At 73.4% G+C, this 56,900-nt stretch carries 55 protein-coding genes and 1 tRNA gene (1 of these 56 only partly in view); 16 read left to right on the top strand and 40 right to left on the bottom strand.

All coding sequences use genetic code 11. The features are described 5' to 3' along the window. On the top strand, positions 1-117 hold the end of the coding sequence (locus tag Q6350_RS12890; protein WP_304603130.1) for an SGNH/GDSL hydrolase family protein. The gene continues 717 nt to the left of window position 1, outside the view; 117 of the gene's 834 nt are visible here — the last part of the coding sequence; the start codon falls outside the window, past its left edge; the stop codon is at positions 115-117. Between the two features lie 140 nt (positions 118-257). Further along, the gene (locus tag Q6350_RS12885; protein ID WP_171247036.1) at positions 258-593 is read left to right on the top strand and encodes a hypothetical protein; all 336 of its coding nucleotides are present in this window, start codon (positions 258-260) and stop codon (positions 591-593) included. 57 nt (positions 594-650) lie between these two features. Here the strand turns inward: Q6350_RS12885 and Q6350_RS12880 are convergent. From Q6350_RS12880 to Q6350_RS12870, 3 genes are all read right to left on the bottom strand, one after another. Beyond that, a tRNA-Thr gene (locus tag Q6350_RS12880) sits at positions 651-726 on the bottom strand. A gap of 104 nt (positions 727-830) precedes the next feature. Then, positions 831-1,697, bottom strand: a complete 867-nt coding sequence (locus Q6350_RS12875) for a thioredoxin domain-containing protein (RefSeq protein ID WP_304603129.1) — start codon at positions 1,695-1,697, stop codon at positions 831-833. 145 nt (positions 1,698-1,842) lie between these two features. Beyond that, positions 1,843-3,726 carry a serine/threonine-protein kinase gene (locus tag Q6350_RS12870; RefSeq protein ID WP_304607526.1) on the bottom strand — a complete coding sequence of 628 codons (1,884 nt, stop codon included), beginning with the start codon at positions 3,724-3,726 and terminating at the stop codon, positions 1,843-1,845. A 154-nt stretch (positions 3,727-3,880) separates the two neighbouring features. Between Q6350_RS12870 and Q6350_RS12865 the strand changes: the two genes are divergently transcribed. From Q6350_RS12865 to Q6350_RS12850, 4 genes are all read left to right on the top strand, one after another. Then, the gene (locus Q6350_RS12865) at positions 3,881-5,353 is read left to right on the top strand and encodes a trehalose-6-phosphate synthase (protein ID WP_305066374.1); all 1,473 of its coding nucleotides are present in this window, start codon (positions 3,881-3,883) and stop codon (positions 5,351-5,353) included. Next, entirely contained in the window at positions 5,346-6,185 is an 840-nt protein-coding gene (gene otsB, locus Q6350_RS12860; RefSeq protein ID WP_305066373.1) for a trehalose-phosphatase, read from the top strand. Before Q6350_RS12865 ends, otsB begins: the two co-directional genes overlap by 8 nt. Before the next feature lie 221 nt (positions 6,186-6,406). After that, on the top strand, positions 6,407-7,528 hold the full coding sequence (locus Q6350_RS12855; protein ID WP_305066372.1) for an ABC transporter ATP-binding protein: 1,122 nt from the start codon (positions 6,407-6,409) through the stop codon (positions 7,526-7,528). Between the two features lie 158 nt (positions 7,529-7,686). Continuing rightward, complete coding sequence (locus Q6350_RS12850) at positions 7,687-8,973, top strand: DUF4032 domain-containing protein (protein WP_304603126.1); 1,287 nt, start codon at positions 7,687-7,689, stop codon at positions 8,971-8,973. A gap of 331 nt (positions 8,974-9,304) precedes the next feature. Here Q6350_RS12850 and rlmB read toward each other — a convergent pair whose 3' ends face one another. From rlmB to Q6350_RS12835, 3 genes are read right to left on the bottom strand one after another with little or no spacing between them, the layout of a single operon-like run. Continuing rightward, the gene (gene rlmB / locus Q6350_RS12845) at positions 9,305-10,291 is read right to left on the bottom strand and encodes a 23S rRNA (guanosine(2251)-2'-O)-methyltransferase RlmB (RefSeq protein WP_171247029.1); all 987 of its coding nucleotides are present in this window, start codon (positions 10,289-10,291) and stop codon (positions 9,305-9,307) included. Next, positions 10,291-11,721: a cysteine--tRNA ligase gene (gene cysS, locus Q6350_RS12840; protein ID WP_304607523.1), complete on the bottom strand. Its 1,431-nt coding sequence runs from the start codon at positions 11,719-11,721 to the stop codon at positions 10,291-10,293. Before cysS ends, rlmB begins: the two co-directional genes overlap by 1 nt. Positions 11,722-11,768: 47 nt before the next feature. Then, positions 11,769-12,953 carry an alanine racemase gene (locus Q6350_RS12835; RefSeq protein WP_305066371.1) on the bottom strand — a complete coding sequence of 395 codons (1,185 nt, stop codon included), beginning with the start codon at positions 12,951-12,953 and terminating at the stop codon, positions 11,769-11,771. A gap of 54 nt (positions 12,954-13,007) precedes the next feature. Here Q6350_RS12835 and Q6350_RS12830 point away from each other — a divergent pair, with 54 nt between their 5' ends. Next, complete coding sequence (locus Q6350_RS12830) at positions 13,008-14,375, top strand: D-arabinono-1,4-lactone oxidase (protein ID WP_305066370.1); 1,368 nt, start codon at positions 13,008-13,010, stop codon at positions 14,373-14,375. A gap of 110 nt (positions 14,376-14,485) precedes the next feature. Here Q6350_RS12830 and ispF read toward each other — a convergent pair whose 3' ends face one another. Genes ispF through Q6350_RS12815 form a run of 3 tightly spaced genes read right to left on the bottom strand, consistent with a single transcriptional unit; the run spans position 14,486 to position 16,181 of the window. Next, on the bottom strand, positions 14,486-14,968 hold the full coding sequence (gene ispF / locus Q6350_RS12825) for a 2-C-methyl-D-erythritol 2,4-cyclodiphosphate synthase (RefSeq protein ID WP_305066369.1): 483 nt from the start codon (positions 14,966-14,968) through the stop codon (positions 14,486-14,488). Further along, positions 14,965-15,702 (bottom strand): 2-C-methyl-D-erythritol 4-phosphate cytidylyltransferase, encoded by a 738-nt coding sequence (ispD, locus tag Q6350_RS12820; RefSeq protein WP_304603773.1) that lies wholly within the window; start codon positions 15,700-15,702, stop codon positions 14,965-14,967. Before ispD ends, ispF begins: the two co-directional genes overlap by 4 nt. Then, positions 15,699-16,181, bottom strand: coding sequence for a CarD family transcriptional regulator (locus Q6350_RS12815; RefSeq protein WP_171247024.1), 483 nt, complete (start codon positions 16,179-16,181; stop codon positions 15,699-15,701). The genes ispD and Q6350_RS12815 overlap by 4 nt, the downstream gene beginning before the upstream one ends. A 245-nt stretch (positions 16,182-16,426) precedes the next feature. Here Q6350_RS12815 and Q6350_RS12810 point away from each other — a divergent pair, with 245 nt between their 5' ends. Continuing rightward, on the top strand, positions 16,427-16,891 hold the full coding sequence (locus Q6350_RS12810) for a hypothetical protein (RefSeq protein ID WP_304603122.1): 465 nt from the start codon (positions 16,427-16,429) through the stop codon (positions 16,889-16,891). Between the two features lie 100 nt (positions 16,892-16,991). On the opposite strand, the gene pstB is transcribed toward Q6350_RS12810, so the two are convergent. The 6 genes from pstB to Q6350_RS12780 all read right to left on the bottom strand — a co-directional run bounded on the left by pstB (position 16,992) and on the right by Q6350_RS12780 (position 23,271). After that, positions 16,992-17,771, bottom strand: coding sequence for a phosphate ABC transporter ATP-binding protein PstB (gene pstB / locus Q6350_RS12805; RefSeq protein ID WP_171247022.1), 780 nt, complete (start codon positions 17,769-17,771; stop codon positions 16,992-16,994). Positions 17,772-17,813: 42 nt separating this feature from the next. Then, entirely contained in the window at positions 17,814-18,770 is a 957-nt protein-coding gene (pstA, locus tag Q6350_RS12800) for a phosphate ABC transporter permease PstA (RefSeq protein ID WP_304603121.1), read from the bottom strand. Continuing rightward, complete coding sequence (gene pstC / locus Q6350_RS12795) at positions 18,770-19,753, bottom strand: phosphate ABC transporter permease subunit PstC (RefSeq protein WP_171247020.1); 984 nt, start codon at positions 19,751-19,753, stop codon at positions 18,770-18,772. Before pstC ends, pstA begins: the two co-directional genes overlap by 1 nt. A 132-nt stretch (positions 19,754-19,885) precedes the next feature. Next, positions 19,886-21,013, bottom strand: a complete 1,128-nt coding sequence (pstS, locus tag Q6350_RS12790) for a phosphate ABC transporter substrate-binding protein PstS (RefSeq protein WP_369810853.1) — start codon at positions 21,011-21,013, stop codon at positions 19,886-19,888. Positions 21,014-21,223: 210 nt separating this feature from the next. Next, a complete protein-coding gene (locus Q6350_RS12785; RefSeq protein ID WP_171247018.1) occupies positions 21,224-21,934 on the bottom strand; it encodes a response regulator transcription factor in 711 nt (236 codons plus the stop codon). Continuing rightward, complete coding sequence (locus tag Q6350_RS12780; protein ID WP_305066366.1) at positions 21,931-23,271, bottom strand: cell wall metabolism sensor histidine kinase WalK; 1,341 nt, start codon at positions 23,269-23,271, stop codon at positions 21,931-21,933. Before Q6350_RS12780 ends, Q6350_RS12785 begins: the two co-directional genes overlap by 4 nt. 158 nt (positions 23,272-23,429) lie before the next feature. Here Q6350_RS12780 and phoU point away from each other — a divergent pair, with 158 nt between their 5' ends. Next, positions 23,430-24,098: a phosphate signaling complex protein PhoU gene (gene phoU, locus Q6350_RS12775; protein WP_304603118.1), complete on the top strand. Its 669-nt coding sequence runs from the start codon at positions 23,430-23,432 to the stop codon at positions 24,096-24,098. A gap of 74 nt (positions 24,099-24,172) precedes the next feature. Here the strand turns inward: phoU and Q6350_RS12770 are convergent, their stop codons facing one another. The 8 genes from Q6350_RS12770 to lysS all read right to left on the bottom strand — a co-directional run bounded on the left by Q6350_RS12770 (position 24,173) and on the right by lysS (position 30,727). Beyond that, complete coding sequence (locus tag Q6350_RS12770; RefSeq protein ID WP_171248419.1) at positions 24,173-24,913, bottom strand: phosphoglyceromutase; 741 nt, start codon at positions 24,911-24,913, stop codon at positions 24,173-24,175. 98 nt (positions 24,914-25,011) lie between these two features. Continuing rightward, positions 25,012-25,446 carry a nitroreductase family deazaflavin-dependent oxidoreductase gene (locus Q6350_RS12765; RefSeq protein ID WP_171248418.1) on the bottom strand — a complete coding sequence of 145 codons (435 nt, stop codon included), beginning with the start codon at positions 25,444-25,446 and terminating at the stop codon, positions 25,012-25,014. A 56-nt stretch (positions 25,447-25,502) separates the two neighbouring features. Then, positions 25,503-25,652, bottom strand: coding sequence for a hypothetical protein (locus Q6350_RS12760; protein WP_304603117.1), 150 nt, complete (start codon positions 25,650-25,652; stop codon positions 25,503-25,505). A 407-nt stretch (positions 25,653-26,059) separates the two neighbouring features. After that, the gene (mshA, locus tag Q6350_RS12755) at positions 26,060-27,349 is read right to left on the bottom strand and encodes a D-inositol-3-phosphate glycosyltransferase (protein WP_304603772.1); all 1,290 of its coding nucleotides are present in this window, start codon (positions 27,347-27,349) and stop codon (positions 26,060-26,062) included. A 29-nt stretch (positions 27,350-27,378) separates the two neighbouring features. Next, positions 27,379-28,467 carry a beta-propeller fold lactonase family protein gene (locus Q6350_RS12750; protein WP_305066363.1) on the bottom strand — a complete coding sequence of 363 codons (1,089 nt, stop codon included), beginning with the start codon at positions 28,465-28,467 and terminating at the stop codon, positions 27,379-27,381. Between the two features lie 126 nt (positions 28,468-28,593). Then, positions 28,594-28,926 carry an Lsr2 family protein gene (locus tag Q6350_RS12745; protein WP_304603115.1) on the bottom strand — a complete coding sequence of 111 codons (333 nt, stop codon included), beginning with the start codon at positions 28,924-28,926 and terminating at the stop codon, positions 28,594-28,596. A 104-nt stretch (positions 28,927-29,030) separates the two neighbouring features. Continuing rightward, positions 29,031-29,201: a hypothetical protein gene (locus Q6350_RS12740; RefSeq protein WP_171248414.1), complete on the bottom strand. Its 171-nt coding sequence runs from the start codon at positions 29,199-29,201 to the stop codon at positions 29,031-29,033. An 11-nt stretch (positions 29,202-29,212) separates the two neighbouring features. Beyond that, positions 29,213-30,727 carry a lysine--tRNA ligase gene (lysS, locus tag Q6350_RS12735; RefSeq protein ID WP_304607516.1) on the bottom strand — a complete coding sequence of 505 codons (1,515 nt, stop codon included), beginning with the start codon at positions 30,725-30,727 and terminating at the stop codon, positions 29,213-29,215. An 80-nt stretch (positions 30,728-30,807) separates the two neighbouring features. Here lysS and nadC point away from each other — a divergent pair, with 80 nt between their 5' ends. Then, on the top strand, positions 30,808-31,743 hold the full coding sequence (gene nadC, locus Q6350_RS12730) for a carboxylating nicotinate-nucleotide diphosphorylase (RefSeq protein WP_304603113.1): 936 nt from the start codon (positions 30,808-30,810) through the stop codon (positions 31,741-31,743). A 69-nt stretch (positions 31,744-31,812) separates the two neighbouring features. On the opposite strand, the gene Q6350_RS12725 is transcribed toward nadC, so the two are convergent. From Q6350_RS12725 to Q6350_RS12655, 15 genes are all read right to left on the bottom strand, one after another. After that, positions 31,813-33,489 carry an L-aspartate oxidase gene (locus Q6350_RS12725; protein ID WP_304603112.1) on the bottom strand — a complete coding sequence of 559 codons (1,677 nt, stop codon included), beginning with the start codon at positions 33,487-33,489 and terminating at the stop codon, positions 31,813-31,815. After that, entirely contained in the window at positions 33,486-33,896 is a 411-nt protein-coding gene (gene panD, locus Q6350_RS12720; protein ID WP_246246266.1) for an aspartate 1-decarboxylase, read from the bottom strand. The genes Q6350_RS12725 and panD overlap by 4 nt, the downstream gene beginning before the upstream one ends. 83 nt (positions 33,897-33,979) lie before the next feature. Then, a complete protein-coding gene (panC, locus tag Q6350_RS12715; RefSeq protein ID WP_305066361.1) occupies positions 33,980-34,945 on the bottom strand; it encodes a pantoate--beta-alanine ligase in 966 nt (321 codons plus the stop codon). Continuing rightward, the gene (locus tag Q6350_RS12710; RefSeq protein ID WP_304603110.1) at positions 34,942-35,892 is read right to left on the bottom strand and encodes a Rossmann-like and DUF2520 domain-containing protein; all 951 of its coding nucleotides are present in this window, start codon (positions 35,890-35,892) and stop codon (positions 34,942-34,944) included. The genes panC and Q6350_RS12710 overlap by 4 nt, the downstream gene beginning before the upstream one ends. After that, positions 35,889-37,457, bottom strand: a complete 1,569-nt coding sequence (locus Q6350_RS12705) for a PH domain-containing protein (RefSeq protein ID WP_304603109.1) — start codon at positions 37,455-37,457, stop codon at positions 35,889-35,891. Before Q6350_RS12705 ends, Q6350_RS12710 begins: the two co-directional genes overlap by 4 nt. Beyond that, positions 37,454-37,957 carry a PH domain-containing protein gene (locus Q6350_RS12700; protein WP_304603108.1) on the bottom strand — a complete coding sequence of 168 codons (504 nt, stop codon included), beginning with the start codon at positions 37,955-37,957 and terminating at the stop codon, positions 37,454-37,456. The genes Q6350_RS12705 and Q6350_RS12700 overlap by 4 nt, the downstream gene beginning before the upstream one ends. Before the next feature lie 45 nt (positions 37,958-38,002). Further along, the gene (locus Q6350_RS12695; RefSeq protein WP_171245580.1) at positions 38,003-38,473 is read right to left on the bottom strand and encodes a DUF3180 domain-containing protein; all 471 of its coding nucleotides are present in this window, start codon (positions 38,471-38,473) and stop codon (positions 38,003-38,005) included. A gap of 1 nt (position 38,474) precedes the next feature. Continuing rightward, positions 38,475-40,178 (bottom strand): 2-amino-4-hydroxy-6-hydroxymethyldihydropteridine diphosphokinase, encoded by a 1,704-nt coding sequence (gene folK / locus Q6350_RS12690; RefSeq protein WP_305066485.1) that lies wholly within the window; start codon positions 40,176-40,178, stop codon positions 38,475-38,477. 14 nt (positions 40,179-40,192) lie between these two features. Further along, positions 40,193-41,086: a dihydropteroate synthase gene (gene folP, locus Q6350_RS12685; RefSeq protein ID WP_171245582.1), complete on the bottom strand. Its 894-nt coding sequence runs from the start codon at positions 41,084-41,086 to the stop codon at positions 40,193-40,195. 3 nt (positions 41,087-41,089) lie between these two features. Further along, a complete protein-coding gene (gene folE / locus Q6350_RS12680; RefSeq protein WP_171245932.1) occupies positions 41,090-41,677 on the bottom strand; it encodes a GTP cyclohydrolase I FolE in 588 nt (195 codons plus the stop codon). 42 nt (positions 41,678-41,719) lie between these two features. After that, a complete protein-coding gene (gene ftsH, locus Q6350_RS12675; RefSeq protein ID WP_304607513.1) occupies positions 41,720-43,825 on the bottom strand; it encodes an ATP-dependent zinc metalloprotease FtsH in 2,106 nt (701 codons plus the stop codon). 109 nt (positions 43,826-43,934) lie between these two features. Continuing rightward, entirely contained in the window at positions 43,935-44,486 is a 552-nt protein-coding gene (gene hpt, locus Q6350_RS12670; RefSeq protein ID WP_304603105.1) for a hypoxanthine phosphoribosyltransferase, read from the bottom strand. Positions 44,487-44,490: 4 nt separating this feature from the next. Beyond that, positions 44,491-45,597, bottom strand: a complete 1,107-nt coding sequence (tilS, locus tag Q6350_RS12665) for a tRNA lysidine(34) synthetase TilS (protein ID WP_305066358.1) — start codon at positions 45,595-45,597, stop codon at positions 44,491-44,493. Between the two features lie 7 nt (positions 45,598-45,604). After that, entirely contained in the window at positions 45,605-46,732 is a 1,128-nt protein-coding gene (locus Q6350_RS12660) for a zinc-dependent metalloprotease (RefSeq protein ID WP_304603103.1), read from the bottom strand. 49 nt (positions 46,733-46,781) lie between these two features. After that, on the bottom strand, positions 46,782-48,197 hold the full coding sequence (locus Q6350_RS12655) for a D-alanyl-D-alanine carboxypeptidase/D-alanyl-D-alanine-endopeptidase (protein ID WP_304603102.1): 1,416 nt from the start codon (positions 48,195-48,197) through the stop codon (positions 46,782-46,784). Positions 48,198-48,367: 170 nt separating this feature from the next. On the opposite strand from Q6350_RS12655, the gene Q6350_RS12650 reads away from it, so the two are divergent. Continuing rightward, a complete protein-coding gene (locus Q6350_RS12650; protein WP_171245588.1) occupies positions 48,368-48,862 on the top strand; it encodes an inorganic diphosphatase in 495 nt (164 codons plus the stop codon). Positions 48,863-48,957: 95 nt separating this feature from the next. Here Q6350_RS12650 and Q6350_RS12645 read toward each other — a convergent pair whose 3' ends face one another. Continuing rightward, complete coding sequence (locus Q6350_RS12645) at positions 48,958-50,529, bottom strand: hypothetical protein (RefSeq protein WP_305066357.1); 1,572 nt, start codon at positions 50,527-50,529, stop codon at positions 48,958-48,960. A 330-nt stretch (positions 50,530-50,859) separates the two neighbouring features. On the opposite strand from Q6350_RS12645, the gene Q6350_RS12640 reads away from it, so the two are divergent. Beyond that, a complete protein-coding gene (locus tag Q6350_RS12640; RefSeq protein ID WP_305066356.1) occupies positions 50,860-52,191 on the top strand; it encodes a bifunctional o-acetylhomoserine/o-acetylserine sulfhydrylase in 1,332 nt (443 codons plus the stop codon). A gap of 40 nt (positions 52,192-52,231) precedes the next feature. After that, positions 52,232-53,293, top strand: coding sequence for a zinc-dependent alcohol dehydrogenase family protein (locus Q6350_RS12635; protein WP_305066355.1), 1,062 nt, complete (start codon positions 52,232-52,234; stop codon positions 53,291-53,293). A gap of 6 nt (positions 53,294-53,299) precedes the next feature. Here the strand turns inward: Q6350_RS12635 and Q6350_RS12630 are convergent, their stop codons facing one another. Continuing rightward, complete coding sequence (locus Q6350_RS12630) at positions 53,300-53,692, bottom strand: hypothetical protein (protein ID WP_304603099.1); 393 nt, start codon at positions 53,690-53,692, stop codon at positions 53,300-53,302. Between the two features lie 264 nt (positions 53,693-53,956). Here Q6350_RS12630 and Q6350_RS12625 point away from each other — a divergent pair, with 264 nt between their 5' ends. The 3 genes from Q6350_RS12625 (at position 53,957) to Q6350_RS12615 (ending at position 56,822) form a co-directional block, all read left to right on the top strand. Beyond that, positions 53,957-55,186 carry a homoserine O-acetyltransferase gene (locus tag Q6350_RS12625; RefSeq protein ID WP_305066354.1) on the top strand — a complete coding sequence of 410 codons (1,230 nt, stop codon included), beginning with the start codon at positions 53,957-53,959 and terminating at the stop codon, positions 55,184-55,186. Positions 55,187-55,283: 97 nt separating this feature from the next. After that, on the top strand, positions 55,284-55,766 hold the full coding sequence (locus tag Q6350_RS12620) for a VOC family protein (protein WP_370375396.1): 483 nt from the start codon (positions 55,284-55,286) through the stop codon (positions 55,764-55,766). A 96-nt stretch (positions 55,767-55,862) separates the two neighbouring features. Next, positions 55,863-56,822, top strand: coding sequence for a zinc-binding dehydrogenase (locus tag Q6350_RS12615; RefSeq protein ID WP_305066353.1), 960 nt, complete (start codon positions 55,863-55,865; stop codon positions 56,820-56,822). Positions 56,823-56,900 lie beyond the last annotated feature (78 nt).

The following is a 56,900-nucleotide window of genomic DNA, read 5'->3' as shown; positions in this document are numbered from 1 at the left end:
TGGGCGCGGGCGCACGTCGTGCCGTGGGTGCAGCGGCGGATCCGGGGCACGTCGAGCGGTGACGGCCGCACGCCGAAGTGGGCCTCGCCGAAGCCGTGGCCTCCGTCGGAGCGCTGACCGCGCCGGAGGGTCGGGTGCTCACCGCACGGAGGCAGCTCCCGGCGCGCGAGTATCGGTGGCGGGGTCCACGGTGAAGAGACGGCCACGACCGTCGACAGGGCGCTGCAGACGGCCGCAGCGCCCGGATTGGACCGACCATGAAGTTGCCCGAGGCCACCGAGGAAGACGTCCGGGTGCAGATGGACGACCTGTGCCGAGCCGGCGCCGTCATCATCGGGACCATCGGCGGATGGGACCCGCCCCCTCCGGGTGCCGTCGCCAAGCTGTCCCGCAGGGATGGGTCGGACGAACTGGTGATCTTCTACGACGAGCGGGGAACCACGCTCGACGAGCAGCGCGAGATCTTCACGGCGGCGTGGGAGGCCATCCGCACGGGGCTCGGCTATCCCGAGAAGTGGGACGTCGTCGAGGGCACCGACCCCGACACGGGCGAACCGGTGCGCTGGCGGGTGCTCTGGCTCTACTGGGAATGAGCTCGCCGGGACGACGGCCCGTCGGTCCGCGTCGTCGCAGACCGACGGGCCGTCGGGTGGAGCCGCCTGTCGGGTTCGAACCGACGACCTTCCGTTTACAAGACGGGAGCTCTACCAGCTGAGCTAAGGCGGCGGGCGGGGACCATCGTACCGATGACGACGACCCGGCCGGGACGTCGAAGGCGTGAGGCCCGCCGCGCCGGTGCCGGTGCGACGGGCCTCACGCCCACGGCGAGGTCACTCGTCGGCGGACTCGCCCTCGGCGTCGGCGCCGGCGGCACCGTCGCCCTGGACGGCGCTCAGCAGGGCGCCCGGCTGGTTCCAGGTCTCGAAGCGCTCGCCGTCGACCAGGATGGTCGGCGTGCCGAAGCCGCCGTTGGCGTTCGCCAGGTCCGGGTTCGCGGACGCCTCGCTGGTCAGCGAGTACACGTACTGGCCGAACGTGCCGCGGGCGGTCCCGTCGGCGATGCCGGCAGCGACGTCGGCCGGGACGCCGGCCTCCTCGGCGATCGACGCCATCTCCTCGTCGCTCAGGCCCTCCGTGTTCTCGGCGGGCTGGTTGACGAACAGGGCCTCGTTGAAGGCGAAGAAGGACTCCGGCGCGCGGTCGGCCACCCAGTAGGCGGCCGAGGCCGAGCGCGTCGAGAAGTCGGTGCCCTGGGACATGCGGTCCAGGATCGAGACGGGGTGGAAGACGACGGTCGCGTCGCCCTCGGTCAGCATCGTCTCGACGTCGGCGGCGTTGATCTCCTCGAACTGGCCGCAGACGGGGCACATGTAGTCGAGGTACTCGTCGACGACGGGCGCTCCCTCGTTCTCACCGCCGGCCACGAGGTCGGACCCGACCGGGATGCCGCCACCCTCCAGCGCCGTCGACGGGACGTCCGCCACCTCGGCCAGCGGGATGTCCTCGACGCTCTTCTTGTCCGCCTCGCCCATGAGGATGAAGACCGCGACGGCGACGAGTGCCGCGATCGCCACGCCGAGTGCCGCGAAGACGATCATCCGGTTGCGGCGGTCGCGCTGGGCCTGCTGCTGCTGGACGGCGAGCGCCTCGGCACGGGCTTCGTCCCGGCGCTGCGACTTGTTCTGCTTGTTGGACATCTCGGTGCGGATCCTTCGGGTCGAGTCGGGCGGGGCGATCCGGCGGCCAGCCTACCCGTGGGCCGGTCCACCCGGAGCGGAGGGCGGGGCGTCCCCGCGCCCCGACGCTAGGGAGCGAACCTGGGGAGATCCTGGGAATCCGGTCTCAGAACAATGACGGCGCGCTGTTCATGGGCCACCACACGATCTCGACGGGGTCGGTGACGAGCTGGGAGTACAGCACCCAGGACCCCACCAGGCAGATCGCCACGACGATCGCCGCCCCCGTCAGCCCGGGGGCGAGGTTGTTGAGGATCCGCCGGGCCCCGTCACGTGCGGTGCGACCGGCCGGGCCGAACCAGGTGGCCAGCAGCGCGACGAGCATCGCTCCGGCCAGCACCACCGAGAACACGAAGGGCGCGTTCCGACCGCCCACCGACCGGGACTCGACGTCCCCCAACGGCGCGACGATCAGGTTGCCGTCGCCGAACAACCAGTACCCGCCCATCGTCGCCAGGAGTCCGACGCAGCCGCCGACCACGGCCGCCGGGATGACACCGAGCGCGCCGAGCACCGCGTGATAGGGCAGCAGCAGACCGGCGACCCAGCCGTCCGAGGACCGCACCCCCTTGCGCTGGCGGCGTTCGTGGAACCGCTGGCCGGAAGTCCCGACGATCCGGCACAGCACCGTCAGGCCGACGAAGGCCCCGAACGCCACGAGCGGGTAGAAGGCCGCGAGCACCACGAACGGCAGCCCGACCGCGAGCGCCGTGCCCCAGCGCCGCGGGTGGACCGGCGGCACGTAGGGTCCGGCCGCCTCCTCCTCCACGTCGTCCGCGCCGTCGGCGAGCTCGTCGTACGTCCGGTACCGCACGTCCCCGAGGGGGATGGCCCGCGTCGCGCCGTCCTGCGCACCGGCCCGCGCCCGCTCCTCGGAGGTCATCGTGCTCGCCGTCCCGCCGGGCGGCTCGGGCGACACCGCGGGCGGACCGACGACGGCGGTGTCGGCGAGCGCGGGCGTGGCGCTCCCCGCCGGCGAGTCCGGCGACCCGGCGTCGGGCGAGCCGTCCGGCGACGTCCCGGCGCTCCCCGCCAGACCCGCCGCCGTGGCCGCGGTGGCGGCACCGGCCGCCACGACGATGCGCTGCGTGGCCTGCGGGTCCTCGGACTGCTCCGCGGCCGTGCTCTCGCCGTCGGCCAGGTCGCGGCGGATCGCGCGGACCACGTCCGTGGGCCCCCAGCGCCGGGTCGGGTCGGGCTGCAGGGCCCCGGCGAGCGCCCGTGCCGTGCGGGCGGGGACGCCGTAGAGGTCGGCCCGGCCCTGGCGCGAGCGCCGCAGCACGACGTCGGTGGGCCGCACGCCGAAGGGCGACCGGCCCGTGGCGGCGAAGGCGAGCAGGGCCGCCCAGCTCCACCAGTCCGTCTCCGGGACCGGGTCCCCGCCGTCGAGCAGCTCGGGGGCGATGTACCCCGGCGTCCCCATGACGAACCCGGTCATCGTGGTCCGCGTGTCCCCGGTGCTCTGGGAGATCCCGAAGTCGATGAGGCTGGGCCCGTCGGCGGTGACCATCACGTTCGAGGGCTTGAGGTCCCGGTGCACGACGCCGGCCGCGTGGACGGACTCCAGGGCGTCGGCGAGCTGGTCGGCCAGCGAGAACAGGTCGGCCACGTCCAGGGCGCCGCGGGCGTCGATCTCCTCCTCGAGGGTGAGCCCCTCGACGAGCTCGGTGACGACGAAGGCGTACGGACCCTCGAACTCCGCGTCGAGCACCTGCGCGACGGCCGGGTGCCGCAGCCGCTGCAGGGCCGCGACCTCACGGCGCAACCGCTGGCGACCCGCGGGGTCGGCGTCCAGGTGGGCGTGCAGCACCTTGAGCGCGACCCGTTCGCCCGCACCGTCACGTGCCTCGTAGACCGCCCCCATGGCACCACGCCCGAGGGTGGAGACCACGGTGTAGCCCCCGACGTCGGTCCCCGGCTCGAGCCCGCCCTCGGGCCCCGAGGCCGACGTCTCGTGCGTCAGCACCTCCGCGTCGTCACCCACACCCATGGGGCACACCGTAGCGTCGCGCCCTCCACGGCGCGCCCCGGCTCGCCAGGGTTCACCCCGCGCGGGGGAAGGGCTGCGCCGATATGGTGCGCGCAGGACTCCGCACTACCCAGTGCATCGGGTCGGCGTCCACCAACCTTGGGAGAGAACAGCGTTGACAGGTCAGGGATCGTCCAGCACCACGACCGGCGGCGACGGGTCGACCGGTTACGACCTCGTCGTCGTCGCCAACCGGCTTCCCGTCGACTTCGCGGTGGACGACGAGGGCAACCTCGACTGGAAGCGGTCGCCGGGCGGGCTGGTCACCGCCCTCGAGCCGGTGATGCGCGAGAACGACGGCGCCTGGGTCGGTTGGTCCGGCGCGCCCGACCTCGCGCACGAGCCGTTCGAGGCCGCCGGCATGCTGCTGGTCCCCGTGACGCTGTCCGCCAGCGAGATCAGCAAGTACTACGAGGGCTTCTCCAACGACACGCTCTGGCCGCTGTACCACGACGTGATCGCCCCGCCGACGTACCACCGGCAGTGGTGGGACGCCTACCGCAAGGTCAACCAGCGGTTCGCCGAGGCGGCGGCCGCCCAGGCGGCCCACGGCGGCGTGGTCTGGGTGCACGACTACCAGCTCCAGCTCGTGCCGAAGATGCTGCGCGAGCTGCGTCCCGACCTGCGCATCGGCTTCTTCGACCACATCCCCTTCCCCGCCGTCGAGCTGTTCCAGCAGCTGCCCTGGCGCAAGGCCATCGTCGAGGGGCTCCTGGGCGCCGACCTCATCGGGTTCCAGCGCGGCGGCGACGCCTCGAACTTCGTGCGCGCGGTGCGCCGGCTCACGGACCACCCCACGCGCGGCTCGATCATCTCCATGGGGTCCGACGACGCGACGCCGGGCCGACGCGTCCGTGCGGCCTCGTTCCCCATCTCGATCGACACCCAGTACTTCGACGAGCTCGCCCGCCGTCCCGAGGTCCAGGCCCGCGCCAAGGAGATCCGCACGGACCTGGGCGACCCCGAGGTCGTGATGCTCGGCGTCGACCGCCTCGACTACACCAAGGGCATCCGGCACCGGATCAAGGCCTACGGCGAGATCCTGCAGGACGGCCGGATCGACGCCGCGAACACCACGCTCGTGCAGGTCGCCAGCCCGTCCCGGGAGAACGTCGGCGCCTACCAGGAGCTGCGCCAGCACGTGGAGATCCTCGTCGGCCGGGTCAACGGCGAGTTCGGCGAGCTCGGCCACTCGGCGATCCACTACCTGCACCACTCCTACCCGCCCGAGGAGATGGCGGCCCTGTACCTGGCGGCGGACGTCATGCTCGTCACGTCGCTGCGGGACGGGATGAACCTGGTGGCCAAGGAGTACATCGCGGCCCGCTCGGACCTCGGCGGCGTGCTGGTGCTCAGCGAGTTCACCGGCGCCGCCGACCAGCTGGCCCCGGGACCGCTGCTGTGCAACCCGCACGACATCGACGGCATGAAGGACATCATCGTCGCCGCGGCGGAGATGTCCCCCAAGGAGAAGCGTCGTCGCATGCGCAACCTGCGGCGCAAGGTCATGGGCGACGACGTCGCCAAGTGGTCGAAGTCGTTCCTCGGGGTGCTCACCGCCGTGCCCGGCCGCGACACCTATGTCTGAGCAGCTCGACCCCGCGCTGGACGGTGCACTGCACGAGTTCACCGCCGACGACGGCGCCGCGCTCCTGGTGGCCCTGGACTTCGACGGCACGCTCGCCCCGCTGGTGGACGACCCGACGGCGTCGCGCATGACCCCGGCGGCCCGCACGGCCGTGGACGAGCTGGGGGCCCTGACGGTGCCCGGTGACGGCGACGCGCCGGCGTCGCGGGTGCGGCTGGCGCTCGTCTCGGGGCGCGACCTCGACGACCTCGCGACGCGGGCCGCGCCCCCGGTCGGGTCGTACCTGGTCGGCAGCCACGGCGCCGAGACGGGGCACGTCACGGCGGACGGGGTCGAGACGGTCCCGCTCGAGCTCAGCGACTCCCAGCGTGAGGACCTGGAAGCGCTGCGCTCCGCCCTCGAGGCGGCGGTGGCCGGCCGCGAGGGCGCCTGGGTGCAGCACAAGCCGAGCGCCGCCGTCCTGCACACCCGGCTCGCCGGTCCCGAGGACTCCGCCGCGGCCGTCGAGGCGGCCGACGCCGCCGCCGACCGGCTCGGGCTCGAGCCGATGCACGGCAAGGACGTCGTCGAGATCGCGGTGCTGCCCACGTCCAAGGGCGAGGCGCTGCGGCGCCTGCGCACCGTCGTCGGACGCGACGTCGGCACCGAGCGCGTGCGGGTGCTGTACGCCGGGGACGACACGACCGACGAGAAGGCCTTCGCCGTGCTGACCAGCGGCGACCTGGCACTGAAGGTCGGCCACGGCGAGACCCTCGCGGCGCACCGGGTCGCCGGTGCGGACGACGTCGCCGCGGTGCTGGACCGGCTGCGCGCCGCGTTGCGGCCCTCCTGACCCGTCCCGACCTGCCCCGTGCGGCGTGCCGGGACGGCTGCGCCCGAGGGGGTGATCGGAGTCACGGCCGTGTAGGATCGATCCGCGCGACGCCGCCGGAACGGTCCGGTGAAGCCGCGCGGACAACAGAATGTGTCGCCGCCGACACGCCAGTCGTGAACGCAGCACACCCGACCACAACGGATCGTCCGGCACGTACCTGCCGGTGGAGGGACACCATCATGGCTTCGGTCACCTACGACCACGCGACGCGTATCTACCCGGGCACCGAGCGCCCGGCCGTGGACCAGCTCAACCTGCAGGTGGAGGACGGCGAGTTCCTCGTCCTCGTCGGCCCCTCGGGCTGCGGCAAGTCCACCTCGCTGCGCATGCTGGCAGGCCTCGAGGACGTCAACGGCGGGCACATCTACATCGGGGACCGCGACGTCACCGACGTGCAGCCCAAGGACCGCGACATCGCGATGGTCTTCCAGAACTACGCGCTGTACCCGCACATGTCCGTGGCCGACAACATGGGCTTCGCGCTGAAGATCGCCGGCACCCCGAAGGCGGAGATCCGCCAGCGGGTCGAGGAGGCCGCCAAGATCCTCGACCTCACCGAGTACCTGGACCGCAAGCCGAAGGCGCTCTCCGGCGGTCAGCGCCAGCGTGTCGCCATGGGCCGCGCCATCGTGCGTCAGCCCCGGGTGTTCCTCATGGACGAGCCGCTGTCGAACCTCGACGCCAAGCTGCGTGTCCAGACCCGTACGCAGATCGCCTCCCTGCAGCGCCGCCTCGGCGTCACGACCGTCTACGTGACGCACGACCAGACCGAGGCCCTCACCATGGGTGACCGCATCGCCGTGCTCAAGGACGGCCTGCTCCAGCAGGTCGGCACGCCGCGCGAGATGTACGACACCCCGGCGAACACCTTCGTGGCCGGCTTCATCGGCTCGCCCGCGATGAACATCGGCACGTTCGAGGTCCGCGACGGCAAGGCCATCGTCGGCCACGCCGCGGTGCCGCTGGAGCGCCACGTGCTCGACCAGCTCACCGACGCCGACAACGGCCAGGTCGTCGTGGGCTTCCGTCCGGAGTCCCTCGACATCGCGCACGACGACTCGCAGGACGCCTTCCAGGTGAAGGTCAACCTCGTCGAGGAGCTCGGCTCCGACGCCTTCGTCTACGGCGAGCTGCAGGCGGACGGCTCGGCCGGCGACCTGCACTCCGGTTCCTCGGACCAGGTCATCGTCCGCATCGACCCGCGTGAGGTCCCGATGAAGGGTGACACCATCCACGTCACCATCAAGCAGGGCCAGGAGCACGTCTTCTCCCCGTCCACGGGTGCTCGTCTGAGCCACTGAGCATCCCCGACGACGACGGGGCGGATCCGGCCGGGCGCCGGGTCCGCCCCGTCGTCGTCTACGCTGAACCTGCCCCCCATCGCTGTGGGCAGGAAATCTGCAGGTCCGCCGCAGGGTGCCCCTGCAGATCTCATGCCCACAACAGACCTGGAGATGCCGTGGAGCAGCTGAAGATCACCTCGGCGACCCCGAACTCGGCCCTGCTGGACCTGCCCTGGCGCCGCCCCCTCATCGAGTGGCCCGCCGAGGTCCTCGCGGCACTCCCCCGCGGCATCTCGCGGCACGTCGTGCGCTTCGTCCGCCTGGACGGCCGGGTCCTGGCCGTCAAGGAGATCAGCGAGGACGTCGCCTTCCGCGAGTACGGCATGCTGCGCCAGCTGCGCAAGCTCGAGATCCCCGCGGTCCGGCCGATCGGCGTCGTCACCGGACGCACGGCCGAGGACGGGACGCCCCTCGAGGCGGCGCTCGTCACCGAGCACCTGGCGTTCTCCCTGCCCTACCGGTCCGTGTTCAGCCAGTGGCTGCGCGACGAGACGGCGAACCGGCTCATCGACGCGCTCGTCGTCCTCATCGTCCGGCTGCACCTCGCCGGGTTCTTCTGGGGCGACGTCTCGCTGTCCAACACGTTGTTCCGGCGTGACGCCGAGCTCTTCGCCGCCTACCTGGTCGACGCCGAGACCGGTGCCCTGCACCGCGAGCTGACCCGTGGCCAGCGGGAGCACGACCTGGAGATCGCCCGCGTCAACATCATCGGCGAGCTCATGGACCTCGCCGCCGGCGAGCTGCTGGACAGCGAGATCGACGAGGTCGCGTTCGGCAACTCGCTCGTGGACCGCTACCACGAGCTGTGGGAGGCGCTGACCGGTGTGGAGGCGTTCGCCTCCGACGAGCGCTGGCGCGTGGCCGCCCGCATCGAACGGCTCAACGCCCTCGGGTTCGACGTCGGCGAGCTCGACATCACCACCGACATCGACGGCACGACGGTCCGGATCCAGCCCCAGGTGGTCGACGCCGGGCACCACTCGCGCCGTCTGGCCAAGCTCACCGGCCTGGACGTGCAGGACAACCAGGCCCGGCGACTGCTCAACGACCTGGACTCGTACCAGGCCGCGACGGACCGCCAGGAGGACGACTCCCAGCTCGTCGCCCACGACTGGCTGCAGAACGTCTTCCAGCCGACCGTCCGGGCCGTCCCGCGCGAGCTGCGCCGCAAGCTCGAGCCCGCGCAGCTGTACCACGAGGTCCTCGAGCACCGGTGGTACATCTCCGAGCAGGCCGGGCACGACGTGCCGATGCCGGAGGCCGTGCAGTCCTACGTGACGAACGTGCTGCGGTACCGGCCGGACGAGAAGGCGATCCTCGGCATGGCTCCCGAGGAGGAGCCCCAGGGGCCCGAGGCGGACTACTTCCACTACGCCGCGTCCGAGCCGGGCGACGTCGACTGACGCTGCCCGACGATCCGCGCGGCCCGCGAGTCAGAACGCTCCCGCTCGAGTCAGGGTCCCTCTTACGCGAGTCAGGACTCTCGTGCGCGAGTCAGGACTCTCGTGCGCGAGTCAGGACTCTCGTGCGCGAGTCAGGACTCTCGTGCGCGAGTCAGGATCGCTCGACCGGCACGACCTCACCCTGGGTCGCCGGGCGCGCCCTGACCCGCGGGACCTCGTCCTGACCCGTCGCCTTCCGCCCTGACCCGCGAAACCTCGTCCTGACCCGCGGGACCTTGCCCTGACCCGCGGGATCTCGTCCTGACCCGCGGGTCGGGCGTGAGCGGTCGGCTCAGGAGGCCGAGCGGGCCTGCGCGACCTCGTAGAGCGTGATGCCGGCGGCCACACCCGCGTTCAGCGACTCGACGTCCGAGGAGATCGGGATCGAGGCCACGGCGTCGCAGGTCTCCCGCACGAGTCGCGAGAGGCCCTTGCCCTCGGAGCCGACGACGATCACCAGCGGGTCCGTGGCGAACGCCAGGTCGCGCACCGAGACGTCCCCGCCGGCGTCGAGCCCGACGACGAACAGCCCCGACTTCTTCAGGTCGGTCAGCGTCCGCGACAGGTTGGTCTCCTTGGCGACCGGCACCCGCGCGGCCGCCCCGGCGGAGACCTTCCACGCAGAAGCGGTGACCGACGCCGTGCGCCGCGACGGCACCAGCACGCCGTGGGCGCCGAACGCGCCCGCGGACCGCAGCACCGCCCCGAGGTTGCGCGGGTCGGTGACCGAGTCGAGCGCGACGATGAGCGGCGGCTCCCCCGCCTCGGCGGCCGCGTCCAACAGGTCGTCCACCGACGCGTACTCGTACGGCGGCACCTCCAGGGCGACCCCCTGGTGCACGGACCCCTCGGTGAGCTGGTCCAGCGCCCCGCGCGAGCTCTCCAGCACGCGGGCGCCGTGCATCGAGGCGAGCTCGAGGATCTCCCGGGTGCGGTCGTCGTGGTCGATGCGCTCGGCCAGGTGCACGGCGGTGACCGGCACGTCCGTGCGCAGCGCCTCCAGGACGGCGTTGCGGCCGGCCACGACCTCGGCACCGCCGGTCGCCTTGCGAGTGCCCCGGGCCACGCCCTTGCGTGCCCCGGTGGGCGCCTGCGCGGCCGCCCGCTTCTCGGCGGCGACCTTCTTCTTGTAGGCCGGGTGGTAGGTGCGCTCCTCGGCCTTCGGCGTCGGACCCTTCCCCTGGAGGCCCTTGCGGCGCTGACCGCCGCTGCCGACCTGCGCGCCCTTCTTGGTGCCCGCCTTGCGCTTGGCACCGGGTCGCTGCGAGTTTCCCGCCATCATTCCCCCTTCGCGTCGGACAGCGTCCAGCGGGCGCCGTCCGGAGAGTCCTGCACGACGACGCCGGCCGCGGCCAGGCGGTCCCGGATCGCGTCGCTCGTGGCATAGTCCTTCGCGGCTCGCGCCGCGGCCCGTGCGTCCAGCTCGGCCTGCACGACGGAGTCCAGCGCGTCGGCCACGCGCGTGTCCGCGGCGCTGGCCCACTGCGGGTCGGCCGGGTCGAGCCCCAGCACGTCGAGCATCCCCCGCAGCGCCACGAGCGCCGCCCGCGCACCGTCGTCGTCGGACGACGCGAGCGCGGTGTTCCCGGCCCGGAGCGTCTCGTGCACGACGGCGAGCGCCGCGGGCACGTTGAGGTCGTCGTCCATCGCGGCGACGAACCCGGCGGGCAGCCCGGCCGTGCGGACCTCGTCGCGCGGGACCTCGCCGACACGTTCGGTCGCCCGGTCGACGAACCCGGTGAGCCGGTCCCAGGTGGTCCGGGCCTCGTCGAGGGTGTCCGGGCCCCACTCGAGCATGGACCGGTACTGGACGGAGGCCAGGGCGTAGCGCACGACAGGGGCCGGCACCTGGGCGAGCAGCTCGCTCATGAGCAGCCCGTTCCCGAGCGACTTGCTCATCTTGACGCCCTGCTGGGTGACCCAGGCCGAGTGCATCCAGCGGTCCGCGAACGGGTACCCGGCGGCGCGCGACTGCGCCTGCTCGTTCTCGTGGTGCGGGAACCGCAGGTCGAGGCCACCGCCGTGGATGTCGAACGCGTCGCCCAGGTAGCGCTGCGCCATGGCCGAGCACTCCAGGTGCCAGCCGGGTCGGCCGCGCCCGAACGGCGTGTCCCACGCGGCGGTCTCGGGCTCGCCCGGCCGCGGCGTCTTCCACAGCGCGAAGTCGTGCGGGTCGCGCTTCTCCGAGGTGACGGCGTCGTCCCCGCCCTCGGGGTTGAGGTCCTCGAGGCGCTGCGCGGTGAGCTCGCCGTACTGCGGCCAGGAACGCACGTCGAACCAGACGTTGCCCGGTCCGGTGGAGTAGGCGTGCCCGCGCTCGACGAGGCGCTGCATGAGCGCGACCATCTGCGGCACGTGCCCGGTGGCCCGCGGCTCGTAGGTGGGCGGCAGCACACCGAGCGCGTCGTAGGCGGCGGTGAACGTCCGCTCGTAGGTGGCGGCGTGCGCCCACCACTCGACGCCCGCCGCCTCGGCCTTGGCGAGGATCTTGTCGTCGATGTCGGTGACGTTGCGGATGAGCGTCACGTCGAGCCCGGAGCGGGTCAGCCAGCGGCGCAGCACGTCGAAGGCGACCGCGGGACGCAGGTGACCCACGTGCGGGGCCGACTGGACGGTGGCGCCGCACAGGTAGATGCCGACCTTGCCGGGTGTCCGGGGGACGAGCTCGCGCACGGAGCGCGTGGCGGTGTCGAAGAGCTGCAAGGTCACCGGTCCAGGGTACCGGTCGGGTACGCGACCCTGCGGTCCGCGCGCCCTCAGCCGAACGCCCGGCCCTCGCCCCGGTAGGTGGGCACCTCCTCGACGACCTCGTCCCCGCGCACGAGGTGCACGGTGGCGAAGCGTTCCATCAGCTCACCGGCCTTGGCGTGCCGGAACCAGACCCTGTCCCCGACGCGCAGGTCGCGCCCACCGCGCCGGCGACGCATCGGCGTCTGCACCTCCCCGGCCCCTTCACGTCGCGTCAGCGCCCAGCCGGGGGTGACGAGGCGCGGCAGCCGCGACGGACCGGCCGGCCCGGAGGCGACGTACCCGCCCCCGAACGCGGTGGCCCAGCCCTGGCCGGGCGAGCGGACGACGTCGAGCCCGAAGTACGCCGCCGGCCGGGCCTCGAAGGACCGGTAGCGGTCGAAGGTCGCGGGGACGAACAGCCCCGACCCGGCGGTCACCTCGGTGACACCGGTGCCGGCGGCGGAGGACTCCAGCGAACCCGTGCCGCCGGCGTTGACGAGCTCGACGTCCCGTCCGACGGCGGACCGGACCGCGGCGAGCACGGCGCGGCGGCGACGCTCGACGTCGCGGATGGACAGCCGCTTCACGGTCCGCACCGCCGGGCTCGTGTCGGGCAGGCCCGCGACCTGGGCCTCGTAGAACATCAGGCCGCGCACGTGCAGCCCGTCGACGGCCTCGACGGCGGCGGCGAGGTCGGCCACCTGGGCAGGGGTGCGCAGCGGGGAGCGGCGGGTGCCGAGGTGGGCGCGCCACGGCCCGAGGCCGAGGCGCAGCGAGCTGTCCACGTCCAGGCAGAGCGCACCGTCGGCGCCGTCCGCCGGCGCGGCATCCAGCGCCGCACGCACCCGGTCGACCTGGGCGACGTCGTCGACCATGAGGGTGATCTCCCGGCGCGAGGCCGGGTCGGCGGCCCAGCGCGCGAGGGCGTCGCGGTCGACGGTCGGGTAGCCGACCAGGACGTCGCGGACCCCGGTGCCGACGAGCCACAGCGCCTCGTCGAGGGAGTAGGCCATCACGCCGGTGAACCCGGCCCGCAGAGCCCGTCCGACGAGCGAACGCACGCGCACGGACTTGGTGGCGACGCGCACGGGGGTGCCGGCGGCCCGCCGGAGCAGGTCGGCCGCGTTGGTGTCGAACACGTCCAGGTCGACGACGGCGAGCGGCGCGGGTGACCCGGCGGTCGCCCTGCTCAGCCGGTCGGTCGCGGACATGTCGGCACGCTACACCGCGGCATGGCACCGCAAGCCCGTGACAGAGTGTGCGACGTGAACTTCACCACCTGGGGCCGCACCTACCGGGCCTCCCCGGCGCGGTGGTCGCAGCCGCGGGACGAGGCCGAGCTGCGTGCCGTCGTGGCCCGTGCCGCGGCCGACGGTCTGCGGGTCCGTGCGGTGGGGGCCGGCCACTCGTTCACCGACGTCGCCGTGACCGACGGCCTCCTGATCGGCCTGGACCGGCTGAGCGGGCTGGAGTCGCTGCGGCGGCTGCCCGACGGCTCCGCCCTGGTCACCGTCGGTGCCGGCACCCGCCTGCACGAGCTCAACCGGCTGCTCGCGACGCGAGGACTGGCGATGCGCAACCTCGGCGACATCGACCGGCAGTCGGTCGCGGGGGCGATCTCCACCGGGACCCACGGCACAGGGGCGCTGCTGGGCGGCCTGGCCACGCAGGTGCGCGCGCTGCGCGTCGTGCTGCCGGACGGCTCCGTGCGGTCGGTGTCGGGCGACGACGCCCCCGGTTCCCCGGACCGCGAGCTGTTCGAGGTCGCCCGCCTCGGGCTGGGCACCGTGGGCGTGCTGTCCGCCGTCACGCTCGAGGTCGTGCCGGCCTACCTGCTGCGCTCGACCGAGCAGGTCCGCCCCTGGGAGGAGGTGGTCGAGGGCATCGACGCCCTGTTCGACGGTCACGACCGGTTCGACGCCTACTGGTTCCCCGGCACGGACCGGATGCTCACCTGGAGCCACGACCGCGTCCCGGCGGCCGAGGCGGCCCGCCACCGCGCGTCCCGCCGCGGGGTTCTGGGCGCGGCCCGGACCCTGGGTGACGCCGCCCGGTCCGTCCTGGACGAGGAGGTGCTGGCCAACGGTGTCCTGGGGGGTGTGATGCAGGTGGCGACCGCCGCTCCGCGGACCGTGCCGCGCCTGAACGCGGTGTGCGCCGCCGCGCTCGGGGACCGGACCCACGTGGCGCCGTCCGACCGGGTGATGGTGAGCCGGCGGCGGGTGCGCTTCGCCGAGATGGAGTACGCGCTGCCGAGGGCGGGGCTGGCCGACGTGCTGCGCGAGCTGGAGGGCTGGTTGCGATCGTCCGGCGAGCCGGTGCCGTTCCCGGTCGAGGTGCGCTGCGCGGCGGCCGACGACGTGTGGCTGTCGACGGCACGCCGCCGGGACACCGCCTACGTGGCGGTGCACCAGTACCACCGGATGCCGCGCGAGCGGTACTTCGCCGCGGCGGAGGAGATCTTCGTGGCGGCGGGCGGCCGCCCGCACTGGGGCAAGCTGCACACCCGCACGGCCGCGGACCTGGCGGCGCACTACCCGCTGGACGACGTCGCGCGGGTGCGGGCCGCCGTCGACCCGGACGGCGTGCTGCGCAACGACTACACCGACCGGGTGCTCGGCCTCCCCGCCTGACCTCCGCCGCGACCTCTTGTCGTTGTGGGCATGAAATCTGCAGCCGCCACCCCGTCGAAGGCTGCAGATTTCATGCCCACAACGACGGGGCGGGGCGGGGCGGGGAGCCGTCAGCGGGCGGCGACGAGCGCGGTGGCGATCGCGGCGACGCCCTCGCCGCGGCCGGTCAGGCCGAGCCCGTCGGTCGTGGTCGCGCTGACGGAGACGGGCGCGCCGACGGCCTCGGTCAGCGCGGCCTCGACCTCGGTACGGCGGGGCTCGACCTTGGGCCGGTTGCCGACCACCTGGACGGCGACGTTCCCGATCTCGAACCCGGCGGCCCGGACCCGGCGGGCGGCCTCGGCCAGCAGCACGACGCCGCTCGCCCCGGCCCACTCGGGCTCGCTCGTGCCGAAGTGCGTGCCCAGACCGCCGATGCCGGCCGCGGAGAACAGCGCGTCCGCGGCGGCGTGCGCGGCGACGTCCGCGTCCGAGTGGCCGTCCAGACCCCGCTCGCCGGGCCAGTGCAGCCCGCCGACCCAGAGCTCACGGTCCGAGCCCTCCGGGGCGAAGGCGTGGACGTCCACGCCGATCCCGGTGCGCGGCAGGTTCATCGGCCCTCCAGCAACAGCTCGGCCACGGCCAGGTCGTACGGCGTGGTGATCTTCAGCGCGGCGGAGTCACCGCGCACCAGGTGGACCGGGACGCCGAGCGCCTCGACCAGCCCGGCGTCGTCGGTCGCGGCCAGGTGCTCGGCGGCGGCCCGGGCCGCCCCCTCGGCGTGCGCACGCTGCAGGAGCTCCCGGTCGAAACCCTGCGGCGTCTGGACCGCCCGCAGCACGGTCCGGTCGAGCGTGTCCACGACCCGCTCGACCGCGGGGCCGGTGTCGTCCCCGGGTGCGGCCGGGGCGCCGCCGTCGGGCGCGACGCGCTTGATCGTGTCCGTCACCGGCAGCCCGGGGACGACGGCGGGGTGTCCGCTGCGCACGGCCGCCACCACGCGGGCGACCAGGGCGGGCGGGGCGAGCGGACGGGCGGCGTCGTGCACGAGGACGACGTCGGTGCTCGCGTCGGCACGGCGGAGCCCGGCGGCGACCGAGGCCTGCCGGGTGGATCCCCCGTCGACGACCTCGACCGGGATCGGGAGCGCGCCGAGCGCGGCGACCATGTCGGCCGCACGCCCCGGCGGGGAGGTCACCACCACGGCGTCGACCGCGCCGGAGTCGGCGAGGCCGCGCGCCGCCAGGGCGATCATCGGCACGCCACCGACCGGCACGAACGCCTTGGGGATCTCCCGTCCGAGCCGCGTGCCGGAACCGGCCGCGGTGAGGACAGCGAGGGTCGTCAGGAGGCGAGCACCTCGTCGATGATGGCGCCGGCCTTCTCCTCGTCGACACCCTCCGCGAGGGCGACCTCGGACTCGAGGATCTGGCGCGCCTTGGCCAGCATGCGCTTCTCCCCGGCGCTCAGGCCGCGGTCGGAGTCGCGGCGGGACAGGTCGCGGACGACCTCCCCGACCTTGATGACGTCGCCGGACGCCAGCTTCTCCAGGTTCGCCTTGTACCGGCGCGACCAGTTGGTCGGCTCCTCGGTGTACGGCGCGCGCAGCACGTCGAACACCTTGTCCAGGCCCTCCTGGTCCACCACGTCACGCACCCCGACGAGGTCGACGTTGTCCGCCGGGACCTCGATCGTCAGGTCGCCCTGAGCGACCTTGAGCTTGAGGTACATCTTCTCTTCGCCACGGATCTTCCGGGTCTTGACCTCTTCGATCAGCGCGGCGCCGTGATGAGGGTAGACAACCGTCTCGCCTACTGTGAACGTCATCTTCAGATGTCCCCTTTCCCAGTGACCGAGTCTATCACGGTGGGCACCTGCGCCCGTGGCGCGGGGGGTGCGCGGAGGATCTACAGGACCACTGTTTCCGCAGGTCAGGGCGCTGCCAGCAGGCGGGTGGGTGACCACCCCGCCGCCCCACTAGGATGGTGCGGGGCGCGTCGCGTCCCTCACCCCAGTGACATCCCGTGCGCGGGCCCCGAGCCCGCCGCACCGCTCCAGCAGAAGGAGAGCACGTGGCCCGCTCCGCCCGTACCGCCCGTTCCGCCCTCGCCGCCGGGGTCGCCGTCGGCGCGCTGGCGCTCGGCGCCTGCGCACCCATCACCACCCAGATGGGCTACGCGCCGTCGGACGGGACGCGCGTCGACTTCGAGGACACACAGGTCCGCGGCCTCAACCTGCTGGTCATCGCCACCGAGGAGGGCGGCGACGGCAACCTGCTGGGCGCGCTGGCGAACAACAGCGACGAGGACGTCGAGTTCACCCTGACCGCCAGCGGCGCCGCACCCGTCACGGTGCCGGTGCCCGCGGAGGAGACGGTCTACCTCGGCACCGACGGCGAGGAGACCCTGCTCGGCCCGGTCGACACCATCCCGGGCGGGACCCTCGAGGCCACGCTCGAGGTCGCCGGGCAGAGCGAGACGTTCTACCTGCCGGTCTTCGACGGCACCCTGCCGGAGTACGCCGACTACCTGCCCTGATCCCCCGGCGACGGGCTCCCCGTCGCAGCACGAAGGCCCCTGCGCTCCGGAAGCGCAGGGGCCTTCGTGCGTACCGACGAGGCCGGCACGGCGGGTCGGATCAGCCGAAGCGGCCCGAGACGTAGTCCTCGGTCGCCTTCTCGGCCGGGGAGGAGAAGATCGTCGCGGTGTCGTCCATCTCGATGAGCCGGCCCGGCTTGCCCGTCCCGGCGATGTTGAAGAAGCCGGTCCGGTCGCTCACGCGAGCCGCCTGCTGCATGTTGTGCGTCACGATGACGATCGTGTACTCCTGCTTCAGCTCGCCGATGAGGTCCTCGATGGCGATCGTCGAGATCGGGTCGAGAGCCGAGCAGGGCTCGTCCATCAGCAGCACCTGCGGCTTGATCGCGATCGCCCGGGCGATGCACAGCCGCTGCTGCTGACCGCCCGAGAGTCCGGAGCCCGGCCGGTCCAGGCGGTCCTTGACCTCGTTCCACAGGTTCGCCCCGTGCAGCGAGGACTCGACGAGGTCGTCGGCGTCGGACTTCGAGATGCGCTTGTTGTTGAGCTTCACCCCGGCCAGGACGTTGTCGCGGATGGACATCGTCGGGAACGGGTTCGGCCGCTGGAAGACCATGCCGACGTTCTTGCGGACGGCGACCGGGTCGACGTCCGGGCCGTACAGGTCCACGCCCTCCATCTCGACGGTGCCCTCCACGCGGGCCCCGGGGACCACCTCGTGCATCCGGTTGAGCGTCCGCAGGAACGTCGACTTCCCGCAGCCGGACGGCCCGATGAGGGCGGTGACCGACTTGGGCTCGATCGTCATGTTGACGTCTTCGACGGCGCGGAAGTCGCCGTAGTAGATGTTCAGGTCCTTGGTGTCGATGCGCTGTGCCATCGTGAGCTTCCTTCGTGAGTGTGGCTGATCGTCGGCTGCGCGTCAGCCCAGCTTCGGGGCGAACCAGCGAGTGATCAGGCGGCCGATGAGGTTGAGTGCCAGGACCATGGCGATCAGCACGAGTGCCGCGCCCCAGGCGTTCTGGGAGGCGATGTCCGAGACGCACGTCGCCGTGTCCCCACCGGGGCACGGGGCGTTGCCCTGCGAGTACTGCCGGTAGGCGAACACCGGCAAGGTCATCATGCGCCCGTCGAACGCGTTGGCGTTGATCGAGTCGGTGACGCCGACGGTCACGAGCAGCGGCGCCGTCTCGCCGATGACCCGGGCGATCGCGAGCAGCACGCCGGTGGTCAGCCCGGCGACGGAGGTGCGCAGCACGACCTTGACGATCGTCAGCCACTTCGGGACGCCGAGCGCGTACGAGGCCTCCCGCAGCTCGTTCGGCACGAGCTTGAGCATCTCCTCGCAGGAGCGCACCACGACCGGGATCATCAGCACCGACAGGGCCACGGCCCCCATGACGCCGATGCGGACGGCCGGGCCGAAGATCAGCGCGAAGAGCGAGAACGCGAACAGGCCGGCCACGATCGAGGGGATGCCCGTCATGACGTCGACGAAGAAGGTGACCGAGCGGGCCAGCCAGCCCTTGCCGTACTCGACCAGGTAGATCGCGGTCAGGATGCCGATCGGCACCGAGATCACGGTCGCCAGGGCCGTGATCACGACCGTGCCGAGGATCGCGTGGTAGATCCCGCCGCGCGGGTCCCCGCCGAAGATGTTGCGCATCGACTGGAACAGGAAGTCGAGGCTGATCCGGTCGGCGCCCTGGGCCACGACCGTGAAGATCAGCCAGCCCAGCGGGATCATCGCCAGGCCGAAGGCGGTGTAGATCAGGACCTGCATGACGCGGTCGGTCCGGCGACGACCGGGGTCCACCGTGGAGAGCAGTCGGGCGGTCTCCGAGCTGCCTCGTCCGGGGTTCTGCGTGGTGACGCTCATCAGTTGGCTCCCGAGAAGTCCTTGCGGCGCGCCACGACCCAGCGCGCCGTCATGTTCACGGCCAGCGTGATCACGAACAGGGCGAGTCCCGCGGCGATCAGCGTGTTGACACCGAGACCGGTCGACTCCGGGAAGTCGGCGGCGATGTAGGCCGCGATGGTCTGGTGCTGGCCGGCGGCCAGGATGTCGAGGGTGTACGTGAACCCGGGCGAGAGGATCATCAGCACGGCCATCGTCTCCCCGAGCGCCCGGCCCAGGCCCAGCATCGACGCGGAGATGACGCCCGAGCGGCCGAAGGGCAGCACCGCGGTCCGGATGACCTCCCACCGGGTCGCCCCGAGCGCGAGCGCCGCCTCCTCGTGCAGCTTCGGGGTCTGCAGGAAGACCTCCCGCGACACCGCCGTGATGATCGGCAGGATCATGATCGCCAGGACGACCCCGACCGTGGCCATCGAACGGCCCGTCGGCGAGACCTGGCCGCCCCACAGGGGGAACCAGCCGAGGTTCTCGTTGAGCCACGTCCAGAACGGCGTGAGCACCGGGGCCAGCACGAAGAAGCCCCAGAGGCCGTAGATGACCGAGGGGATCGCGGCCAGGAGGTCGACCAGGGCTCCGAGGACCTGGGACAGCCGGCGCGGCGCGTAGTGCGAGATGAACAGCGCGATCCCCATCGCGACGGGCACCGCCAGCACCAGGGCCAGCACGGCGGCGAGGACCGTGCCGAACACGAGCGGTCCGAGGTACGCCAGCAGGGAGGTGTCCTCCGGGTAGCGCGGGACCCCCGCGGCGAGCTCCTCGGGGCTCGCGGTGATCGCGGGCCAGGCCTCGGAGATCAGGAAGAGCGCGACCGCCGCGAGGACCGCCAGGATCGTGGCGCCGGCTCCGACGGCGATCCATCGGAAGACGCGGTTGAAGCCCCGGTCGGTGTTGCCGCTGCGGCGGCGCCGGGAGCTCTTGGCCGGTGGACTGACTGTGGTCGTCACAGGGACCCCTCGTTGGTGCTTGGGCACTGGTCTCGTCACGTGCTCGGGTGCCGGACGGCCGGAACGGCGGCCGGGCGGGACGCTGCGAGCGTCCGACCCGGCCGCCGGCGGCCGTTCAGGCGATGAACCTGGTCAGCCCGCGGAGATCGACTCGATGCCCGGCATGATGGCCTGGCGGATCGTGTCGGACAGCGGGGCGGACCCGGCGGCGTCCGAGGCGGCCTGCTGGCCCTCCTCGCTGGCGACGTAGCCGAGGAAGCCCTTGACCAGCTCGGCGGTCTCCTCGTCATCGTAGGTCGTGCAGGCGAGGCTGTACGACACCAGGACGATCGGGTAGGTGCCCGCGATGTCGCGGTCGAGGTCGATCGTGTAGACGTACTCGCTGGTGCCCTCGGTCCGCGGCGACTGAGCCACGACCTCCGCGGCGGCCTCGGCCGAGTACTCGACGAAGTCACCACCGACACCGACCGCGACGGTGCCGAGGTCGCCGACCTGGGAGGCGTCGGCGTAGGTGATGGTGCCCTCGCCGGCCTGGGCGGCGCCCACGACACCCGAGGTGCCCTGCGCCGACTCCTGGCCGTCGACCGGCCACACGCCGGAGGGCTCGGCCGTCCAGATGTCGGGGGCCACCGTGTAGAGGTACTCCTCGAAGTTCTCCGTGGTGCCCGACTCGTCGGAGCGGTGCACGACGGTGATCGGCGTGCTGGGCAGGTCGGCGTCCGGGTTGTCCGCGGCGATCGCCTCGTCGTCCCAGGAGGTGATCTCACCGAGGAAGATGTTCGCGATCGTCTCCGGGCCCATGTTGAGCGAGTCGACGCCCTCGAGGTTGAAGGCCACCGCGACCGGGCTGACGTAGCCGGGGAACTCGATGACGCCACCCTCACCGCACTGCGCCTCGGCGGCGGCGAGCTCCTCGTCGTCCAGCGCGGCGTCCGAGCCGGCGAACTTGTAGGAGCCGTCGCCGAAACCGGTGCGGCCGCCGCCGGAACCGACGGGGTCGTAGTTCACCGTCGCGTCAGGGTTCGCCTGCTGGAACCCGGCGCGCCAGGCGTTCATGGCGGCCTCCTGCGACGAGGCGCCGCCGCCGGAGAGCGTGCCGGACAGGCCGCCCTCCATGTCGCCGGAGTCTTCCGTCGTCTCGGTGCTCTCGTCGCCGGCGGAGCCCGCGGGCTCGGGGTCCGAGCCACAGGCCGCGAGGCTGAGAGCCAGCGCGCCGACGGCGACGGCAGATCCGGCACGGGTGAATCGGCTGAGGTTCACGAGTCGTTCCATCCTGTTCACACGGTGGTGGCACCGGCGGCCGCCGGCGTTCGTTGGGAACGTTAGGCAGGCGAGGTGGCTCGCCGGCCAGGAGCAGATGAACGAACGATGAACAGCCGTCGGACCCTGGGACACCGGGCGTCCGGGGCTCCGCCTCAGCGCTCGGGCTCGAGGGTCGGGCGGCGGCTGCACTCGCGAGCTCGCTCCGCCTCAGCCCTCGGCGTCGGCGAACTTGTAGCCGAGACCGCGCACCGTGAGGAGCAGCGACGGCGCGCTCGGGTCGGTCTCGATCTTGGACCGGATGCGCTTGACGTGGACGTCGAGGGTCTTGGTGTCGCCCACGTAGTCGGCGCCCCAGACACGATCGATGAGCTGGCCGCGGGTCAGCACCCGGCCGGCGTTGCGCAGCAGCAGCTCCAGCAGGTCGAACTCCTTGAGCGGCAGGGAGACCGCCTCGCCGCGCACCGCCACCGTGTGCCGTTCCACGTCCATGCGCACCGGACCCATCTCGAGCACGGACTCCCCGTCGTCGTCGGGCGTGGCGCCGGCGTCGCCCCCCGGGCCGCGCCGCCGCATCACCGCCCGCATGCGCGCGAGGAGCTCGCGGAACGAGTACGGCTTCGTGACGTAGTCGTCGGCCCCGAGCTCGAGCCCCACGACCTTGTCGATCTCGGAGTCCTTCGCCGTGAGCATGATGATCGGCACGTCGCCGCGCTGCCGGAGCTCACGGCAGACCTCGGTGCCGCTGAGGCCCGGCAGCATGAGGTCGAGCAGCACCAGGTCGGCCCCGCCGTCGTCGAACCTCTCGAGCGCGTCGTTGCCGTCGGCCGTCGCGACCACGTCGTAGCCCTCGCGGGTCAGCTGGTACGTCAGCGGGTCGCGGTACGACTCCTCGTCCTCGACCACCAGGATGCGCATCACGCGCTTACCTCCTCGTTCCTCGGGCCGTCTCCGGCACCGTGCCGATGGGGTCCGCCCGCGGAGCTGCCCGGGGCGGTCGACGGGCCGCTGTCGGACCCGTCCGTGCTGCCGCCGGACGCCCCGCCGTCGGGCGGGGCTCCGGCCGGACGGTCGTCGGACGGTCCGCCGTCCGGTGTGGCGGCCGACGCGTCCAGCGCACCCGCCGCGAGGTCCGCGGCCGGGATGCGCAAGGTGAAGGTGGAGCCCTTGCCCGGCTCCGACCAGACCCGCACGTCACCGCCGTGGTCGGCGGCCACGTGCTTGACGATGCTCAGTCCGAGTCCCGTCCCGCCGGTGTCCCGGGACCTGGCCGGGTCCACGCGGTAGAAGCGCTCGAAGACGCGCTGCTGCTCCTCGGTGGAGATCCCGACGCCCTGGTCGACGACGTCGATCTCCACGAGGCCGTCGCGCTCGTGCACGCCGACCCCCACGCGGGTGTTCTCCCCGGAGTAGGAGACCGCGTTGTCCAGCAGGTTGCGGACCGCGGTGACCAGCAGGTTGTGGTCGCCGAACACGATGCTCTCCGACGTCCCGCCCACGGTGATCGCGATGTTCTTGCCCTGCGCCTTCGTCCGGGCGCGGTCGACGGCCTCGTCGACGACGTCGACCACCGAGACGGGTTCGATCTGCTGCAGGGCACCCGCCACCTGCAGCCGGGAGAGCTCGATGATCTCGTGCACCAGCTCGGACAGCCGGTGCGCCTCGGACTGCATCCGCTCGGTGAACCGCCGGACGGCCTCGGGGTCGTCGGCAGCGTCCTGGACGGTCTCGGCCAGCAGCGCGAGCGCACCGACCGGCGTCTTGAGCTCGTGCGACACGTTGACGACGAAGTCGCGCCGGATCGCCTCGACCCGGCGGGCCTCCGTGCGGTCCTCGGCCAGCACGAGGATGTTGTCCATCCCGAGCGGCGCGGCCCGCACCTGCAGCAGCACGGTGCCGGAGCCGATGGGACCGCGCGGCAGCTCCAGCTCACGCTCACGGATCACGCCGTCGCGCCGCACCTCGTGGACCAGCTCGACGACGGTCTCGTGGGCGAGGGCGTCGTTGCGCACCACGCCGAGCGCGTACGCCGGCGGGGAGGCCCGGACGACGTCGTCGTCGTCGTCGATCACGACCGCGGCGGAGCGCAGCACCGACAGCACGCGGACCAGACCCTCGTCGAGCGCACCGGGCTCCGACTCGGCCTCCCGCTGCTGCGCACGGTCGGAGAGGCGGAAGGCGAGGGCAGCGACGAGCCCGACGACGACGCCGAGACCACCGGCGATGACCGCCGTGACACCCTGGATGATTCCTTCCACAAGTGCCAGCCTAGGTCTCGGAGGGGTCGTTGCCGTGCCACGGCAGCAATTGCTCCCTGACGCGTCGCCCACTGTTCACCTGGAGCCCGCGTCACGTTCACTTCGCCGTCCGAGGCACCTGTGAGGGTTGATCAGCACCGATCTTCGAGAGGACACCCATGCGAGAGATCTTCGATGCCGAGCTGAAGCACATCGGCGACGGTCTGGTCGAGATGAGCCGACTGGTCGAGTCGGCGATCACGCGAGCCGGTACGGCGCTGCTCGACGGCGAGCACCAGCTCGCCCAGGACGTGATCGCCTCCGACCACGAGATCGACCGGCTGGAGCGGGAGCTGGACGAGCGGTGCGTCCACGTGCTCGCCCAGCAGGCTCCGGTCGCCACCGACCTGCGCGTGGTCATCACCGCGCTGCGCATCAGCTCCACGCTGGAGCGGATGGGTGACCTCGCCCGGCACGTCGCCGAGGTCGCCCGCGGACGCTACCCCGCGCTGGCCGTGCCGGACGCCGCCCGCGAGACGTTCGTCGCGATCAACGAGGCCGCCGGACTCGTGGCGCGGCGCACCTCCGAGCTGCTCTCCACGCGGGACGTCGCGCTCGCCGCGGAGATCGAGGCCGGCGACGACGTCATCGACCGGCTGCACCAGGACACGTTCGCCGCGACGCTGTCGCCGGACTGGACCGGCACCGCGCAGGAGACGATCGACGTCACCCTGCTGGCCCGCTACTACGAGCGGTTCGGTGACCACGGGGTGTCGGTGGCGCGTCGCATCACCTACCTGGTGACGGGCGACTTCGAGGCCGAGATCCACGCGCCCGCCGACGTCTGACACGTCGCCGCACCGACGACGGAGGGGCCCTTCCCGCTGCGGGAAGGGCCCCTCCGTCGTCGTGTCGGGCGCCGTTACTTGCCCTGGCTGGCCACGGCCGCGATGGCGTCCTTGGCCGCCTCCGGGTCGAGGTAGGTGCCGCCCGGGTTGGTCGGCTTCAGCGTCTCCTCGTCCAGCTCGTAGACCAGCGGGATGCCCGTCGGGATGTTCAGCCCGGCGATCGTCTCGTCGTCGATGCCGTCGAGGTGCTTGACCAGCGCGCGCAGGGAGTTGCCGTGCGCGGCCACCAGGACGGTCTTGCCCTCCTGGAGGTCCGGGACGATGGCGGACTCCCAGTACGGCAGGAACCGGTCGAGCACCTGCTTGAGCGCCTCGGTCCGCGGGATCGGCTCGCCGGCGTAGCGCGGGTCGGCGTCCTGGGAGTACTCCGAGCCCAGCTCGATCTCGGGCGGCGGCACGTCGTAGGAACGACGCCAGAGCATGAACTGCTCCTCGCCGTACTGGTCACGGACCTGCTTCTTGTCCTTGCCCTGCAGGGCGCCGTAGTGGCGCTCGTTGAGGCGCCAGCTGCGCTTGACCGGGATCCAGTGCCGGTCGGCGACGTCGAGGGCGAGATTCGCCGTCGAGATCGCACGGCGCAGCAGCGAGGTGTGCAGGACGTCGGGCGTCAGGCCGGCCTCCTGGAGGAGCTCGCCGCCGCGCTTCGCCTCCTCGGTGCCCTTCTCCGACAGCGGGACGTCGACCCAGCCGGTGAAGAGGTTCTTCGCGTTCCACTCGCTCTCGCCGTGGCGGAGCAGCACGAGGGTGTAGGTCATGGCCCCATCCTGCCCTGCCGGGCCGTCCGCCTGCAGCCCGGGCCGGATCTCGGACACCGGGGTACCAGGATGTGCTGACGGCTCGGCAGGACGACGGGTCAGTCCCGCTCGAGCACGAAGACGGGGATCTCGCGGTCGGTCTTCTTCTGGTACTCGGCGTAGTCCGGCCACGCCTCGACCGCGCGCTCCCACCAGACAGCCTTCTCCTCGCCGGTGACCTCGCGGGCCGTGTACGCGTGCTTCTCCGGCCCGTCCTGCAGCTCCACGCGCGGGTTCGCCACGATGTTGTGGAACCACACGGGGTGCTGGGGGGCGCCGCCCATCGAGGCGACGACGGCGTAGTCGCCGTCGTGCTCGACGCGCATCAGCGGGATCTTGCGCAGCTTGCCGGACCTCGCGCCGACGGTCGTCAGGATGATGACCGGCTTGTCGCGCATCGTGGTGCCCTCGGTGCCGCCCGAGGACTCGTAGGTCTCGACGTGGTTGGCCACGAACTCGGACGGGCTGGGGACGTACTCTCCGGTGATCGCCATGCCCGCGGCAACGTTCCCGCGGTCCGTGGGCATTCCCGCCGGGTGCGACGGCGCGGTCAGGAGCGGCAGTCGACCAGGACCACGACGCGCCAGGACACGTCCTCCACGTCGGCACGTTCCCAGGCGAACCGCACCCCACCGCCGTCCGGCCGGACGACGCACGTCGGGTCGCCGTCCTCGTGCCAGGTCCCCGGGGATCGATCCACCGGACCGTGCCCCGGGCGAACGCGTAGGTCCAGTCGTCGTCGTGCAGCACCACGACGTGGTGGTCCCGCGGCGGGTCGACGCCGACGAGCTGGACCCGGCCCTCGGCCCACTGCGTCGTCGACGAGCCCCACCGACGGCCCGCGACCCCGAGGACCAGGACGACGAGCAGGACGACGACGGTGAGCCGACCACCGCGTCGTCGCGTCGGGGCCGGAGCGGCCGCCGCATCGAGCGTGGTGCCGGTGATCCTTGCGCAGGTCAGCACGTGAGCGCTACCTCTTCTGCCTCGCGGGATCGGGTCCTGACCCGCGAAGTTCCGTCCTGACTCGCGGGATCGGGTCCTGACCCGCGCAGATCGGTCCAGGCTCGCGGGATCGGGTCCTGACCCGCGCAGATCGGTCCAGGCTCAGCGGGTGCGGCGGACCTTCGCGGCCTGGGAGTACACGTCCAGCATCGCCGCCGCCGCACGGTCCCAGGAGAACCGCTCGCTCGCGCGCCGCGCCCCGGCCGCCAGGCGCTCCCGCCGTTCGTCGTCGCCCAGCAGCGCGCCGAGCTCGGCCGCCCACGTCCACGGGCTGTGGTCGTCCACGAGCACCCCGGAGACGTCGTCGACCACCACGGTCCGCAGCCCGCCCACGGCCGCCGCGACGACCGGCGTGCCGCAGGCCTGCGCCTCGGCCGCCACGAGTCCGAACGACTCGTTGTGCGACGGCACCGCGACGACGTCCGCCGCCCGGTACCAGTCGGCCAGCTCCTCGCGGGACACCGGGGGGCGCACCACCACGTGGTCGGTCACCCCCATCTGGTACGCCAGCGCCTCGAGCTCGCGGACCGCCGTCGGACGCCCGCTCGCGCCACCGAGCACCGCGAGGGTCGGCACCCGCGACCCGCCGCCGTCCCGCAGGGCGTCCGGATCGGCGACCGTCGCCGCGTGGTCGGCCATGACCCCGAGGGCGCGCACCAGCACGTCCGGGCCCTTGAGCAGCTGCACACGCCCCGCGAAGAGCACCAGCGGGCGGTCGACGGGCAGCCCGAGCCGCGCCCGCAGCGCACGCCGCGCCTGCGCCGCCGTCTCCCCCGGTGCCGGCTCCAGCGGCGCGAAGGCGTCCAGGTCGACGCCCGGCGCCACCACGTGCAGGCGGTCCGGGTCGGCGCCGTAGTGGCGGACCAGGTCCTCGGCCTCCTCCGTGGTGGACGCCACCAGCGCGTCGGACTCCGCGACGACCTGCTCCTCACCGATGACCCGGCTGTGCGGCTCCGGGGTGTCCCCGGGGGCGAGGGCGGCGTTCTTCACCCGCGCCATCGTGTGCATGGTGTGCACCAGCGGCACGTCCCACCGGTCGGCGGCGAGCCAGCCGACCTGACCGGACAGCCAGTAGTGGGAGTGCACGACGTCGTACCAGCCGGGCGGTCGGTGCGCCTCGGCCCGGAGCACCCCGGCGCTGAAGAAGCAGAGCTGGGCCGGCAGGTCCTTCTTGTCGAGCCCTTCGTACGGACCCGCGGCGATGTGCACGACCCGGATACCCGGTTCCGCCTGGACCACCTTGGGCTGGGCCGACGACGTCGCCCGGGTGTAGATCTCCACCTCGGCGCCCCGACGCGCCAGGGCACGGGACAGCTCCAGGACGTACACGTTCATCCCGCCGGCGTCCCCGGTGCCGGGCTGGTCCAGCGGCGAGGTGTGCACGGAGATCATCGCGACCCGCGGCCCCCCGCGGTCCGCGCTCACCGGGCCTCCAGCACGCACGAGGGCGGGGTGGCCCACGCGACGCGGTCGACGACCGCACCCGCCCCGGTCGCGGGGTCGAGACGCACCGTGGCCAGCTCGCTCGTGCCCTGCAGCGCGACCACCGCGAGCTCGGCACCGTCCGTCGCGGCGAAGACCTCGTGGTGACGCGGCCAGGAGCCCTCGCCGAGCGGGACGTCGGCCAGGTGCGCGATCTCCGGGGTGCGGTCGCCGGACACGGAGTGCACGGCCAGCAGGTCCGGTCCGCGCACTCCGGCGTGCAGGCGACGGCCGTCCGCGCTGAGCGTGACGTGCCCGGGGAAGGCGTCCCCCGCGATCGCCCGTGGCGAGACGGGCACGCTCCCGGCGTGGTGCCAGGCACCGTCGGCGGGGAGCAGCACGTGGAGCCGGGCGTCGAGCTCCCCGGCGACGACCAGCGCCCCTCCGGGCAGGACGACGAGGTGGCGAGGCCCTGTCCCGGCGGGCAACCACGCGGCGACGGAGCCGCCGTCGTCCGCGAGCACGCCGCCGTCACCCGGTGCGGGGTCGAGGGGGTAGCGCCGGACCACGTCGGCGCCGAGGTCCGTGACGAGCACCTCGCCGTCGAGCACGGTCACCTGGTGCGCGTGCGGGCCGTCCTGCCGGTCCGTCACCGGGCCGGTGCCGGACCCGGCGTGCAGGGAGCGGTGGTCCGCGACGGGGGTGCCGTCCTCGGCGAGGCCCACCGCGGCGGCGACGGCGTCCCCGTAGTTCGCGACCCAGGCCGTCCGGTCCGCGGCGGCGACGTGGCAGGGGTCGTCCCCGCCGGAGCCGACGGACGAGAGGACCTCGAGCGTGCCGTCACCGACGTCGCGCAGTGCCGTCAGCCTCCCGTGAGGGGTCTCGGTCACCGCGTAGACGACCGGGGCGGAGGGGTGCCGGGCCAGGAACGACGGCGACGGGACCTCGGCGGCGACGCGCGGCGCACCGAGCGAGCCGTCGGACCGGTCGAGGTCGACGCGCCACACCGCTTCTCCGCTGCCTGCCGCCGTCCCGGCCGACGGGTAGGTGCCGACCCACAGCGGCACGGAGGCGCTCGGAGTGGTCATGGGTCCAGGGTAGGCGTCCGCGGCCGGTGCTCACCGCGCACCTCAGGAGCGGGCGCGGTCTTCCCCGGACAGCACCGCGCCCCGACCGGAACGAACCGATCGGGGCGAGGGCAGCCGATGCCGGGCTCAGTGAGCCGCTTCGTACGCTTCCAGGATGCGTGCCGGGATGCGGCCGCGGTCGTTCACCTCGTGGCCGTTCTCGCGCGCCCACTCGCGGATCTTCTGCAGCTGGGCACGGTCGGTCCGGCCACGACGGGGGCCGGCGGCGCGTCCCGCTGCCTTCGGGCCGGCCTTGCGGCCGTGCCCGATCCACTTCGAGAAGGACTCACGCAGCTCCGACGCATGTGCCGATGTGAGGTCGATCTCATAGGAGACGCCGTCCAGCGAAAAAGTGACGGTCTCGTCACCTTCGGTGCCGTCGATGTCATCCAACAGCACGACCTGGGTCTTCTGGACCACGTTGCCACCCTTCTCAGGAACCGAAATGCAATGACCTTTTCAGGATGCACCGATCAAGAATGGAATGTCAACTCGCCACGAGGGGAATGCAATAGCAACCCGGGTCAACCATTCAACGGCGACGATTCATCGCGACGCGCTTCCGCCTCGTAGCGCTCCTGCGCGGCCCGCTCATTGCGGTCCGCACGCACGATCTTGCGCATGGCGAACCAGAACAGCAGGCCGACCCCGATCGAAGGGATGAGACCGGCCACGACGGCCCAGAAAGTATCCATGATCGTCGTCCTCAGTGCGTGGGCTTGACCAGGGGGAAGAGGATCGTCTCGCGAATTCCCGCACCCGTGAGCGCCATGAGAAGTCGGTCGATCCCCATGCCCATGCCGCCGGCCGGCGGCATGGCGTACTCCATCGCCGTGAGGAAGTCCTCGTCGAGCGCCATCGCCTCGTCGTCGCCGGCCGCCGCGAGGCGTGCCTGCTCGGCGAAACGCTCGCGCTGCACGACCGGGTCGACGAGCTCGGAGTAGGCCGTGGCGAGCTCGAAGCCGCGCACGTAGAGGTCCCACTTCTCGACGACACCCGGGATGGTGCGGTGGGCACGCGTCAGCGGGGAGGTCTCGACGGGGAAGTCCCGCACGAACGTCGGCGCGTACAGGTCGTTGCCGACATGGTGCTCCCACAGCTCCTCGACCAGCTTGCCGTGGATCATCTGCTTCGGGTCGATCGAGATCTCCACCTTCTCGGCGAGCTCGTTGAGATGCTCGACCGACGTCTCCGGCGTGATCTCCTCACCGATCGCCTCGGAAAGCGACCCGTACATCGTGATGTGCGCCCATTCCCCACCGAGGTCGTACTCCTCGCCGTCGGGCAGCGTCACCACGGTCGTCCCCAGCGCCTCTCGCGCAGCGGTCTGCACGAGATCCTGCGTGAGAGCCGCCATCGTGTCGTAGTCGCCGTACGCCTCGTAGGCCTCGAGCATCGCGAACTCCGGCGAGTGCGAGGAGTCCGCACCTTCGTTGCGGAAGTTGCGATTGATCTCGAAGACGCGTTCCACGCCGCCCACGACGGCTTCCTTGAGGAACAGCTCCGGCGCGATACGCAGGAACAGCTCCATGTCATAGGCATTCATGTGCGTGGCGAAAGGCCGCGCCGACGCACCCGAGGCGACGACCTGCAGCATCGGCGTCTCGACCTCGAGGAAGTCCCGGGCGTGGAAGTTCTCGCGCAGCGAGCGCACGACGGCGGCGCGCAGCCGGACCATGTCCCGCGCGGCCGGGCGGGCGATGAGGTCGACGTACCGCTGCCGGACCCGCGCCTCCTCCGAGAGCTCCTTGTGCAGCACCGGCAGCGGCCGCAGCGCCTTGGAGGCCATCTGCCACGAGTCCGCGAAGATGCTCAGCTCCCCCCGGCGCGAGGAACCCACCCGGCCGTGGACGAACAGGTGGTCGCCGAGGTCGACGTCGGCCTTGAAGGCGCTCAGCGACTCGGCGCCGACGACCTTCTGGCTGAGCATCGCCTGCAGGCGGTTGCCCTCGCCGTCCTGCAGCGCGACGAAGCAGAGCTTGCCGGTGTTGCGCAGGAACACCACGCGGCCCGCGACACCGACGACGTCGTCGGTCTCCTGCCCCGCCTCCAGGTGGTCGTACGCACCACGGACCTGCGCGATCGTGTGCGTGATCGGCAGGCCGACCGGGTACGCCTCACCGCCCTCGGCAATGATCCGGTCGCGCTTCTCACGGCGGACCCGGAGCTGCTCGGGCAGGTCGTCGGACACGGCGGAGTCGGCATTCTCGGGGGTGGTCACCGTCCGATTCTACGGTCCGCCGCCAAGCCGCCCCACGCCTTTCCACCGTGCCTCGGACACCCGGGCAGTACCGTGTCGCCGTGAGCACGCCCGACGCCCTCCCGGTCCGCACCACGCCGTCCGCTGTCGACCCGGGCCTCGATCCCGACTGGATCCGCCGCACGGTGGAGACCGCGCTGGACGAGGACCTCGGTCCCGCCCCTGGTCGTGACGTGACCACGCAGGCCACGATCCCGCCGTCGGCCACGGGGACCGCCGACCTCGTGGCCCGTGCGGCGGGAACCGTCGCCGGGCTCGTCGTCGTCGCAGAGACGCTGCGGCAGACCGCCTCGCGGCTCGGTCTGCCGACCCCGGACGTGACGTTCCACACCCAGGACGGGGACGCCGTCGTGCCGGGGCAGGTGCTGGCCCGCCTCACCGGGCGGACCCAGGTGCTGCTGGTGGCCGAGCGCACCCTGCTCAACCTCGCCTCGCGCGCCTCCGGTGTGGCGACCGCCACGGCGGCGTTCGCCCGGGAGCTGGCCGGCACCGGGGCGCAGGTGCTCGACACCCGCAAGACGACGCCGGGCCTGCGCGCCCTGGACAAGTACGCGGTCCGCGCCGGGGGCGGCACGAACAAGCGGATGGGTCTGTACGACGTCGCGATGGTCAAGGACAACCACGTCGTCGCGGCGGGATCGGTGAGCGCGGCGGTCACCGCGGTGCGCACGGCGTTCCCCGACGTGCTGGTGCAGGTCGAGGCGGACACGACCGCGCAGGCCCTGGAGGCGCTGGACGCGGGTGCGGACTTCCTGCTGCTCGACAACATGCCGACCGAGGTGCTGGCGGACACCGTCGCGGCGGTCCGGGACCGCCAGGGCCACGACGGCGTACCGGCGCACGTCGAGCTCGAGGCGACGGGCAACCTCACGGTCGAGCGGGCTCGCGAGGTCGCGTTCACCGGGGTGGACTACCTGTCGGTGGGGGCCCTGACGCACTCGGCGCCGATCCTCGACCTGGCCCTCGACCTGCACTGACCCGGCGCGAGTCAGGCCTGACCCGCGCGAGTCAGGCCTGACCCGCGCGAGTCAGGCCTGACTCGCGGGTCAGCCGGCGGTGAGGGTGCCGTCGTCCTCCAGCGCCACCGTCACGCGCCGCTCCCAGGCGGGGTCGCGGTCGGGGAAGTCCGCGCGGAAGTGACCGCCCCGGCTCTCGGTCCGCACCGCGGCGGCCCGGACCAGGGCGCGTGCCACCTGGTGGATGTTCGTCGTCTCCCACTCGGCCACCTGCGGGGCCGCCACCACGCCGACGTCCCCGTGGGCCGAGGTCGTCACGCCCGCCAGGGCGGTGTCCGCGCGGGCCAGGGACTCCGCCGTGCGGATCGGCCCCGCCCCCTCGGACGTCATGCGCTGGATGCGGGAGCGTGCGGCCGCGGCGACGAGCGCCGAGCCGCCGGGCCGTTCCACGGGGTCCGGGGCCGTGGACAGCTCCCCGGTCTCGAACCGCGCCACCACGTCGGCCGCCGCCCGGTGGGCGAACACGAGTCCCTCGAGCAGCGAGTTCGACGCCAGTCGGTTGGCGCCGTGCACGCCGGTGCACGCGACCTCCCCCACCGCGTACAGCCCCGGGACGGACGACCTGCCGTGCAGATCGGTGACGACACCCCCGGAGTGGTAGTGCTGGGCCGGCGCCACCGGCACCGGCTCCTCCGTCCAGTCGATGCCGTGGTCGGCCAGCCGGGCGGTGATCCCCGGGAACCGGCGACGCAGGAAGTCGGCCCCCAGGGCGCGGGCGTCCAGCAGCACGTGGTCGGCGGAGGTCGCCGCCATCTGCCGCACGATGGCGTGCGCCACGACGTCCCGGGGCGCGAGCTCGGCCATGGGGTGCACGTCCGGCATGAACCGGTGCCCGTTCACGTCGAGCAGCAGCGCACCCTCGCCACGCACCGCCTCGCTGATCAGCGGGAGCTGGCCCCGGGCTCCGGCACCCAGCCACAGCACCGTGGGGTGGAACTGCACGAACTCCAGGTCGCCGAGCACGGCACCGGCACGCAACGCCGCCGCGATGCCGTCCGCGGTCGCCCCGGGCGGGTTGGTCGTGGAGCGGAACACCTGCCCCACGCCCCCGGTCGCCAGCACCACGACGGGGGCCAGCGCGGCACCGACCCCGTCGCGCGACCCCTCGCCGCGCACGTGCAACGTCACACCGGCCACCGGGCGCTCCCCCGCGGCGTCCGGCGCCCCGGTGAGCACGTCGAGGACCAGCGCGTTGGAGATCACCTCGATCCCCGGGTCGTGCCGCACGGCCTCGATCTGCGCCACCAGCGCGCGCGAGATCTCGGCCCCGGTGGCGTCACCGCCCGCGTGCGCGATCCGGTCGGCCCGGTGGCCGCCCTCCCGGGTGAGCGCGATCCCGCCGTCGTCGGCGCGGTCGAAGCTGGCCCCGCGAGCCACCAGCTCGTGCACCCGCTGCGGGCCCTCGGTGACCAGGACCTCGGCGGCCTCCGGGTCGCTCAGGCCACCGCCGGCCTCGAGCGTGTCGTGCAGGTGCGCCTCCGGGGTGTCGTCCGGGTGCAGGACGGCGGCGATCCCGCCCTGCGCCCACACGGTCGACCCCGAGGACAGAGCGCCCTTGGTGACCAGCAGGACGTGCGGCACCCGGGCCCGCAGCTCGAGCGCCGCCGTGAGTCCGGCGATCCCCGAGCCGACGACGACCGCGTCCGCGCGCGTCGTCCAGCCCGGGGCGGGCGCGACGAGGGAACGGGCGAGCCGGTCCGGACTCACCGCGCGCCGAGAGGGATACCCGAGCTGACGAGCCCGTAGCCGTCCGGGACCTGCCCGGGGTCGTCGTCCACGTCCACGATCCGGTTCTCGCCGTCGACGAACACGACGTTCGGCAGGAACGAGCGGGCGTCGGCGTCCGAGAGCATGCCGTAGGCGATGATGATGACCTTGTCGCCGGGGTGCACGAGGTGCGCCGCGGCGCCGTTGATGCTGATCTGGCCGGACCCCGGCTCACCGGGGATGACGTACGTCGTCAGGCGGGCGCCGTTGTCGACGTCCACGACGTCGACCTGCTGGCCGGGGATCAGGTCCGCGGCGTCCAGCAGGTCGGTGTCGACCGTGATGGATCCCACATAGTGCAGGTCGGCCTGGGTCACCGTCGCGCGGTGGATCTTGCCGATCATCATCGGGCGCTGCAGGGACGCCGGGCGGCGCGTACCGGTCCGGCGGTCCGCCGGGGTCGTGCCCACGGACGATGCAGTCTGGTCAGTCACGGGGTTGCCTCCTGGCCTGCGGTTTCGTCCTCCGCGGAGGACGCGACGACATCCACGGCCTGGTTGTCGATCAGTCGTGTGGTGCCCACGCGCGCGGCGACGAGCAGCAGGGCGGGACCGGTGTGGTCACCGGCTACCTCCTCCACAGTATCCGGGTCGACGAGTGCCAGGTAGTCCACCACAACGTCGGGGACCGCGTTGAGGATTCCCGACGCCGTCGCGAGCACCGCCGCGGCGCCGTGCCCGGCCTCGGCCTCCACCGCACCGCCCCGCAGCGCGCGCGACAGCGCCAGGGCCGCGTCCCGCTCCCCCGCGGACAGGTACGTGTTGCGGGACGACAGCGCCAGGCCGTCCTCGTCACGCACGGTGGGCACGCCGACGATCTCGACCGGCAGGTCCAGGTCACGCACCATGCGGCGGACGGCGAGGAGCTGCTGGGCGTCCTTCTGGCCGAACAGCGCGACGTCCGGGCGGGTGAGCTGGACCAGCTTCAGCACCACGGTCAGCACGCCGTCGAGGTGCCCGGGGCGGAAGGCCCCCTCGAGCACCTCGCCGATCCGACCGGCGGACACCCGCACGATCGGGTCGCCGTCGGGGTAGACGACGTCCGGCGTCGGCGCGAAGACGACGTCCGCCCCCACCTCGGCGAGCCGTTCCAGGTCGCCGTCCAGGTCCCGGGGGTAGGCGTCCAGGTCCTCGCCCTCGCCGAACTGCAGCGGGTTGACGAAGATCGTCACCACCACCTGCCCGCCGGGGCCGACCTCGGCCCGGGCACGCCGGACCAGCTCCAGGTGCCCCGCGTGCAGCGCCCCCATCGTCATCACCACGGCACGGCGGTCGGTCGGGTCGGCCCCGCCCAGCGTCCACGCGGCGAGCGCGTCCCGCAGCTCGGTACGGGTCCGTGCGACGACCCCGTCGGTGTCGGCGGACGACGACGTCGCCCGGTCGGCAGGTGCGGTCATGAGTCCCCCTTGGGCGGTTCGCCGAGGACGTCCAGCAGCGCCCGTGCTGCCGCGTCGTCGATGCGGTGGCTCGCGAGCGCGCGCCGCGCGGCCCCGCGGGCGAGCTCCGTGTAGCTGTCGGGGACGTCCGTCGCCCCCGTGTCGGCCGCGAGGTCCCCGAGGACCTCCAGGTGGGTGGTCACCGTGCCGGCGTCCCCCCGGGCGACCGGGCCGGTCAGCGCCGCGATCGCCCCGGGGCCCTCGCCGTCGCGCACGTCCGCCGCGCGGGTCGCCCCGTCGAGGGCGGCGCCCAGCAGCGGGGCCAGCACCCGGCCCGGGTGCTCGATCCCGGCGGCCTCCAGCGCCTGCGCCGCCTGGGCCACGAGGACCACCAGATGGTTCGCCCCGTGCGCCAGCGCGGCGTGGTAGAGCCCCCGGGACGCCTCGTCGACGACGACGGGCTCGCCCCCGATCTCGACCACGAGCGCCTGCCCGATGGGCAGCACCGCCCCGGGTCCGGTGACGGCGAAGGTGCAGCCCGACAGCCGGGCCAGGTCCAGCGAGGTCCCGGTGAACGTCATCGCGGGATGGATCGCCAGCGGGATCGCACCCGCCCGCTGCGCGGGCCCCAGCACCCCCGTGCCGTAGCGGCCCGAGGTGTGCACGACGATCTGGCCCGGCTGCCAGGCGCCGACGTCGGCCAGACCGGACACGAGGTCGGCGAGCGCGTCGTCGGGCACCGCCAGCAGCACCAGCTCGGACCGCTCGACGATCTCCGGCACCTCCAGGTGCGGCACGCCGGGCAGCATCGTCTCGATCCGCTCGTGCGAGGCGTCCGAGACCCCGGAGGCGCCGACGACGGCGTGCCCGGCCGACCGCAGCGCGCTGCCCAGCACGGCCCCGACCCGGCCGGCGCCGACGACGCCGACCCCGAGCCGACCCGGGCGGGTCGTCTCCGGCGCCGTCACGGGGTCTCCTCCGCGTCGCCGTCGGTGGGCCGCGACCTCGCCAGGGGCGCCACCCGCTCCATCCACCGCTCCGGCACCTGGTGCGCCCGGGCCGAGCGCGCGCGGACCGCCTGCTCGCTCAGCAGGTGCACCGCGTCGGGGGCGTCGAGGTGGTGGGACCGGGTCGTCACCGGTCCCGGCGTGGAGTGCACCGCGAAGGTCGCCAGGCCCCGGCCGCGCTGCCACGGCCCCTGCTCGAGGCCCAGGGACTGGGTCCGCTCGTGCGGCACCACGGAGAGTCGCCGCGTCAGGCGTCCGCCACGCAGCAGCAGCGCACGGTCGGCGACCGCGAACCCGTTGCGCCGCCAGCTGAGCGGGTCCAGCAACCGGGCCCTCCGCGGGCTCGTCGTGAAGAACCGGTCGGTCCGGCTGTCGCCCGCCAGGCCCTCGTCCAGCAGCTCGGTCAGCTCGTCGGCCCCGAGGTCGGGCAGCACCAGCCACAGGGCCGCCAGTGCCTCGGAGCGAGGACCCACCGGCAGCAGCACGTTCTGCGTACCGTTCTGGTCCTCGCTGCCGTAGCCGGCCACGTTGACCGTGATCCGCCACCAGTCCTTGCCCCGCCACCACAGCCCCTGGGTGAGCTCCAGCGCCTGGACCCGCCCGGGAGGGATCGTCTGCGCCCGCGTCTCCAGCAGCCCGTGCCGCAGCCTGATCCCGTCCGGGGAGATCGCCGCCCGGAACCCGAACTCGCCGGCGAAGCGGTTGAACAGGAACGTCCCGACGCCGAGGGCGACCGGCAGCATCGAGAACAGCACCCCGACGGCCTGCGTGGCGGCGACGAACACGACGAGGCCGATCAGCACGGCCAGCGCGATCCACACGGCGGGCAGGCGCAGCAGCGAGACGACCAGCCGGCCCGGGGGCACCTCGTAGACCAGGTTCTCGGGTGCCTCCTGCGCCGGTTCGGCGACCTCGGCCGGTGGCGAGTCGTGGGACGAGGCGGTGGGCGACGCCGCCCCTCCCGCGCCGTCGCCGGCACCGACCGTCTGCCCGTCGGTGCGACGCGCCTTGACGCCGGCCGCGCGCGCCAGCAGCTCGGCCCGCAGCTGCTTGGCGTCGTCGAGCCGCAGGAACCCGATCACCACCCCGGAGTCCGACCCGCCGGCGACCTCGAGGGTCAGCTCCGCCAGCCCGAACAGCCGCGCCAGCAGCGGCTGGCGGACGTCGACGGCCTGCAGGCGGTCGAGGCGCGCGTGGCGTTGCTGCCGGAAGAGGATGCCCCGCCGCAGGTGCGCGGCGTCGTCGTCCACCGCGTAGGAGGTCATGCGCCAGGCCAGCGCCGAGACGCCGAAGATGACCGCCAGCAGGACCACCACGAGGACGACCACGATCCACCACACCTGGGCCACGCCGTCGACCACGGCGTCGGCGTACTCGACACCCTCGGCGAGCTGCTGCCCCACGACGAACAGGAGCACCGCGATGACGGCCCAGCCCCGCACGACCGGCGTGATGGGGTGCACCCGTCGCCACTCGCGCGCCGGTGCCGTCCGGGGGACGTCCGGCGTCGGTTCCGCAGCGCTCACAGGCCGGCCAGCCTCGCCTCGCCGCGCGCCGTCAGACGATCACGCAGACGTTCGGCCTCGTCCGGCGTCAGCCCCGGGATCTCGGCGTCCGTGCTGGCCGAGGCCGTGTGGAGCTGGACCTTGGCGATGTTCAGCCGACGGTCCAGGGGGCCGGCCGTGACGTCCACGAACTGCATCCGTCCGTAGGGCACCACGACCAGCTCGCGGAACAGGATCCCGCTGCGGATCAGCAGGTCGTCGTCACGCTCGGCGTACCCGATGGCACGGACCTGCCGGGGCACCAGCACCCCGACCCAGGCGAGCAGCACGACGAGCGCGGCGGTCGCGATCCACAGCCACGGGGTGACCAGCACGGCGAGGAGGACCGTGGCGACGAGCGGCAGTCCGAGCCAGATGCCCACGACGACCAGACGCGCGGGGATCAGCCGGGGCGACACCCGGTCCCACGTCACGCCCGGCGGGTCGAACGGGTCGGCCGGACCCGGTGCGGGGTGTGTCATGTCCCCATCTTCGCAGAACAGCGGCACGGGACGGCCCGCGCCGTCTCAGGACGGGACCGCCTCGGTCCCGTCGTCCTCCTCGGGAGGCGGCGCCTCGCAGAACTTCTCGACGACGAGCCCCACGACCGCGAGCCCCACGGCGGCCAGCGCGGCCACCCCCGACGTGACGGCGACCTCCCGGCGCGGCTCCACGTCCAGCTGCGGCAGCACCAGCAGCACGGAGGCGACGTACCGGCCGGCCAGCAAGGCCCCCGTGTACGCCGCGGCCTTGGCCATGGCGAACGTGCGCGCCGCGCGCAGCGGGTCCAGGTCGGGGCGGTCACCGCGCAGGTAGGACCGGACCGCCCAGCCGGCCCACAGCACGAGACCGGCGAGCAGGACGAGAGCAGCCACCTCCACCCAGGCGGCGCCGGGGACGAAGATCCCCCGGGACTCGAGCAGTCTCAGCAGCAGCAGCCCGACGGCGGCGACGCCGACCGCGACGGCCGCGAGGGTCCGGACACGGGTACGCCGCACGTCAGGAGCGCTCCGGGTGCTCGGCGTCGGGGGCGGGCGGGATCGGGGCGTGGATCCCGGCGGCCGCCACGAAGCCGCGTGGCTCCTGGACCTGCGGCACCTGGCCGGAGGTCTCCCTCCGCTGCGGCAGCTCGGTCGACGGCTCCCGCCGCGGCAGCTCGGCGGGGGTGTCCCGCTGCGGCAGCCGGGGCGACGGATCCCGCCGGGGCAGCTCGCCCGACGGCTCGCGCCACGGTTCGGCGGAGGGGTCCGCGGACGGGACCGGTGCCGAGGGCGCGGCCTGCGCCGGGAACGCGCTGGTGGCCGGCGCCGAGGTCGAGGACTGTTCCCCGGCCGGAGGCGGGTCCGCCTCCGGCTCCGGCTCCGGCTGCGGCTGCGCTGGCACCGTCCCGGTCGCGGCCGGTCCGGTCAACCAGTCCAGCGCGAGCCACCGGATGCCCGCTCGGTCGGGGGCCGTCGCGGCCAGCTGGGCGACCGAACCGCCGCCGAGCCCGCCCAGCACGGCCTGCGGGTCGACCTCCGCCCACGGCACCAGCACGAACGCCCGCTCGTGCGCGCGGGGGTGCGGGAGCTCCAGGTCCTCGGCGGTCGACGTCAGGTCGTCGTACTGGATGAGGTCGACGTCCAGCGTCCGCGGACCCCAGCGCTCCTCGCGGACCCGGCCGTGCAGCATCTCGACGTCCTGGCAGACGCCCAGCAGGCCGCGGGCCGGCAGCGTGGTCCGCACCAGCAGCACGGCGTTGAGGTAGTCCGGCTGCTCGGGGCCGACAGCGACCGTGCGGGCGAGCGGCGAGACCTCCATCACCTGCACCCCCGAGACCCGGTCGATGTCGGTCACCGCCTCGCGCAGCGTGCCCTGGGCGTCACCCAGGTTCGCTCCGAGGGCGATCACCGCCTCGACGGGGGCCTCCGGCACCGCGTCCAGGGGGTCGACGGCCGGGGCGGGCACGTGCTCCGGTTCCACGATCGCCACCTCCGCCACGGGCGAGGACTCGGCGGCCGACGACTCCGGCACGGCGGGCTCGGGGGCGCGCGGTGCGGGAACGGGTGCTTCCGCGACGGGACGCTCGGGCGCCGGTGGCACGGACACGGCGGGCGTCGGCACCGACGAGGCGGACGGCACCGAACCGGCGGACGGCGACGGGGCCGGGGCGGGCACGGCCGCCGACGGCACCGGCACCGGCGCGGACGCGGGTGTCCCCGCGACCGGCTGCGGCGGGGCCGGAGGCGGTGGCACCGCGGGAGCCGCCGGCTCCGGGGCGGGGCCGGACGACGAGACCTGCACCGGCGACCCGGCAGGGAGCGCCGGCACCGACGGCCGGTGCTCCCGGTCGCGGCGCACCACGATCTCGACGTCGTCGAACGGGACGGCGATGGGCGCCTCCGGCTTGTGCACCCGCACGTCGACGGCCTGGACCGCCGGGTGCTCCAGCACGACGGCGGCGACCCGTTCGGCCAGCGTCTCGACGAGATCGACCGGCGGACCGCAGAGCACGTCGTGCACGTCCTCGGCGACCTCGGCGTAGCTGACCGTCGCCGCGAGGTCGTCGGCACCGGCAGCGGCCCGCACGTCCAGGTGCAGCACCACGTCGGCGCGGAACGTCTGCCCCTCGGCGCGCTCCTCCGGCAGCACGCCGTGGTGGCCGGTGGCGGTCACGCCCGTCAGTCTGATCTGGTCGAGGGGTCGGCCGTCCGACCCCGTCACGGCGTCGGCGAATGTCACGCGGTGCCCTCCATCGTCTCGGCCTGCCTCCAGGCGGCCGCCACTCGTACGGCGTCAACGCTCGCACGCGCGGCGTGGACGCGCACGCACCACGCCCCGGCGTGTGCAGCCAACGCCGAGATCGCGGCCGTGGCGTCGTCCCGGGCGCCGGGCGGTACCGGCTGGTCGTCCGCCGTGCCGTGCACACCCGCCAGCAGGTGCCCGAGGAACCGCTTGCGGGACGCACCCACGAGCAGCGGTCGCCCCAGCGACTCCAACGCGTCCAGGTGGGCGAGCAGCGGCCAGTTCAGCGCACCGGACTTGGCGAAACCCAGGCCCGGGTCGAGCACGACCTGCTCGGGGGCCACCCCGGCGTCGTGCAGCGCGGCGACGCGCGCGGCGAGCTCGTCACGGACGTCGGCCACGACGTCGTCGTAGTCCTGCAGCGAGTCCATGACGTCGCTGTGCCCCCGCCAGTGCATCGCCACGTACGGCACCCCGGTCTCGGCCACGACCGTGGCCATCTCGGGGTCGGCGAGGCCGCCGGAGACGTCGTTGACCAGGCGCGCGCCGGCGGCGACCGCACGCTCGGCGACGGCGGCCCGCGTCGTGTCGACCGACACCACGGCACCGGCGGCGGTGAGGCGCCCGATCACCGGGATGACGCGACGCAGCTCCTCCGCCTCGGTCACCCGGTCCGCCCCGGGACGGGTCGACTCCCCGCCGACGTCCAGGACGTCGGCGCCCTCGGCGAGCAGGTCGAGCCCGTGCTGCACGCCGGCCTCCGGCTCGAACCATTCCCCGCCGTCGGAGAAGGAGTCCGGCGTGATGTTGACCACACCCATCACCAGGCAGCGTCCTGTCCCCGACAGCTCCGGCAGCCCGGCGACGGCGACGTCGCGCGTCCTCATGCGTCAGCGCCCCAGGATCAGACTCATCGCCTCGGCACGCGTCGCGGTGGCCTGCAGCTGCCCCCGCACGGCGGACGTCACCGTCCGGGCGCCGGGCTTGCGGACGCCCCGCATCGACATGCACAGGTGCTCGCACTCGACGACGACGATGACGCCCCGCGGGTCGAGGATGCTCACCAGCGCGTCCGCGACCTGCGTGGTCAGGCGCTCCTGGACCTGGGGACGCTTGGCGTAGACGTCGACGAGCCGCGCCAGCTTCGACAACCCGGTGATCCGCCCGTCGGCGCTGGGGATGTAGCCGATGTGGGCGACGCCGTGGAACGGCACCAGGTGGTGCTCGCAGGTGGAGTACACCTCGATGTCCTTGACCAGCACCAGCTCCTCGTGACCGAGGTCGAAGGTGGTGGTCAGCACGTCCTCCGGCTCGCGGTGCAGCCCGGCGAAGATCTCCCGGTAGGAGCGCGCCACCCGTGCGGGCGTGTCGCGCAGGCCCTCGCGGTCGGGGTCCTCCCCGACGGCGATCAGCAGCTCACGGATCGCCGCCTCCACCCGCTCGGGGTCGTAGGGCGGCACCTCCGACGCCGACCGCATCCCGAGGGAGACCGGCGACAGCGGGAGATCCGGCTCGGCCACTCAGGCCTCCTCGCCGTCGGACCGCTCCGCGGTCGTGCCGTCGTCGCCCGAGGGCCGCGCGACACGCTCGTCGACGGTGCGCGACGCCGCGGCCTCGGCCTCGACGTTGCCGACGACGGCGGCCTCGTCCTGCGGCAGCCCGCCGGCGTGGCCGTTGGTGGCGTAGGCGGCCTTCTCGCCCTCGGTCATCACCGGACCGCGGGTGTGCACGGTGCGCTCGGTGCTGGACAGCCACACGTCGCGGGCCGGGCGCTTGCTCACCGGGGCGAAGACCTCGGCCAGCTCGGCCTGGTTCAGGGTCTCGCTCTCCAGCAGCTGCAGCACGAGGTCGTCCAGGACGTCGCGGTACTGGGTCAGCACCTCCCACGCCTCGTCGTGCGCCGCCTCGACGAGCTTGCGGACCTCGTGGTCCACGGTCCCCGCGACGGCCTCCGAGTAGTCGCGCTGGTGGCCCATGTCCTTGCCCAGGAAGGGCTCGGACGAGGCGGAGCCGAGCTTGAGCGCGCCGACCTTCTCGCTCATGCCGTACTCCATCACCATCTTGCGGGCGATGGCGGTGGCCTTCTCGATGTCGTTGCTCGCACCCGTGGTGGGGTCGTGGAACACGATCTCCTCGGCCACGCGCCCACCCATGGCGTAGGCGAGCTGGTCCAGGAGCTCGTTGCGGGTGGTCGAGTACTTGTCCTCGGTGGGCATGACCATCGTGTACCCGAGAGCACGTCCACGGGGCAGGATCGTCACCTTCGTCACCGGGTCGGTGTACCGCATCGCGGCCGCCACCAGGGCGTGGCCGCCCTCGTGGTACGCCGTGATCTTCTGCTCCTTGATCTTCATGACCCGGGTGCGCTTCTGGGGGCCGGCGAGCACACGGTCGATCGCCTCGTCGAGCGCCCGGTCGTCGATGAGCTGCGCCCCGGAGCGGGCGGTGAGCAGCGCGGCCTCGTTGAGCACGTTGGCCAGGTCGGCGCCGGTGAAGCCGGGCGTGCGGCGCGCCACGGCCGCCAGGTCGACGGACTCGACCATCGGCTTGCCCTTGGCGTGCACCTGCAGGATGTGCTCGCGCCCCTTGAGGTCCGGCGCCTCGACGGCGACCTGCCGGTCGAAGCGGCCCGGGCGCAGCAGCGCGGGGTCGAGGATGTCGGGGCGGTTCGTCGCGGCGATGAGGATGACGTTCGTCTTGACGTCGAACCCGTCCATCTCGACGAGCATCTGGTTCAGCGTCTGCTCGCGCTCGTCGTGCCCGCCGCCCATGCCGGCGCCGCGGTGCCGGCCGACGGCGTCGATCTCGTCGACGAAGATGATCGCGGGCGAGTTGTTCTTCGCCTGCTCGAACAGGTCCCGCACGCGCGATGCGCCCACGCCGACGAACATCTCGACGAAGTCCGAGCCGGAGATCGAGTAGAACGGCACCCCGGCCTCTCCCGCGACGGCGCGGGCGATGAGCGTCTTGCCCGTGCCGGGCGGGCCGTACAGCAGCACACCCTTGGGGATCTTCGCCCCGACGGCCTGGAACTTCTCCGGCTCGGAGAGGAACTCCTTGATCTCGTGCAGCTCCTCGACGGCCTCGTCCACGCCCGCGACGTCGGCGAACGTCACCTGCGGGGTGTCCTTGGTGATCATCTTCGCCCGGGACTTGCCGAAGCCCATGACACCGTTGCGCCCGCCGCCCTGCATGCGCGACAGGACGAACCAGAAGACGACGAGGATGATGAGGAACGGCACGAGGAAGGAGAGCATCGAGCCGAGGAACGACGGCTGCGGCACGTAGGTGTCGTAGCCCTCGGACAGGTCCGCGGACTCGACGGCGGCGACGACGTCCTCGCCCTGCGGCGCCACCCAGAAGAAGTCGACCTTCTCGCCCAGGTCCCGCTCGTCCTCGGTCCCCTCGTCGACGACGTAGGGCTCGCTGAGTTCGAGCTCGACGCGCTGGTCGCCGTCCACGATGAGCGCGTGGTCGACCGTGTCGCCGGACAGCAGCTCCAGGCCCTGCGACGTCTCGACACGCTCGATCCGCTCACCGGAGAAGGCCGAGAACGCGAGCGCGACCAGGATGAGGCCGAGCGCGATCCAGATGAGCGGTCCGCTGAAGATCTTCTTGAAGTTCATCCGTGACGGGGGCGTGCCCCGCTTCCCTTCGGTCGGGCGATGGTTCGACCTACGAAACTACACGGGACCGCGGAAAGTTCCCGCGCCTGTTCGCCCAGGGCGTCAGGCGTCACGAGTAGACGTGCGGCGCCAGGGTCCCGATGAACGGCAGGTTCCGGTACTTCTCGGCGTAGTCGAGGCCGTAGCCGACGACGAACTCGTTGGGGATGTCGAAGCCCACGTAGCGGACGTCGACGTCGACCTTGGCCGCGTCGGGCTTGCGCAGCAGCGTCGCGATCTCCACGGACGCCGGACCGCGGGACCGCAGGTTCTGCACGAGCCACGACAGGGTCAGACCGGAGTCGATGATGTCCTCGGCGATGAGGACGTCACGGCCGGTCAGGTCCGTGTCGAGGTCCTTGAGGATGCGGACCACGCCGGAGGACTTGGTGCCCGAGCCGTAGGACGACACCGCCATCCAGTCCATCTCCAGCGGGTGGTGGAGCCGGCGGGACAGGTCGGCCATGACCATGACCGCGCCCTTGAGCACGCCGACGAGGAGCACGTCCTTGCCGGCGTAGTCGGCGTCGATCTGCGCCGCCATCTCGTCCAGGCGGGTGCCGATCTGCTCCTCGGTGATCAGGATGTCGGCGAGGTCGCCGGCGACGTCCGACTTGTCCACGGGGCTACTCCTCGGGGTGCGGGGCAGGGTGACGCGGTCCCGTCACCGACGGCCGCAGGAACAGCCTGCCACAGTCCCGCGTGGCCCGGACGTCCGCGGGCAGGTGCACCTCCCCCTGGCCGCGCCAGCGCACCACCAACGCGTCGAGCGCGTCCACGTGCCGTGCCGTCGTCGTCCCGGGCGGGCACCCGACCCGGAGCGCCGCCTCCCGCAGCGCCCGCCGCCGCAGGGCGGCCGGTGCGGCGGCCAGCGGTGCGACGTCGAGCACGAGGGCGGCCCCGTCACCGGCGGGCCCGTCCTCGGCCACGGCCGTGCCGGGGTCGGGCAGGGCACGGGTGAGGAGATCGGCGGCCTGGGCGTCGAGCACGGCCGCGTCGTCCCGGAGCTGGTCGGCGCTGCGGGCGAGCGCCTCCACCGCGCCGGGGCCGAGCACATCGGTCAGGACCGGCAGCAGCCGTCCGCGCACCGCCGACCGCAGCGGCACGGGTCCGCCGTGAACGGCGTCCGGGTCGTTCGTCGGGTCGTGCCACGGCTCGAGACCGCTCGCGACGCACGCCGCGGCGGTCTGCGCGCGCCGCAGCCCGAGCAGCGGACGGCGGTACCGTCCCCGGCGCGCCGGCATGCCGCCGAGCGACCGCGCGCCGCTGCCGCGCGCGAGCCCGAGCAGGACCTGCTCCGCCTGGTCGTCGAGGGTGTGCCCGAGGAGCACCGCGGTCGCGCCCGTCTCCTGCGCGACGGCCTCCAGCGCGGCGTACCGCGCCGCGCGGGCCGCACCCTCGGCGCCGTCGCGCGTCCCGACGACCGCGGCCTCCCGCACCACGACCGGGTCCAGCCCCAGGGCGCGGCACTGCTGCGCGGCGCGTTCGGCGACGGCGTCCGACCCGGGCTGCAGACCGTGGTCGACGACGACGGCGCCCGCTCGCACGGCGTACCCGCGCGAGCGCACCGACCGGCCCACGCGGCGCGCCTCGTGCGCGACGGCGGCGGCGAGCGCCAGGGAGTCGGGGCCGCCCGAGCAGGCGACCAGCACCAGGTCGTCCGGGCCCAGGTCGGCGAGGTCGGCGCGGACGGCGGTGCGGGCGGCGGCGAGCGCCGGGTCGATGCGGGGCACGGGACTCTCAGGAGTGCACGCGACGCACCCAGGCGCGGGGGTCGGAGATCTCGCGCGCGCTCGGGAGGTTCCCGGGCTCGGCCCAGACGGCGTTCAACCCGTCCCGGCCGACCTTCTCCTCGACGGCCCGCACGAACGCGGCCCCGTCGCGGTACTGGGCGATCTTGGCGTCCATGCCGAGCACCCGGCGCAGCACGACGTCGACCCGCGGCGCACCCTCGCCGTCACGACGCTTCTCGAACCGCGACCGGATGGTGCGCACGCTCGGCACCACACGCCGTCCGACGGCGTCCATCATGACGTCGGCGTGCCCCTCGAGCAGGGCCATGACGGCGGTGATCTCGGCGAGCTGCTCCTTCTGGTCCGGTCCCAGCACCTGGTCGACGGGCGTGGTGAGGTCGCCCCGGACCGCGTCGAGCAGCGTGCGCCCCACGAGGGCGACCTTGTCGCGCAGCGGCGCGTGGCTGAGCGCGACCGACGAGGCGGTGACGTCCCGCAGCAGCGCACCCATGCGGTCGGCGAGGTGCCCGGCGAGCCAGGGCGCGGCGGCGAACTGCAGGGCGTGGGTCTGCTCGTGCAGGCAGACCCAGAGGCGGAAGTCCTGCGGGTCGAGCTGCATGGCCCGTTCCGCGGCCAGCACGTTGGGCGCCACGAGCAGCAGGGTCGGCCGCCCGGGACCGTACGGGTCGAACTGACCGAGCACCTTGGAGGACAGCAGGGCGAGCAGCCCGCCGACCTCGGCGGCGGCGGCCAGGCGGGCGGTGGAGGACTCGACGGGACGGGCGGCCAGGTCCAGCCCGGCGAGCACCGGGTCGGTGAGCGCGGCCATCGACGTCGTGTTCGCCCGGGCCCAGGTGGCGCGGTCGACGACGCGGACGTCGCCGAGGTCGGCGTGCTCGACCCGGACGCGCCGGGTGAACCGCCCGGAGGAGTCCCGCTCGCGCTCCACGTCGGCGTCGGCGGGCCGCATGCGCGTCACCCGCAGCACGTGCGGCACGGCGTCCTGCGCGGCGGTGCGCAGCCCCTCGACGAGGCCGTCCAGCTCCGCGCGGGACGCCACCGGGCCGGGGCGCCCGACGCGCCGTGCGATCTGGGCCGCGGTCTGCCAGTCGACGAGGGTGCTGGTGGAGGTCACGGGACCACCGTAACGGCGGGTCGCCGGGCGTGCGCCGGACGTGGGCCCGTCAGCGCCCGGGACGGCACCCGCAGGCGGCGAGCTCGCCGACGAAGCGGTCGATGATGAGGTTGGCGCCCCAGGACTGCCCGTCCGGGATCCGGTCGGCCATCACGGTGAACAGCAGCAGCCGGTCGTCGGAGGTGACCACGGTGCCGGACAGCGCCCGGGTGTCGGGCAGGCTGCCGGTCTTCGCCTGCGTGTACCCGCGCCCGGGGTTGCCCGTCCCGAACCGGTCCGCGAGCGTTCCCTGCATCCCCGCGATCGGCAGCCCGACGAGGGTCTCGCGCAGCGCGGGGTCCCGGGCGGCGAGGTCCAGGGTGTCGACGAGCTGGCGGGACGTCATCCGGGACCCGGTGCCGAGGCCGGACAGGTCCGCCAGCTCGGCACCCGACAGGTCGACCCCGAGACGCTCGACGACCGCCATCACCTCGCTGACCGCGGCCGAGCCCGTGCCGGGCAGTCCGGCGTCGACGGCCACGATCCGGCCGACCACCTCGGTGAGGGTGTTGTCCGACTCGACGAGGAAGTAGTCGACGACCTCCCCCAGCGGCGCGGACTCGACCCGCCCGATCTCCCGGGCCGAGGAGGGCGCCTTCTGCCGGTCGACGCGGCCGTCCACCCGGAGCCCCCGCTCCGAGAGTGCGTCCGCGAACGTCTCGGCGGCGGCCATCGCCGGGTCGGACTGTCGCGGGGCGTACTTGTCGTCGTCCAGCCGTGCGACGTCGACGGCGAGCGCCGCGACGGGGGCCACGTACCCGGCGTCGGCGTCGCTCTCCCGGACCGAGGGGGCGACGGCCGGCCCGCGGAACAGCGTGTCGTCGACCGACACGGTGACGGCGTCCGGGCCGGTCAGCCCGAGCTCCGCCACGACCTGGTCGGCCAGGTCGCCGAGGCCCGCCCGCCCGTTGACGGCGTCGGGGTCCCCGGCGTCGGGGGCGAGCATCATGTCCCCGCCGCCGACGAGCACGACGTGGGAGGTCCCCTGCAGCACGGCGCGGGTGGGGAGGGTGACGTCACCGCCGGGCCCCTCGTAGGCGGCCACGGCGGTGAGGATCTTCTGCGTGGAGGCGGGCACCATGAAGCGGTCCGCCCGGTGGGCGCCGAGCGTCTCGCCGGAGTCGGCGTCGGTGACCAGCACGCCCACCCGTCTCCCGAGCCGCTCGTCGTCGGCGAGGTCGGTCACGAGCCGGCCGACGGCGTCGGCGTCCGGGACGGGCGCCTCGGACGACAGCGGCGGCACGGCGACCCGGGGGCTGGGTCCGGTGGTGGCACCCGGCGCGGAGGGGAACGGGGCGGGCGACTCGTGGGGCGGGTCGAACGTGACCATCCCGGGCACGACGTCGTAGGCGTCGGCCACGAGGTACCCGCCGAACAGCGTGAGGACCGACGTCACGGCGGCACCGACCCTCAGGCGCCACCCCATGCGATCCTCCCCCGGTGTCGTGAACCTGGTCACACGCAGGCTCGGTCAGCCCGCATTGTCGCACGCCCGGGTCGCACCGCGAGCGCGCCGAGCCGCCGCTCACGCGCTCGTCGCGCGCCCCTGCATGGCACACTTGGGGAGGCGCACAGGCATTTCAGAGCGGAGGAACTGTGGAGTTCGACGTCACCATCGAGATCCCCAAGGGTCAGCGGAACAAGTACGAGGTGGATCACGAGACCGGTCGCATCCGTCTGGACCGCATGCTCTTCACCTCGACGCGATACCCGGACGACTACGGGTTCATCGAGGGCACCCTCGGCGAGGACGGTGACCCGCTGGACGCCATGGTCCTGCTCGAGGAGCCGACCTTCCCCGGCTGCCTGATCAAGTGCCGCGCGCTGGGGATGTTCCGCATGCGCGACGAGGCGGGCGGTGACGACAAGGTGCTGTGCGTCCCGACGGGCGACCAGCGCGCCGCCTGGCGCCAGGACATCGACGACGTCTCCGACTTCCACCGCCTGGAGATCCAGCACTTCTTCGAGGTCTACAAGGACCTCGAGCCGGGCAAGTCCGTCGAGGGCGCCCACTGGGTCGGCCGCGAGGACGCCGAGCACGAGATCAACCGCTCGATCCAGCGCGCGAAGGACTCCGGCTACCACCACTGACCCCGGCGTCCGCTGCCACGCGGCGCCCTGACGAAGGCCCCCACCCGCTGCGGCGGGTGGGGGCCTTCGTCGTCCCGGGCGGGTCGCGGCCCGGGTCAGAGGTGGTAGATCGTCACCCGCGGCGACCGGCGCTTCGCGACGTGCTCGCTGTCGGCGGGGATGTAGCGGATGCGGAGATAGACCCGTCCCGTCCGCCCGCCGACCTTGTCGAGGTAGCGCCCGGGGACCTTGATCCGCTGGACCCCGTCCTCGCTCCGGCTGAGCCACCACGACTTCCGTGAGCGCCAGCCGTCGTTCTTCGCGGCGGGGTCACGGGTCTGCAGCACCAGCTTGCCCACCTCGGGCACCCCCGTCGTCCGGACGACGATCCGGCCCGGCTTGCCGCCCGTGAGGTCGGCGTACGCCAGGTAGGCGGTGCGCTTCATGCGCAGCCGCACGGTCGGCTGCGCCTTGCGGACCCGCTGCGTCCACGAGGTGCGCGACGCTGCATGGTCGGGCGTGGCCGGGACGAACTTCGCGACGATCGTGCGCCGGCCCGGCTCGACCTTCTTGCCGCGGACGTCCGCGGACGCGTGGCCCTGCACCAGGTCCGCCCCGGCGATCCTGGTCCCCGCCTGGTAGAGCACGACCCGCCCCTCGGGCGTCCCGGCCGGGGACGTGACGTCGACGGTGACGGTTCGACCCGTGCCGTACGTCCAGCGAGAGGCGGTGGAGACCACGGTGCGCGTCGCTGCGGGCAGGACGTCGACCGTGTACTGCTTCCGGGTGCTCTCGAACCCGTCTCCCGTCGCGACGCTCACCTCGATCTGCTGCTCCCCGCCCGGGAGGTCCGCGACGTCGACCGCGAGCTCCGCCCGCCCGTCGACGAGGCTCTCCCGCGTCAACGGGACTCCCGCGCCGTCGTCCATCAGGGCCACCGAGACGGCCCCGGTGGGCGTCCCGTAAGCGGACGTCACCTCGACCGGGATCCGCACGATCTCGCCCCGGCGCCAGGTCCCGGGGATCTCGGCCTCCACGGTGACCGGAGCCGGCAGGACGTCGACCGGCAGCCGCCAGCGCGTCAGGACCTCCCCGTCGGCCCGGCGCTGCACCAGCACGATCATCGAGCCGGTGACCTCGTCGCCGGCGATCTCGAGATCGGCCACGCCGTCCACGAGCTGCGCAGCGACCGAGTCGTGCAGCTGCAGCTCGACGGACCCGAGGGTGGGCAGGTCCGTCCCCGTGACGTCGAACCGGAGCGTGGTCGGGGCGCCATGGATCCACGACGCGGGCGTGAGGAGCGGTGCCGACGGCTCGAGGATCTCCACCGACGTCGTCGCGGAGGAGGCGCAGCGGCACTCCGACGTCGCGTCCGGGTCGAGGTGCCGGACCTCGAGCTCGTGCACGCCGACGGTCTGGAGATCCGTGAACAGCGGCAGCGTGGCCCTGCCCCCGCTGAGCTCGATCAGCGGCACCTGGCGCGATCCATCCACGAAGAGCTGGACGTGACCTTCCGCCGGCGCACCGCCCTCGGTCACGGTGACCGGCACGTCGGCGATCTGTCCGAACCACGCATGGTCGGTGTCCAGCTCGATCGTCGTCACGCCGTCCACCGCGACGGCTGCCGGGACCACGGCCGCGCCCGAGGTCAGCGCCAGGCCCATCGTCACCGCCCCCGCCGTCGCCACCCGCGCGATCCTGCCCCGCACCCCCCTGTCGCCACGCCCCATCGCCGGCCACTCCCTCGGTTGTCGACCCACGTCCGACGAACCTAGCGAACCGCCAGAAGGCCGTAAAGCCCCCATCTCGCCCAGGACGTCTCGCTGGGTGGACACCCCCTTCCGCTCAGCGAGACTCCCGGCCTACCGTCGGGTCATGACCACGCGTCGAATGTGCCGCTGACCCAGCGCACGTTCGCCTGCCCACGTCCGGCCGCCCGGCCCGGACCGTGTCGGCCCGGCCGTGGGAGCACGTGCGCGCCACCCGTCCTCCCGCCCGCCGGAACCCAGGAGCCACCCATGACCGACACGCCCCGCTGGTCGTTCGCGACCCGCCAGATCCACGCCGGCCAGACGCCCGACCCCGCCACGGGGGCACGCGCCCTGCCGATCTACCAGACCACGTCGTACGTCTTCGACGACGCCAAGACCGCCGCGAACCGCTTCGCGCTGGCCGAGCTCGGCCCGATCTACACGCGCATCACCAACCCGACCCAGGAGACGGTCGAGAACCGCATCGCCGACCTCGAGGGCGGCGTCGGCGCGCTGCTGCTCGCCTCCGGTCAGGCCGCCGAGACCTTCGCGATCCTCAACGTCGCCGAGGCCGGCGACCACGTCGTCGCCAGCGCCAGCCTGTACGGCGGCACCTACAACCTCCTGAAGCACACGCTGCCGCGGTTCGGCATCACCACGACGTTCGTCGAGGACGCCCACGACGCCGACGCCTGGCGCGCGGCGGTGCAGGACAACACGAAGGCGTTCTTCGCCGAGACCATCCCCAACCCCAAGAACGACGTCCTCGACATCGCCCTCGTCGCGGACGTCGCGCACGCGGCGCAGGTGCCGCTCATCGTCGACAACACCGTGGCGACGCCGTACCTGGTGCGCCCGATCGAGCACGGGGCCGACGTCGTCGTGCACTCGGCGACCAAGTACCTCGGAGGGCACGGCACGACGGTGGCCGGCGTCGTCGTGGACTCGGGGAATTTCGACTACGCCCGCCACCCCGAGCGGTTCCCCGGGTTCAACACGCCCGACCCCTCGTACAACGGGCTCGTCTACGCCCGCGACCTCGGCGTCGGCGGGGCGCTCGGCGCCAACCTCGCCTTCGTCCTCAAGGCCCGGGTCCAGCTCCTGCGCGACCTCGGCGCGGCCGTCTCTCCCTTCAACGCCTTCCAGATCGCCCAGGGCGTCGAGACGCTGTCGCTGCGGATGGAGCGGCACGTGGACAACGCCCAGCGGGTCGCGGAGTGGTTGGAGGCCCGCGCCGACGTGCGGACGGTCCACTACGCCGGCCTCGAGTCCAGCCCGTGGCACGCCGTCCAGCAGCGCTACGCCCCGCGCGGGTCGGGCGCCGTGCTCGCGTTCGAGCTCGACGGCGGCGCGGACGCCGGGCAGGCGTTCGTCTCGGCCCTGCGCCTGCACTCGCACGTGGCCAACATCGGCGACGTGCGGTCGCTGGTGATCCACCCCGCCTCGACCACGCACAGCCAGCTCACCGAGGCCGAGCAGGCGCTGTCCGGGGTCACCCCCGGCCTGGTGCGCCTCGCGGTGGGCATCGAGGACGTCGAGGACATCCTCGCGGACCTCGAGCTCGGCTTCACGGCCGCCAAGGCGGCGCTCGCCGGCTGACCGACGGTGACCGGAGCCACCTCCGGCCTACGGTGGGTCCATGCTCGCCACCATGATCCACGCCCCGCGCGACATCCGCGCCGAGAACCGCCCCGACCCCGTCCTGCACACCGACCACGACGCCGTGCTGCGCGTGGTGGCGGCGTGCGTGTGCGGTTCCGACCTGTGGCCCTACCGCGGCGTCACCCGGACCCGGGAGCCGCACCCCATCGGCCACGAGCTGGTCGGGGTCGTCGAGAAGGTGGGCGCCGCGGTGACGTCCGCGGCCCCCGGGGACTTCGTCATCGTGCCGTTCTCGCTGAGCTGCGGGGAGTGCCAGTCCTGCCGCGCCGGCTTCCCCTCCGCCTGCGACCACGTCACCGGCTTCGGGTCCACGGACCGCGACGGCCACCCGGTCGACGGCGCGCAGAGCGAGCGCGTGCGCATCCCGCTCGCGCAGCACTCCCTGTTCCCGGTCGGTCGCAGCGAGGAGGACCTCGAGGCCGCCGGGCTCGTGCCGGACCTGCTGGCGCTGGCCGACGTCATGTCGACGGGCCACCACGCCGCCGTCTCGGCGGGGGTCGGCCCCGGGGACACCGTGGCGGTCGTGGGCGACGGCGCCGTGGGACTGTGCGGCGTCATCGCGGCCAAGCGGCTCGGCGCCGCCCGCGTCGTGGCGTTCTCGCGCCACGAGGACCGGGCCGCGCTCGCGCGCGAGCTCGGTGCGGACGACGTCGTCGCCGAGCGGGGCGACGAGGGTGTCGCGGCACTGCGCGACCTGCTGGGTGGCGAGCTCGCCGACGCGGCCCTGGAGTGCGTCGGCACGGAGCAGTCGATGGACCAGGCGCTCGGGTCGGTGCGCGGCGGCGGCCGGGTCGGGTTCGTCGGGGTGCCGCACGGCGGCTCCCAGGTGCCGATCGGGACCCTGTTCCGGCGGAACATCACCGTGGGCGGCGGCATGGCCCCGGCCCGCACGCACATGGCCGAGCTGCTGGACGACGTCCTGTCCGGGGCGATCCGACCCGGTCGGGTCTTCGACGCCGAGATGCCCCTGGCCGACGTCGCCGAGGCCTATGCCGCCATGGACGAGCGGCGGGCCACCAAGGTCCTGCTCCGGCCCTGACGACGGTCAGCGGGCCACCGCTTCCAGGGCCCGTGCGAGCGCCCCGGCGAATGCGTCCACGTCACCCTGCAGGACCTCGAGGGCATCGGCGTCCAGCAGGGTGACGAGGTCGTCGTCCGGGGTGCGCCCGAGGACGACGGGACTGCCCGTGCGGGCGACGGACGACGCGACGTCGTCGGGCATCTCGTCGAGGTGCAGGAGCCGGACGGGCACGCCCAGGCCGGCGACGTACGCGTCCCAGGACCGCTTGCGCCGGAGGGCCCCGTGCGTGATGTCGCAGAGCGCGCAGTGCGCCGTGCCGCGCATCCTGCCCAGTGCGTACCGGACCTCGCCGAGCAGGCTGCCCTCGGCGTGGTAGATGCCGACGATCTCGACGACGCGACGGCGCGTCTCCCCCATCTGCCCAGCGTACGTCGCGTGAGGTGCGCCACGTCTCGCCACCCGTCCCCGACCGTCTCGACATGTGGTCCCGCATCGTGAGATCGGGCTGGGCACGCGCAGATCCGTTGGTTACCGTCGACGGCATGACACGTCGAATGTGCCCGTAGACCCCGCGCACGTTCGCCTGCCTGCGTCTCCACGCCGTGCAGCCCCACCCGCCGCGTGCGCTGCTCGTCCGCCCGCACCCCGCCGCCCGCACCGGCACCGCCGCCTGGAGAGACGATGACCCCCACGACCACCCACCTCACCGGTACCGAGACTGTCTGGAGGTCGCCGCGCGGCGCCCGACGTGGACCCGCCGGTCCGGCCCCGGCCTCGGGGGCCTGGCGCGAGGGCCATCCGGCGGGTGACCGGCACTTCCGCGACGTCGGCACGTTCGACCTGGAGAGCGGGGCCCGGCTCCCCGACGTGCGGGTCGCCTACGAGACCCACGGACGGCTCGCCCCCGACGGCTCCAACGCCGTCCTCGTGCTGCACGCCCTGACGGGGGACGCGCACGTGCGGGGCCCCGCGGGTCCGGGGCAGGCGACCGCCGGCTGGTGGGAGCCGATGATCGGGCCGGGGGCGCCGATCGACACCGACGAGTACTACGTCGTGGTCCCGAACGTGCTCGGCGGCTGCCAGGGCACCACCGGGCCGGCCTCGCCCGCCCCGGACGGGCTCCCGTGGGGAGGCCGCTTCCCGCGCATCACGACCCGCGACCAGGTCGCCGTCGAGATCGAGCTCGCCCGGCTGCTCGGCATCCGGTCGTGGGCGACCGTCATCGGCGGATCGATGGGCGGGATGCGGGTGCTGGAGTGGGCGCTGCTCGGCCCCGAGGCGGGCATCGAGGTGCGCTCGATCGTCTCGATCGCCACGGGCGCCCAGTCGACCGGCGACCAGATCGCGTGGGCGCACCCGCAGCTCGGGGCCATCCGCTCCGACCCCCGGTGGAACGGCGGCGACTACTACGACGCCCCCGACGGCGAGGGTCCGCACGCCGGGCTCGGCATCGCGCGCCAGATCGCGCACACCACCTACCGCACCGCGCGGGAGCTCGACGAACGGTTCGGCCGCATCCCCCAGGGCGGGGAGGACCCCCAGACCGACGGCCGCTTCGCGGTGCAGTCCTACCTGGACCACCACGGCGACAAGCTCGCCCGTCGCTTCGACGCCAACTCCTACCTGCGCCTCACCGAGTCGATGATGACCCACGACGTCGGACGCGACCGCGGCGGCGTCGACGCCGCGCTGGCCCAGGTCGAGGCCCGGGCGCTCGTCGTCGCCGTCGACTCCGACCGGCTGTTCCCGCCCGTGCTGTCCGACCGGATCGCCGCGGGGCTGCGGCACGCGACCGGCACCCACCTCATCAGGTCGGACTTCGGCCACGACGGCTTCCTGCTGGAGTTCGACCAGATGGGACCGCTGGTCCGCGGCTTCCTGGCCGACGTCGACCGGCACTCCCCCGCCTGACGCGGCTCCGCGAGTCAGGGCCGCACGCCGCGAGTCAGGGTGGACCGGCACACCTCGACCCCGGTCGGCCGCGCGAGCGTCCCGGCAGCGACCTACCGTGGACGTGCCGCCGCCGGCGGAGCACCCGACCGTGGAGGTCACGATGGCACGGCTCACCCCTTACCTCAGCTTTCGCACCGAGGCGCGCGACGCCCTCGAGTTCTACGGGGCGGTGCTCGGCGGCGAGGTCGAGATCAACACCTTCGACTCCATCCCCGGCATGATCGACGACCCGGCCGAGGGACACCTCGTCATGCACGGCTCGGTGACCACCACCGGCGGACTGGTGCTCATGGCGTCCGACACCCCCTCCTCGACCCCCTACGTCGCACCGAACCGCGGCATCACCGTCTCGCTGACCGGAGGCCCGGAGGACCTGGCGTACGTCCGGGGCGTCGTGTCGGGCCTCTCCGACGGCGCGACCGACGTCATGCCGTTCGAGATGGCGCCGTGGGGCGACTACTACGGTCAGCTCACGGACCGGTACGGCATCGCCTGGTTGTTCGACGTCGGTGCGGAGGAACCGCAGCCGGCTCCCTGACTCGTCGCGGCACGGCCTGACTCGCGGGGATCGGGCCCGACCCGGCCGACGGCCGTGCCGGCGCTCCGCTGGACACCCGTGGGTAGGTTGGGGGCCATGCTTGCTGCCACCGTCGCCCGCTTCGCCCCGGACTCCCCGCTCGACGGTCTGGAGGTCACCGACCGTCCGGACCCCGAACCCCGTGAGCACTGGACCACCGTCGAGGTCCGCGCCGCGAGCCTGAACCACCACGACCTGTGGTCGCTGCGCGGGGTCGGGCTGCGCGAGGAGCAGCTGCCGATGATCCTCGGCACGGACGCGGCCGGTGTCGCACCCGACGGGACCGAGGTGGTCGTGCACGGGGTCGTCGGCGCCGACGGCCACGGTGTCGGGCCGCGGGAGCGGCGCACGCTGCTCAGCGAGAAGTACCCCGGGACCCTGGCCGAGAAGGTGTCCGTCCCCACGGCGAACCTGGTGCCGAAGCCGGCCGAGCTGTCCTTCGCCGAGGCGGCGTGCCTGCCGACCGCCTGGCTGACCGCCTACCGGATGCTGTTCGGCGCGGCGGACCTGCACCCCGGCGACCGCGTGCTGGTCCAGGGCGTCGGTGGCGGGGTCGCCACCGCCGCCATCGTCCTCGGCGCCGCGGCCGGCCTCGAGGTCGTCGCCACCTCGCGGGACGCCGCGAAGCGCGACCGCGCCCTCGAGCTCGGGGCGACCGCCGCTCTCGAGCCGGGTGAGCGGCTGCCGGCCCGGGTCGACGCCGTCATGGAGTCGGTCGGCAAGGCCACCTGGGCGCACTCGGTGCGGTCCCTGCGCCCGGGCGGGACGATCGCCGTGTGCGGCGCGACCAGCGGGGACGCCCCGCCGGCCGAGCTGACCCGCGTCTTCTTCAACGAGCTCCGGGTGCAGGGCGTGACGATGGGTTCGCGCGAGGACCTCGCCGCGCTGCTGCGGTTCTGCGCACGGACCGGGGTGCGGCCGGTCGTCGACTCGGAGATCGCCCTGTCCGACGTCGGGACCGGCCTGGCCCGGATGTCCGCCGGCGAGCAGACCGGCAAGATCGTCGTCCTGCCCTGACCCCCGTCGGGGGGGGGGGGGGGGTGTGGGGGGGGGGGGGGGGGCGCGGGGGCGGGGGGGCGGGGGGCCCACCACCCC

The sequence above is a fragment of the Isoptericola sp. b515 genome (genome assembly GCF_030588125.1).
In the GTDB taxonomy this organism is placed as follows: Bacteria; Actinomycetota; Actinomycetes; order Actinomycetales; family Cellulomonadaceae; genus Isoptericola; species Isoptericola sediminis.
Note: the sequence above shows the minus strand (reverse complement) of the source record. Positions and strands in the feature narration are given on the sequence as shown.

Excerpts from the sequence above, each read along its gene's own strand:
- Q6350_RS12885 (WP_171247036.1), top strand. The coding sequence starts at position 258 with ATGAAGTTGCCCGAGGCCACCGAGGAAGACGTCCGGGTGCAGATGGAC.
- Q6350_RS12875 (WP_304603129.1), bottom strand. The coding sequence starts at position 1,697 with ATGTCCAACAAGCAGAACAAGTCGCAGCGCCGGGACGAAGCCCGTGCC.
- Q6350_RS12870 (WP_304607526.1), bottom strand. The coding sequence starts at position 3,726 with ATGGGTGTGGGTGACGACGCGGAGGTGCTGACGCACGAGACGTCGGCC.
- otsB (WP_305066373.1), top strand. The coding sequence starts at position 5,346 with ATGTCTGAGCAGCTCGACCCCGCGCTGGACGGTGCACTGCACGAGTTC.
- Q6350_RS12855 (WP_305066372.1), top strand. The coding sequence starts at position 6,407 with ATGGCTTCGGTCACCTACGACCACGCGACGCGTATCTACCCGGGCACC.
- rlmB (WP_171247029.1), bottom strand. The coding sequence starts at position 10,291 with ATGGCGGGAAACTCGCAGCGACCCGGTGCCAAGCGCAAGGCGGGCACC.
- Q6350_RS12835 (WP_305066371.1), bottom strand. The coding sequence starts at position 12,953 with ATGTCCGCGACCGACCGGCTGAGCAGGGCGACCGCCGGGTCACCCGCG.
- ispF (WP_305066369.1), bottom strand. The coding sequence starts at position 14,968 with ATGAACCTGCCGCGCACCGGGATCGGCGTGGACGTCCACGCCTTCGCC.
- Q6350_RS12815 (WP_171247024.1), bottom strand. The coding sequence starts at position 16,181 with ATGACGTTCACAGTAGGCGAGACGGTTGTCTACCCTCATCACGGCGCC.
- pstB (WP_171247022.1), bottom strand. The coding sequence starts at position 17,771 with ATGGCACAGCGCATCGACACCAAGGACCTGAACATCTACTACGGCGAC.
- pstA (WP_304603121.1), bottom strand. The coding sequence starts at position 18,770 with ATGAGCGTCACCACGCAGAACCCCGGACGAGGCAGCTCGGAGACCGCC.
- phoU (WP_304603118.1), top strand. The coding sequence starts at position 23,430 with ATGCGAGAGATCTTCGATGCCGAGCTGAAGCACATCGGCGACGGTCTG.
- Q6350_RS12770 (WP_171248419.1), bottom strand. The coding sequence starts at position 24,913 with ATGACCTACACCCTCGTGCTGCTCCGCCACGGCGAGAGCGAGTGGAAC.
- Q6350_RS12765 (WP_171248418.1), bottom strand. The coding sequence starts at position 25,446 with ATGGCGATCACCGGAGAGTACGTCCCCAGCCCGTCCGAGTTCGTGGCC.
- mshA (WP_304603772.1), bottom strand. The coding sequence starts at position 27,349 with ATGATCTCCGTGCACACCTCGCCGCTGGACCAGCCCGGCACCGGGGAC.
- Q6350_RS12750 (WP_305066363.1), bottom strand. The coding sequence starts at position 28,467 with ATGACCACTCCGAGCGCCTCCGTGCCGCTGTGGGTCGGCACCTACCCG.
- Q6350_RS12740 (WP_171248414.1), bottom strand. The coding sequence starts at position 29,201 with ATGGATACTTTCTGGGCCGTCGTGGCCGGTCTCATCCCTTCGATCGGG.
- panD (WP_246246266.1), bottom strand. The coding sequence starts at position 33,896 with ATGATGATCGGCAAGATCCACCGCGCGACGGTGACCCAGGCCGACCTG.
- panC (WP_305066361.1), bottom strand. The coding sequence starts at position 34,945 with ATGACCGCACCTGCCGACCGGGCGACGTCGTCGTCCGCCGACACCGAC.
- Q6350_RS12700 (WP_304603108.1), bottom strand. The coding sequence starts at position 37,957 with ATGACACACCCCGCACCGGGTCCGGCCGACCCGTTCGACCCGCCGGGC.
- folP (WP_171245582.1), bottom strand. The coding sequence starts at position 41,086 with ATGAGGACGCGCGACGTCGCCGTCGCCGGGCTGCCGGAGCTGTCGGGG.
- folE (WP_171245932.1), bottom strand. The coding sequence starts at position 41,677 with ATGCGGTCGGCGTCGGAGGTGCCGCCCTACGACCCCGAGCGGGTGGAG.
- ftsH (WP_304607513.1), bottom strand. The coding sequence starts at position 43,825 with ATGAACTTCAAGAAGATCTTCAGCGGACCGCTCATCTGGATCGCGCTC.
- Q6350_RS12655 (WP_304603102.1), bottom strand. The coding sequence starts at position 48,197 with ATGGGGTGGCGCCTGAGGGTCGGTGCCGCCGTGACGTCGGTCCTCACG.
- Q6350_RS12640 (WP_305066356.1), top strand. The coding sequence starts at position 50,860 with ATGACCGACACGCCCCGCTGGTCGTTCGCGACCCGCCAGATCCACGCC.
- Q6350_RS12635 (WP_305066355.1), top strand. The coding sequence starts at position 52,232 with ATGCTCGCCACCATGATCCACGCCCCGCGCGACATCCGCGCCGAGAAC.
- Q6350_RS12630 (WP_304603099.1), bottom strand. The coding sequence starts at position 53,692 with ATGGGGGAGACGCGCCGTCGCGTCGTCGAGATCGTCGGCATCTACCAC.
- Q6350_RS12625 (WP_305066354.1), top strand. The coding sequence starts at position 53,957 with ATGACCCCCACGACCACCCACCTCACCGGTACCGAGACTGTCTGGAGG.
- Q6350_RS12615 (WP_305066353.1), top strand. The coding sequence starts at position 55,863 with ATGCTTGCTGCCACCGTCGCCCGCTTCGCCCCGGACTCCCCGCTCGAC.